Origin of the sequence: Nostoc sp. DedVER02 (assembly GCF_034530675.2) — a bacterium.
In the GTDB taxonomy this organism is placed as follows: Bacteria; Cyanobacteriota; Cyanobacteriia; order Cyanobacteriales; family Nostocaceae; genus Nostoc.
In genome coordinates this window covers 57672-115342 of sequence record NZ_JAVRCP020000021.1, presented here as the reverse complement: position 1 = coordinate 115342, position 57671 = coordinate 57672, and the positions used below count along the sequence as shown (strand labels likewise).

The 57671-nt window shown below is 40.4% G+C and carries 51 protein-coding genes (1 of these 51 only partly in view); 36 read left to right on the top strand and 15 right to left on the bottom strand.

The window, feature by feature from the left end; translation table 11 throughout:
- The first annotated feature begins 105 nt into the window (after window positions 1-105).
- From RMZ41_RS20645 to RMZ41_RS20635, 3 genes are all read left to right on the top strand, one after another.
- A complete protein-coding gene (locus RMZ41_RS20645) occupies window positions 106-1194 on the top strand; it encodes an ABC exporter membrane fusion protein (RefSeq protein WP_322642274.1) in 1089 nt (362 codons plus the stop codon).
- The gene (locus RMZ41_RS20640) at window positions 1191-2399 is read left to right on the top strand and encodes an FtsX-like permease family protein (protein ID WP_322642275.1); all 1209 of its coding nucleotides are present in this window, start codon (window positions 1191-1193) and stop codon (window positions 2397-2399) included. Before RMZ41_RS20645 ends, RMZ41_RS20640 begins: the two co-directional genes overlap by 4 nt.
- Before the next feature lie 168 nt (window positions 2400-2567).
- A complete protein-coding gene (locus tag RMZ41_RS20635) occupies window positions 2568-3704 on the top strand; it encodes an ATP-binding cassette domain-containing protein (protein ID WP_322642276.1) in 1137 nt (378 codons plus the stop codon).
- A gap of 197 nt (window positions 3705-3901) precedes the next feature.
- On the opposite strand, the gene RMZ41_RS20630 is transcribed toward RMZ41_RS20635, so the two are convergent.
- Window positions 3902-4867: a class I SAM-dependent methyltransferase gene (locus RMZ41_RS20630; protein ID WP_322642277.1), complete on the bottom strand. Its 966-nt coding sequence runs from the start codon at window positions 4865-4867 to the stop codon at window positions 3902-3904.
- Between the two features lie 370 nt (window positions 4868-5237).
- On the opposite strand from RMZ41_RS20630, the gene RMZ41_RS20625 reads away from it, so the two are divergent.
- The 4 genes from RMZ41_RS20625 to RMZ41_RS20610 all read left to right on the top strand — a co-directional run bounded on the left by RMZ41_RS20625 (window position 5238) and on the right by RMZ41_RS20610 (window position 8781).
- Window positions 5238-5936, top strand: a complete 699-nt coding sequence (locus tag RMZ41_RS20625) for a glutathione binding-like protein (protein ID WP_322642278.1) — start codon at window positions 5238-5240, stop codon at window positions 5934-5936.
- 58 nt (window positions 5937-5994) lie between these two features.
- Entirely contained in the window at window positions 5995-6540 is a 546-nt protein-coding gene (locus RMZ41_RS20620; RefSeq protein ID WP_322642279.1) for a GNAT family protein, read from the top strand.
- A 601-nt stretch (window positions 6541-7141) separates the two neighbouring features.
- Window positions 7142-7786 carry a hypothetical protein gene (locus RMZ41_RS20615; protein WP_322642280.1) on the top strand — a complete coding sequence of 215 codons (645 nt, stop codon included), beginning with the start codon at window positions 7142-7144 and terminating at the stop codon, window positions 7784-7786.
- Between the two features lie 137 nt (window positions 7787-7923).
- Window positions 7924-8781, top strand: a complete 858-nt coding sequence (locus RMZ41_RS20610) for a lysophospholipid acyltransferase family protein (protein ID WP_322642281.1) — start codon at window positions 7924-7926, stop codon at window positions 8779-8781.
- A 61-nt stretch (window positions 8782-8842) separates the two neighbouring features.
- Here RMZ41_RS20610 and RMZ41_RS20605 read toward each other — a convergent pair whose 3' ends face one another.
- From RMZ41_RS20605 to acs, 3 genes are all read right to left on the bottom strand, one after another.
- On the bottom strand, window positions 8843-9103 hold the full coding sequence (locus RMZ41_RS20605) for a MoaD/ThiS family protein (protein ID WP_174708748.1): 261 nt from the start codon (window positions 9101-9103) through the stop codon (window positions 8843-8845).
- 530 nt (window positions 9104-9633) lie between these two features.
- Window positions 9634-10299: a tetratricopeptide repeat protein gene (locus tag RMZ41_RS20600; RefSeq protein ID WP_322642287.1), complete on the bottom strand. Its 666-nt coding sequence runs from the start codon at window positions 10297-10299 to the stop codon at window positions 9634-9636.
- A gap of 118 nt (window positions 10300-10417) precedes the next feature.
- The gene (acs, locus tag RMZ41_RS20595) at window positions 10418-12391 is read right to left on the bottom strand and encodes an acetate--CoA ligase (RefSeq protein ID WP_322642282.1); all 1974 of its coding nucleotides are present in this window, start codon (window positions 12389-12391) and stop codon (window positions 10418-10420) included.
- Window positions 12392-12768: 377 nt separating this feature from the next.
- Here acs and RMZ41_RS20590 point away from each other — a divergent pair, with 377 nt between their 5' ends.
- The 4 genes from RMZ41_RS20590 (at window position 12769) to RMZ41_RS20575 (ending at window position 15456) form a co-directional block, all read left to right on the top strand.
- A complete protein-coding gene (locus RMZ41_RS20590; protein WP_322642283.1) occupies window positions 12769-13413 on the top strand; it encodes a restriction endonuclease subunit R in 645 nt (214 codons plus the stop codon).
- Between the two features lie 22 nt (window positions 13414-13435).
- The gene (locus RMZ41_RS20585) at window positions 13436-14164 is read left to right on the top strand and encodes a Uma2 family endonuclease (RefSeq protein WP_322642284.1); all 729 of its coding nucleotides are present in this window, start codon (window positions 13436-13438) and stop codon (window positions 14162-14164) included.
- A gap of 91 nt (window positions 14165-14255) precedes the next feature.
- The gene (locus RMZ41_RS20580) at window positions 14256-14948 is read left to right on the top strand and encodes a hypothetical protein (RefSeq protein ID WP_322642285.1); all 693 of its coding nucleotides are present in this window, start codon (window positions 14256-14258) and stop codon (window positions 14946-14948) included.
- Between the two features lie 67 nt (window positions 14949-15015).
- Window positions 15016-15456 (top strand): hypothetical protein, encoded by a 441-nt coding sequence (locus tag RMZ41_RS20575; protein WP_322642286.1) that lies wholly within the window; start codon window positions 15016-15018, stop codon window positions 15454-15456.
- Between the two features lie 507 nt (window positions 15457-15963).
- On the opposite strand, the gene RMZ41_RS20570 is transcribed toward RMZ41_RS20575, so the two are convergent.
- Window positions 15964-16593: a Uma2 family endonuclease gene (locus tag RMZ41_RS20570; RefSeq protein ID WP_322639910.1), complete on the bottom strand. Its 630-nt coding sequence runs from the start codon at window positions 16591-16593 to the stop codon at window positions 15964-15966.
- 215 nt (window positions 16594-16808) lie between these two features.
- On the opposite strand from RMZ41_RS20570, the gene ffh reads away from it, so the two are divergent.
- The 9 genes from ffh to RMZ41_RS20525 all read left to right on the top strand — a co-directional run bounded on the left by ffh (window position 16809) and on the right by RMZ41_RS20525 (window position 24793).
- Complete coding sequence (gene ffh / locus RMZ41_RS20565) at window positions 16809-18275, top strand: signal recognition particle protein (RefSeq protein ID WP_322639909.1); 1467 nt, start codon at window positions 16809-16811, stop codon at window positions 18273-18275.
- A gap of 226 nt (window positions 18276-18501) precedes the next feature.
- Window positions 18502-18765, top strand: a complete 264-nt coding sequence (rpsP, locus tag RMZ41_RS20560; RefSeq protein ID WP_322639908.1) for a 30S ribosomal protein S16 — start codon at window positions 18502-18504, stop codon at window positions 18763-18765.
- Window positions 18725-19162, top strand: a complete 438-nt coding sequence (locus RMZ41_RS20555; protein WP_322639907.1) for a KH domain-containing protein — start codon at window positions 18725-18727, stop codon at window positions 19160-19162. The genes rpsP and RMZ41_RS20555 overlap by 41 nt, the downstream gene beginning before the upstream one ends.
- A 254-nt stretch (window positions 19163-19416) precedes the next feature.
- A complete protein-coding gene (locus tag RMZ41_RS20550; RefSeq protein ID WP_322639913.1) occupies window positions 19417-20370 on the top strand; it encodes a PhoH family protein in 954 nt (317 codons plus the stop codon).
- A gap of 91 nt (window positions 20371-20461) precedes the next feature.
- Entirely contained in the window at window positions 20462-20866 is a 405-nt protein-coding gene (locus tag RMZ41_RS20545) for a ChuX/HutX family heme-like substrate-binding protein (protein WP_322639906.1), read from the top strand.
- A 465-nt stretch (window positions 20867-21331) separates the two neighbouring features.
- A complete protein-coding gene (locus tag RMZ41_RS20540) occupies window positions 21332-21613 on the top strand; it encodes a prevent-host-death protein (RefSeq protein WP_322639905.1) in 282 nt (93 codons plus the stop codon).
- Entirely contained in the window at window positions 21606-22004 is a 399-nt protein-coding gene (locus tag RMZ41_RS20535) for a type II toxin-antitoxin system VapC family toxin (protein ID WP_322639904.1), read from the top strand. Before RMZ41_RS20540 ends, RMZ41_RS20535 begins: the two co-directional genes overlap by 8 nt.
- 78 nt (window positions 22005-22082) lie before the next feature.
- A complete protein-coding gene (locus RMZ41_RS20530; protein ID WP_322639903.1) occupies window positions 22083-22883 on the top strand; it encodes a DUF6816 family protein in 801 nt (266 codons plus the stop codon).
- Window positions 22884-22972: 89 nt separating this feature from the next.
- Window positions 22973-24793 carry an ABC transporter ATP-binding protein gene (locus RMZ41_RS20525; protein WP_322639902.1) on the top strand — a complete coding sequence of 607 codons (1821 nt, stop codon included), beginning with the start codon at window positions 22973-22975 and terminating at the stop codon, window positions 24791-24793.
- A gap of 359 nt (window positions 24794-25152) precedes the next feature.
- On the opposite strand, the gene RMZ41_RS20520 is transcribed toward RMZ41_RS20525, so the two are convergent.
- The 3 genes from RMZ41_RS20520 to RMZ41_RS20510 form a co-directional block, all read right to left on the bottom strand.
- Window positions 25153-25578 (bottom strand): RICIN domain-containing protein, encoded by a 426-nt coding sequence (locus RMZ41_RS20520; RefSeq protein WP_322639901.1) that lies wholly within the window; start codon window positions 25576-25578, stop codon window positions 25153-25155.
- A 1327-nt stretch (window positions 25579-26905) separates the two neighbouring features.
- Window positions 26906-27859, bottom strand: a complete 954-nt coding sequence (locus RMZ41_RS20515; protein ID WP_322639900.1) for a hypothetical protein — start codon at window positions 27857-27859, stop codon at window positions 26906-26908.
- Window positions 27860-28141: 282 nt separating this feature from the next.
- Window positions 28142-28816 carry a Uma2 family endonuclease gene (locus tag RMZ41_RS20510; protein ID WP_322639899.1) on the bottom strand — a complete coding sequence of 225 codons (675 nt, stop codon included), beginning with the start codon at window positions 28814-28816 and terminating at the stop codon, window positions 28142-28144.
- A 208-nt stretch (window positions 28817-29024) separates the two neighbouring features.
- Here RMZ41_RS20510 and RMZ41_RS20505 point away from each other — a divergent pair, with 208 nt between their 5' ends.
- Window positions 29025-31139, top strand: a complete 2115-nt coding sequence (locus RMZ41_RS20505) for a M3 family metallopeptidase (protein ID WP_322639898.1) — start codon at window positions 29025-29027, stop codon at window positions 31137-31139.
- A gap of 271 nt (window positions 31140-31410) precedes the next feature.
- Here the strand turns inward: RMZ41_RS20505 and RMZ41_RS20500 are convergent, their stop codons facing one another.
- Together RMZ41_RS20500 and RMZ41_RS20495 are read right to left on the bottom strand one after the other, a co-directional pair.
- Window positions 31411-31866 carry a pentapeptide repeat-containing protein gene (locus tag RMZ41_RS20500; RefSeq protein ID WP_322639897.1) on the bottom strand — a complete coding sequence of 152 codons (456 nt, stop codon included), beginning with the start codon at window positions 31864-31866 and terminating at the stop codon, window positions 31411-31413.
- A 303-nt stretch (window positions 31867-32169) separates the two neighbouring features.
- Entirely contained in the window at window positions 32170-33033 is an 864-nt protein-coding gene (locus RMZ41_RS20495) for an alpha/beta hydrolase (protein WP_322639896.1), read from the bottom strand.
- A gap of 189 nt (window positions 33034-33222) precedes the next feature.
- Here RMZ41_RS20495 and RMZ41_RS20490 point away from each other — a divergent pair, with 189 nt between their 5' ends.
- The 3 genes from RMZ41_RS20490 to RMZ41_RS20480 all read left to right on the top strand — a co-directional run bounded on the left by RMZ41_RS20490 (window position 33223) and on the right by RMZ41_RS20480 (window position 35828).
- Window positions 33223-34053 (top strand): DUF1206 domain-containing protein, encoded by an 831-nt coding sequence (locus RMZ41_RS20490; protein ID WP_322639895.1) that lies wholly within the window; start codon window positions 33223-33225, stop codon window positions 34051-34053.
- A gap of 188 nt (window positions 34054-34241) precedes the next feature.
- Entirely contained in the window at window positions 34242-35387 is a 1146-nt protein-coding gene (locus tag RMZ41_RS20485; protein WP_322639894.1) for a glycoside hydrolase family 10 protein, read from the top strand.
- Window positions 35388-35399: 12 nt separating this feature from the next.
- Window positions 35400-35828 carry a DUF2358 domain-containing protein gene (locus RMZ41_RS20480; RefSeq protein WP_322639893.1) on the top strand — a complete coding sequence of 143 codons (429 nt, stop codon included), beginning with the start codon at window positions 35400-35402 and terminating at the stop codon, window positions 35826-35828.
- A 166-nt stretch (window positions 35829-35994) separates the two neighbouring features.
- On the opposite strand, the gene RMZ41_RS20475 is transcribed toward RMZ41_RS20480, so the two are convergent.
- The 3 genes from RMZ41_RS20475 to uvrA are packed head-to-tail and all read right to left on the bottom strand — an operon-like array spanning window position 35995 to window position 41262.
- Window positions 35995-37044 carry a ParA family protein gene (locus tag RMZ41_RS20475; protein WP_322639892.1) on the bottom strand — a complete coding sequence of 350 codons (1050 nt, stop codon included), beginning with the start codon at window positions 37042-37044 and terminating at the stop codon, window positions 35995-35997.
- On the bottom strand, window positions 37041-38234 hold the full coding sequence (locus tag RMZ41_RS20470) for an ATP-binding protein (protein WP_322639891.1): 1194 nt from the start codon (window positions 38232-38234) through the stop codon (window positions 37041-37043). The genes RMZ41_RS20475 and RMZ41_RS20470 overlap by 4 nt, the downstream gene beginning before the upstream one ends.
- A gap of 37 nt (window positions 38235-38271) precedes the next feature.
- Window positions 38272-41262, bottom strand: a complete 2991-nt coding sequence (gene uvrA / locus RMZ41_RS20465; RefSeq protein ID WP_322639890.1) for an excinuclease ABC subunit UvrA — start codon at window positions 41260-41262, stop codon at window positions 38272-38274.
- 195 nt (window positions 41263-41457) lie between these two features.
- Between uvrA and RMZ41_RS20460 the strand changes: the two genes are divergently transcribed.
- From RMZ41_RS20460 to RMZ41_RS20445, 4 genes are all read left to right on the top strand, one after another.
- Window positions 41458-42018 carry a Uma2 family endonuclease gene (locus RMZ41_RS20460; RefSeq protein WP_322639889.1) on the top strand — a complete coding sequence of 187 codons (561 nt, stop codon included), beginning with the start codon at window positions 41458-41460 and terminating at the stop codon, window positions 42016-42018.
- A 118-nt stretch (window positions 42019-42136) separates the two neighbouring features.
- The gene (locus RMZ41_RS20455; RefSeq protein WP_322639888.1) at window positions 42137-42328 is read left to right on the top strand and encodes a hypothetical protein; all 192 of its coding nucleotides are present in this window, start codon (window positions 42137-42139) and stop codon (window positions 42326-42328) included.
- A 90-nt stretch (window positions 42329-42418) separates the two neighbouring features.
- Window positions 42419-43567, top strand: a complete 1149-nt coding sequence (locus RMZ41_RS20450; protein WP_322639887.1) for an AI-2E family transporter — start codon at window positions 42419-42421, stop codon at window positions 43565-43567.
- Between the two features lie 456 nt (window positions 43568-44023).
- Window positions 44024-44479, top strand: a complete 456-nt coding sequence (locus tag RMZ41_RS20445; protein WP_322639886.1) for a tellurite resistance TerB family protein — start codon at window positions 44024-44026, stop codon at window positions 44477-44479.
- Window positions 44480-44631: 152 nt separating this feature from the next.
- Here RMZ41_RS20445 and RMZ41_RS20440 read toward each other — a convergent pair whose 3' ends face one another.
- A complete protein-coding gene (locus tag RMZ41_RS20440) occupies window positions 44632-45240 on the bottom strand; it encodes a hypothetical protein (RefSeq protein ID WP_322639912.1) in 609 nt (202 codons plus the stop codon).
- 213 nt (window positions 45241-45453) lie between these two features.
- On the opposite strand from RMZ41_RS20440, the gene dacB reads away from it, so the two are divergent.
- From dacB to RMZ41_RS20425, 3 genes are all read left to right on the top strand, one after another.
- Window positions 45454-46923 carry a D-alanyl-D-alanine carboxypeptidase/D-alanyl-D-alanine-endopeptidase gene (gene dacB / locus RMZ41_RS20435; RefSeq protein WP_322639885.1) on the top strand — a complete coding sequence of 490 codons (1470 nt, stop codon included), beginning with the start codon at window positions 45454-45456 and terminating at the stop codon, window positions 46921-46923.
- Window positions 46924-47273: 350 nt separating this feature from the next.
- Window positions 47274-47876, top strand: coding sequence for a TerD family protein (locus RMZ41_RS20430; protein ID WP_322639884.1), 603 nt, complete (start codon window positions 47274-47276; stop codon window positions 47874-47876).
- 70 nt (window positions 47877-47946) lie between these two features.
- Entirely contained in the window at window positions 47947-48519 is a 573-nt protein-coding gene (locus tag RMZ41_RS20425) for a TerD family protein (protein WP_322639883.1), read from the top strand.
- A gap of 452 nt (window positions 48520-48971) precedes the next feature.
- Here the strand turns inward: RMZ41_RS20425 and RMZ41_RS20420 are convergent, their stop codons facing one another.
- On the bottom strand, window positions 48972-49466 hold the full coding sequence (locus RMZ41_RS20420; RefSeq protein ID WP_322639882.1) for an N-acetyltransferase family protein: 495 nt from the start codon (window positions 49464-49466) through the stop codon (window positions 48972-48974).
- Window positions 49467-49654: 188 nt separating this feature from the next.
- On the opposite strand from RMZ41_RS20420, the gene RMZ41_RS20415 reads away from it, so the two are divergent.
- The 5 genes from RMZ41_RS20415 to hetR all read left to right on the top strand — a co-directional run.
- Window positions 49655-50701 (top strand): zinc-dependent dehydrogenase, encoded by a 1047-nt coding sequence (locus RMZ41_RS20415; protein ID WP_322639911.1) that lies wholly within the window; start codon window positions 49655-49657, stop codon window positions 50699-50701.
- Between the two features lie 84 nt (window positions 50702-50785).
- Window positions 50786-52075 carry an inorganic phosphate transporter gene (locus tag RMZ41_RS20410; protein ID WP_322639881.1) on the top strand — a complete coding sequence of 430 codons (1290 nt, stop codon included), beginning with the start codon at window positions 50786-50788 and terminating at the stop codon, window positions 52073-52075.
- 689 nt (window positions 52076-52764) lie between these two features.
- Complete coding sequence (locus tag RMZ41_RS20405; RefSeq protein ID WP_322639880.1) at window positions 52765-55179, top strand: EamA family transporter; 2415 nt, start codon at window positions 52765-52767, stop codon at window positions 55177-55179.
- Window positions 55180-55302: a hypothetical protein gene (locus tag RMZ41_RS20400; RefSeq protein WP_322639879.1), complete on the top strand. Its 123-nt coding sequence runs from the start codon at window positions 55180-55182 to the stop codon at window positions 55300-55302.
- 2163 nt (window positions 55303-57465) lie between these two features.
- Window positions 57466-57671: the start of a heterocyst differentiation master regulator HetR gene (gene hetR / locus RMZ41_RS20395; protein WP_322639878.1), read on the top strand. It continues 694 nt past the right edge of the window; the window shows 206 of its 900 coding nt (coding positions 1-206); its start codon is at window positions 57466-57468; its stop codon lies beyond the right edge, outside the window.

Genomic DNA, 57671 nt, shown 5'->3' with positions numbered 1-57671 from the left:
AAAACTTTACTAGATAATTTATGCTTTTCTCTCTTACTTTATCAAGGTGAAGTTGACTTATATCCTATATCTAACAATAGTTTTCTACTTTAAGTAAAAATAACTATGACACATTTATTTACCCGTAATGACAATAGTAAAAATACTATATTAACCGTATTTTTGAGTACAGTATTTTATGGAGGAATTGCGCTTAGTGGGGCGATCGCATATCGGATGATGGGGACGAGTGAAGCAGTTAAACCCCAGCCAGTGGTTGCAACTCCAGTGGTGCTGCAAGCGGTGACGGCTTTGGGGCGTGTGGAACCTGAAGGACAAGTAATTCAAGTGTTTCCGCCTTCTTCAACGGAATCAGCCCGTATCCAACAGCTACGTGTGCAGCAAGGAGATTGGGTGAAGGCGGGGCAAGCGCTTGCGGTGTTGGATAATTATACTCGTCGTCTGGCAACTGTGAATATGGCGCTAGAAGAGGTGAGAGTAGCCCAAGCGCGATTAATGCAGGTACGAGCAGGGGCGAAACAGGGAGATTTACAAGCTCAACAAGCAGCGATCGCTCGTTTGGAAGCGGAATTGAAAAATGCTCAGATGGAGGAGTCACGGTATCGCAGTTTGTACCACGAGGGAGCGGTTTCGGCTTCTCAGTACGATAGCAAACGCTTGGGGATGGAAGCGGCGCAACGACAGGTGAATCAAGCCCGTGCTTCTTTGAATAGTTTGGCAGAAGTGCGTCCAGTAGATGTGCAGTTGTCTCTGGCAGAAGTGAAGCAGGCAAAGGCAAAGGTGGTGCAGGCTCAGGCAGAATTGGCCTTAAGTGTGGTGCGATCGCCCCGAACTGGACAAATCATTAAGGTGCAAACCTTTCCCGGTGAAATGGTGGGGACGAAAGGCATCGTGAGTTTAGGTAATACGATGCAAATGGTGGTAGTGGCAGAGGTTTACGAAACAGATATCCCCAAAATACATCTAGGCCAAACAGCAACAATTACCAGTCCCAGCCTCACTAAACCACTCTTTGGAAAAGTATCCCAAGTGGGTTTAGAAATTGGTAAACGCGATGTTTTAGATACAGATGCCGCAACAGATGTGGATGCTCATGTGGTAGAAGTGAAAATTCTCCTGAATCGGGAAAATAGCCGTGTTGTAGCAGGAATGACAAATCTCAAAGTTGATGTATCAATAGGACTTAAAGAATGATTCGACGTTTTATAATTGAAATTCAAAAAATTCCCATTGCTTGGTTGCAATTGAGATATCAACGCAATCAAACTATAGCGGGAATTGTGGGAATTTTTTGCATTACGTTTCTCATTTTCATGCAGCTTGGGCTGAGAAATGCCTTTTTAGAAGGGGCGTTGCAACTACCTTTGAATTTTAATGCAGATATTGTTTTAGTTAGCTCTCTCTCTTCAACTGTACTGCAACCAGTAACTTTTTCCTCCAGACCTTTATATCAAGCACTAGCGTTAAAAAACGTTGAATCTGTCGCACCACTTTATATTACTTCAACCCAATGGTACGACAGAAATCAATCTCTTTATCGGATTAGAGTGAATGTTATAGGCATTCCTTCTAATATACAAACACTAAATTTACCCGGACTTAAAGAGAATATTGAAAAACTAAACAGGCAAAAATTTGCTTTATTTGACCGTAATGCCAGGAATGAATTTAGTCCCATCATTACCGAATTCAACGAAACAGGAAATTCATCGGCAGAAGTTTTAGCAGGAGCTAATGGATCGTTACAACAACTTAGAATTGTTGGACTTTTTGAGTTAGGAGTTAATAATGCTTATGATGCTAGTTTTATTATTAATCCAACAACTTTTAGTCAATTATTTGGGCGGAGCCTGACAAAAATAGATGCTGGCTTAATTAAATTAAAACCAGATGCTAATTCAGATGCAAATATCAAGCAAACTGTTGAGGAATTAAGAAAATATCTTCCGGCAAACATTAAAATATTTTCTAAATCCGAATTAATCGCTAGAGAAAAGATATTTCATGAAAGCAACTCCCCGATGGGCTTCATCTTTCGGTTTATTTTGATTATTGCTATCATTATTAGTATTTTTATTTTATACCAAATACTTTATGTAAAGGTGACGCATAATCTTGCCAATTATGCAACGTTAAAGGCTTTGGGCCTTAACCACAACTCTTTAGTTTCTATAGTTTTTCAAGAGGCAATATTTTTGGTTATTGCCGGATATATTCCAGGTGCAATAATATCATGCCTAGCTTATGATTATCTCGTTAGAACTACAAAAATATTTATTCAAATGACTATAGAATCAGGATTATTTGTTTTAGGATTAGTCTGCATGATTTGCATAATATCAGCAGGGCTTTCCTTACTAAAGGTTAAAGATGCAGATCCAGTCGATGTTTTTAAGTAAGAATTCAGCACTCAGGAGTCAGAAGCCAGAATATATAAATAGTTTGTTAAAGTTAGGATATTTATTTATCAAATCTTTATTTGATTTTTTAACTATTCTGAATTCTGAATTCTTACTCCTGAATTCTTACGTTTTTAAGTAAACTTAATTCATTAATTTTATAGGTTTATGAGTCAGGTTATAGCCATTAAAAGGCTGAATCATTATTACCGGGAAGGCAAAAGTCAAAGACAAATCTTATTTGGAATCGATCTGGATATTTACCCGAAAGAAGTCGTTATTTTAACTGGAGCATCTGGTTCTGGGAAAACAACGCTACTATCTCTAATTGGCTGTATGCGTTCTGTTCAAGAGGGTAGTCTCAAAGTCTTGGATCGTGAATTGAAGGGAGCCAACGAAATCCAGCGAATGCAAATACGGCGCGGAATCGGCTATGTTTTTCAGCATTTTAACTTACTAGATTTTATGACTGTCCAGCAGAATGTGATGGTTTCTCTGGAATTACAGGATAATTTCACCCCTCAAGAAGCAAAAAGACAAAGTTCGCAAATTCTGAAAGCGGTGGGGCTAGGGCAGCACTTGAATGCTTACCCCAGGGATCTCTCTGGAGGGCAAAAACAACGTGTGGCGATCGCCCGCGCCCTCGTTCACCGTCCTCGATTACTTCTGGCGGACGAGCCTACATCCGCTTTAGATCGGCAAACAGGGCAAGAAGTCACCGAACTGATGACGACACTGGCGAAAGAACAAGGAAGTGCGGTTTTGATTGTTACCCATGACAGTCGGATCTTTGGCGCTAGCGATCGCATTGTGCGTATGGAAGATGGCAAACTTGATGTGGACTATGAGGGTCAAATATCTGTTACTTTACCAACCTTAACGGATAAGCAATTAGTTAAGTTGATTCCCAGACTAAAAATGTTGACCTTCCCGCCCGGTGAAGTTGTTATCCGCCAGGGTGATGTGGCTGATAGATTTTATATCTTGCTTGAAGGGGAAATAGAAATCATTCAAGAATCTTCAGGTTCAGAACCAAAATTATTAAAAACATTAGGGCCTAATAACTGTTTTGGTGAAATAGGATTACTCCAGCGAAGCAAGCGCACAGCAACAGTACGTGCAGCCAATAACGCAGCGATCAAAGTTATTGCCATTGAGCGTTCTGATTTCTTTGAAATGGTTGTCAATTCCAAAATGACTCATGCACTTTTAGACTACCAGGCAATACAATTGCTCCATCAAGATGAGCAACTGAGGCATGATGAATCGAAGCTCTATGTTTCATCCACAGAAAGCCATGACTAGCGACACATAGACAGTCGCTTCGCTCCAATTAAAAATTAAAAATTATTAATTAAAAATTGAAGAATCAAATCTTAATTTTACATTTTTAATTCCCAGAGGGTGGGAGCTTGTACCCAAAATTAATTAAAAATTATTATTTCTTTCAATTTTTAATCTTTAATTTTTAATTAAAACTGGTCATGACTGATAATACAAAGCTAGTTGCCCTTGATAGGTTTGATTCTGGCGATCGCTAGTAGTAACATTTTTGGCAGCCAAAAAATATAACAATATATTTGTTTTGCCTGACTATAAAGTGAGAATAACTTTCTTTCACTCAATAAAGTAAATGGTCTAACTGCTCTGAGAATTTCTGCAATTTTATCTTCCGTTGCAGATTCAACTGAACCACTTACAAAATAACCTTGTAAATGTGGAGGTAAGCGCCAGTTAATATTAGGATCTGGCTGATGTATTACAGGCTCAACATTTCCCCGCCATGCAACTCCCATAATTTGCATAGTTTGATACACCATTGTGTTCCACCCTTTCTCTTTAAAATAGTCCAAGCCTTGACCTACATCAGGAGAAGCCAAATCGTGGAATAAAACTAAAGCATCTGCTTCTGCAAATTGTTCGCAAATAATTGCATCATTGAGCGGAGCCGGTGCTTCGTGATTACCATCTATAAATATCAATGACCATTTACGTTGAAATTTATTTGCGATCTCTTGTACTTTTTGAGGGCTAAATCCTGGTATGAGATTTACAGATTCCTTAACGCCTGCTGATTTTAGTGACTCTGTAACGCTCTCATTAAATAATTGTTCAGATAGCATCGGATCGATTACATCTAACTCTACTCCTCCTAAAGCCAAATGACAAGCTGACCAACCCATCCAGCAACCTATTTCTAAAGCTTTTTTACCTCGAAATTTTAAGGCTGTATTGTATAGAATATGAGCTTCATCTCTGCTGACAAAACCTACTTTCTGCCGTCGCTTATCTACATACCAGTTATGAGTAATATCTCGTCGCAAGTAAAGCCAAAAAGAATCATATTTATTTCCTAAAGTTATATTGGGAAAATATGAATCTGGCTGAATAGTAGAAAATCCTGACGAAACATAATCTCCTTTTGGCAATAAGTTTCCTTCAATCACGCTTGCTGTTTTTTCACTCATAAGTTACTCTCTAAGTATTTGAAATTCTAGGTTTTGGAGTGACAATGCAACTTCACCAACTTATCGAAAAACCTCATCGTCTCTACAGATGAACTAGTTAATTTTTTTGAAGCATTACGTCTTTTTTTTGTAATGCAAAATCATTAATAGCCCAGCAAAATAGTCCAGGATGGGGCTATAGCTCCATTCTGAAAGCGATTTTCCATCTTACCTCTAGGACAATACTTTTGGGTATAAAGTGCTAAAATGCCTACTGTATATACATTTTTGCAGCTTTCTACCTCTTCTTTTCAGATTTTGTGAGAAATCTAAAAAAGCTGTCCGCACTATTGGCTTAAAAAACAATTGCACAATTTTAGGGAAGATAACCATGATTGAGCTTTATTATTGGACAACCCCAAACGGTCATAAAATTACGATTTTCTTGGAAGAAGTCGGCTTGCAATATACCATAATTCCTGTAAATATTGGGGCTGGAGATCAATTTAAACCGGAATTTTTAAAGATTTCTCCTAATAATCGCATTCCTGCGATCGTTGATAACGAACCAGCAGATGGCGGTGCGCCAATTTCGGTATTTGAGTCTGGGGCAATCTTGCTGTATTTGGCAGAAAAAACTGGGAAATTAATCCCCCAAGATTTACGCCAACGCACTCAAGTTTTAGAATGGTTGTTCTGGCAAATGGCAGGGCTGGGGCCAATGGCGGGACAAAATCATCACTTTAGCACCTATGCTCCCGAAAAAATCGAATATGCCATTAACCGCTACGTAAATGAGACGGGGCGCTTATATGCAGTGTTGAATAAGCAACTTGCAGATAGAGAATTTGTGGCTGGTGATTATTCCATCGCCGATATTGCTGCTTATCCCTGGATTGTGGGCTATGAGCGCCAAAGTCAAAATCTAGAAGATTTTCCTCACGTCAAGCGGTGGTTTGAGACAATTAAAGCTCGTCCGGCAACAATTCGCGCCTATGAGAAAGCCGAAGCATTGAAAACTCAAGCGCTCGATCCAGATAAGTCACGAGATTTGTTATTTAACCAATCAGCCAAGACTATTCAAACTTAAGCTTTTTGAATAGTTTTGTGGATGTGGTGATCGCTAAGTTAGCTCTCAAGGAACAATTATGAGCAACGATTTCTCACTATCTTCCTTTCCTGAATTAGAAACAGAAAGGCTCCTGCTTCGTGAGACAAATTTGCAAGATGCTGAGGCTATCTTTGCTATATTCTCCGATCCAGCTGTGACTCAGTTTCACGATCTTGATACTTTCACTTCTCTTGAAGAAGCGATCGCTGTGATTGAACGTGGAGCCAAGCGGTTTGAGCAAGGAGAAGGAATTCGCTGGGGGATTGCCCGTAAGCAAGATAACGTTTTGATCGGTTCTTGTGGCTTTAGGTGGAACCCACAAGAACATTCTGCGGAGGTGGGTTATGAGGTTGCCAGCAATTTTTGGAGACAAGGCATAATGACTGAGGCAGTGCATACCATTTTGCAATTTGGTTTTAAGAAAATGGGTTTGCATTTCGTTGTTGCCCAAGTCATGCTGAACAACATAGCTTCTAAAAAGTTGCTAGAAAAGTTAGGTTTTCAGAGTCAGGGTGTACTTAAGCAGCATGGCTTCTTCAAAGGGCAGTATCACGATCTGGAGCAATTTGTGATTAACAAATAGGAGAACTGAGTGGGCATTTTCTTATGAAAAACGCCAAGCTGCGATCGGTAAATATCTAAGTGCCTTGATGTTAGGCCAAATTCTTAGTAGGGTGCGTTAGCGACAGCGTAACGCACCATTCTTAAGGCTTTGGTGCGTTACGGCTTACGCCTAACACACCCTACAAATACTTAGATTTTTCAGAAATCAAATATGATTCCTATAAGCGCCTTGATGCTAGGTCAAATTCTTAGTAGTAGTTTAACGTGAGTTGGACAAACCTCTCCCTACCTTGAACTTTAGTTTAAATTTATCTCCGACTCGGAGAGGGACGGTTTTGCCTAGTAAAACCAGGGAGAGGTTTCAATCTTTACGCCCCTACCAACATATTTGTATCAACTTGAAAGCGAAATAGTATTAAACACAGGCAGAATAAAGTAAATTTTGGTAATTAGGGATTGAGATACATAAAAAAATAATTTTTTAAAATATGCATAAATAGCTAAAAATCAGCAGATAAGAATATAGTCACTTTAGTTTTTATTGCAAGCACAAATATTGATCTGGTTCAGCAATTAATATTTGTGTTTGGAATAGATCGAGCTATGTAAATACATTACTTATGTCAATCATTTATCCCCTAACACATTTAAGTTTTGCTTTGCTCGAATGGGTATTAATAAGCTGGGCAATTTCTCTGTGGCGGCAATCAACCAGCCTCGCAATGATTGTATTGCCTATACTGCTAGCGAGTATTAGCTATGACAATCTCGTTCTTTCAATGGGAAGTCTCATTGGTGAAGGAGAGCTATTAAAAACTCTTTGTATGCTGCGTTTTCTATTGCATTATTTAGTTGTACCACTATTCATTGTAATTGGTGTTGAACTCGCTCACCGTGCCGGGGCAGGTTGGGCTAATACAGTAGTGCGGGTTTTATCTGCGATCGTTGCATTGGGACTTGCAGCGATAGATATTGCCACCCACTATATCGGACTAGAACTAGTTCCAATAGAGTTTGCGGGAATCCTCCGCTATAGTGTTGCCAACTTGAGCGGCCCGCCAATTATCACGATTGTAGTTAATCTGTTTGTCCTACTAATTGGCATCGGTATTTGGTTCAGACTGAAATGGGCGTGGTTATTTGTAGGAACCTTGATTTCCCTGATTGGAAATGCTATGCCTTCAGCTGTAGTAGGTACACTTGCTGGAAGCTTTTCTGAATTGGTAATGGCAATAAGTTTGTTGTTAACTGAGGAGCGCACATAATTTTTTCTTGTTAATCAAGGAGAGACAGCTTTTCTATCTAGCGACAAAAAGACATTACCTCCTCAAATTGACCGCCTTTATTAATAAACTTGCTTTAAGGATTGTTTGACCTTTAGCAATCCTGTTAAAATGCTTTGATGTCAAAAAAGCAACATCTTTTCAATAAAAAACCTGGTTGGTCTTTGGATGAGCGAGATCCAAAGTTCATAGAATCTGTGATGCCTCTGTTGGGCTTTTTGTATCAGTACTATTTTCAAGTTAAAACTAGTGGGTGGGAAAATATTTCACCCAAAGAAAAAGTCCTATTTGTCGGTTCTCATAATGGGGGACTCGCGGCTCCCGATATGACAATGGTCATGTACGACTGGTTTAGACGATTTGGCGTGGAGCGACCGATTTATGGTTTGATGCATCCCAAGGTTTGGCAGGTTAGCTTACCGCTAGCGGAACTAGTCACTAAAGCTGGAGCAATCATGGCTCATCCGAAAATGGCTTACACTGCCTTACGCTCTGGGGCTAGTGTGCTAGTTTATCCAGGTGGAGCCGAAGATGTTTTCCGACCGTATTATTTACGTAACAAAATCTATTTTGCGGGGCGACAAGGATTTATCAAGTTAGCATTGCGGGAAAATGTGCCGATTGTACCTGTGATTTCCTGGGGCGCTCACGATACGCTGATTATACTGGCTGACTTCTACAAAGTTGTGCAGCAACTCCACGAATGGGGAATGCCTTGGCTGCTTGGGATCGATCCAGAAGTTTTTCCGATTTACCTCGGACTCCCTTGGGGATTAGCAATTGGGCCATTACCCAACATTCCATTACCTGTACCCATCTACACGCGGGTTTGTCCGTCGATTGTATTTGAACGTTACGGTACTGAAGCAGCTAGCGATCGCCATTATGTCAATGAATGTTATGAATTAGTTGTTAGTCAAATGCAGCAAGAGTTAGATAACTTAGTCCAGCTAACTGCCAAATCGAATACTAGATAAGGAGTTATAAGTTTTGAATCTTTAACTCCAAACTCCAAACTCCTAAATCCTAACTATTCCCCTAGCCGCCACTAACTGGTGGAATCAGTACGACTTCATCGCCATCTTGTAGTAGGGTATCTGGTTCGACAAAAATTAAATTAATTCCAAAGCGGGTGATGTCTCGCCATTGGGAGAGTTCGGGGTGTTCGGCTATGAGGCGATCGCATACTGCTTTGACTGGCATACTATTAGGAAATTCCAGCACCAGTTCCGAAACTTTAAAGGCTTCTTGATAAGCAGCGAACAATTTGACGGTAATGGTGATTGCAGATTTAGACATACAACATGCTTTGGCAGTACCAGCAAGTAGTTTAATACTTGACAAGTACCCTGAACTCTTGGCATATAGTATACATTACTAAGTACATGATTTCACAAGTTCATAACAAAAAAAATCGCCCGATCAAGAATAAGTCAGAATCCCACCTTGATGTTAATGAGAGTGGATGGTGCATAGAGGTTACAGAGCAAGCAGATTTTATGTATCCGTTTAGAAGAAGGAATCTTAGTATTGTAGAGTGTGTTAGAACGAAGTTCGTAACGCACTATTATCAAGGGTTTGATGCCGTACTCTTTGCGCTCACATCCTACGGATATTTTATCCAAATCAAACCTGATATCATTCATTAAGATAATTCTATGAAGATTTTTTAAAAAGGGCGGGCAAGATGCCCACCCTACAGGTATTAAAAACTTGATATCTGTTAGCTAATAGCCAAATTTAACAGCACCTGCCATTTTTACTACAGCGTTCTTAAAGCTAATCGTCAGGAAGTATTTTTACTTTTCATCCCCTGAATAATCTGATTTTCATGAAACACTAGGATCGTCAGCAGTTTTAATCTCTTTCAATAATCGTTCGACTTGGTTAACTTTTTCACCTCTATTTTGTTCTTTGAAAATTTTTAAAGCTTTTTCTAAAGAAGATAGTGCTTCATCTTTTTTATTTGTTTGCCACAATACGAGTGCAAAATTAGTTAGAGCTTCGCCATAATTAGGATTGATTTCTAGAGCTTTTTTATATTCAGTCATGGCTTCTTCCCAGCGACTTTGGCTAGCATAAACCATGCCGATCGCATTGTAAGCTAGAGCGTATTTTGACTTGAGACGAATGGCTTCTTGATAAGAGGTAATTGCTTCTTCTGGTTTCTTTTGCCGAAAAAGCACATTTCCTAGTTGAAAGTGTCCAAAGGCATCGTCTGGGAATTTTTTAACTAACTTGCGTAAATTTTCCTCTGCACCCGTTAAGTCTCCCTGATTAAATAAAGAATTGGCTTGTTGCAGCATCTGCGCTCGCTCTGATGATCCTGTGTCTGAAAACTGTGCTAGTTTTTGTGGTTGTCTCTGTGCATCTTGTTCCGACGAATGCAAAGAAACTTTTCCAGAAACCGCAAACGCTAATGGTGATAGACCAATTACAGTTATAATACCCAGCATCATGCAGCTAAAAGATTGAACAAATGCTAATTTATTCATCGCCCCCAATGCCTCAATAATTTTCTTATCTCCATCATAAAATGTGAGCGCGTTAGGTGTGATACACCACAAGTAGGAATACACATCTGTGCATCCCTACAAGGTTAATTGGAATTATTTACGTACCTTCCCGCAATTTATCCAAGACGCTTCTATCTTCTAATGTTGAAGTATCACCAGATACCTCTTGTCCAGCAGCTAGATTCCGCAATAAGCGCCGCATAATCTTACCCGATCGCGTTTTGGGCAAAGCGTCTGTAAAGCGAATTTCTCCCGGACGTGCGATCGCACCTATTTCTTTAACAACGTGCTGCTTAAGTTCTTTACTCAGTTCTTCACTTCCCTGATAAGTGCCTTCCAAAGTCACAAAAGCAACTACTTCTTCGCCCTTAAGTTCGTCCGGTTTACCCACTACCGCCGCCTCTGCAACGGCTGGATGAGAAACTAAAGCTGATTCTACTTCCATTGTACCGAGTCTGTGTCCTGATACATTCAGTACGTCATCCACACGACCCATGACCCAAAAGTAGCCATCTTCATCGCGTCTAGCACCATCACCAGCAAAGTAAGTGTAGTTACCATCTTGGGGTGGAATATGTTCCCAGTAGGTGCGGCGGAAGCGTTCTGGATCGCCGTAAACTGTCCGCATCATTCCCGGCCACGGATGACGCACCGCTAGATAACCGCCTTCGTTATTGGGTACGGTATTTCCTTCTAAATCTACGACATCTGCAATAATTCCGGGGAAGGGAAGAGTTGCGGAACCTGGTTTAGTAGGGATTGCTCCTGGTAATGGTGTAATCATGATACCGCCTGTTTCTGTTTGCCACCAAGTATCAACAATTGGACAGCGATCGCCACCAATTATTTTCTGATACCACATCCAAGCTTCTGGGTTTATCGGTTCGCCAACGCTTCCTAGCAAACGCAACGAAGACAAGTTTCGCGCGTTGGGATGTTGTTCTCCCATCTTAATAAATGCCCGAATTGCCGTAGGTGCGGTATAAAAAATGTTAACGCCGTATTTTTCAATTACATCCCAGAAACAGCCAGGATTAGAAGTGCGGGGCGCACCTTCATACATCACGGTTGTTGCACCGTTGGAAAGTGGGCCGTAAACTATGTAGCTATGTCCCGTAATCCAACCTACATCGGCAGTACACCAATATATATCTGTGTCTTGCAGATCGAATATCCACTTAGTGGTGATATGGGTATACAAATTATAACCAGCAGTTGTATGCACTACACCCTTCGGTTTACCCGTACTTCCAGAAGTGTAGAGGACAAACAGCATATCTTCACTGTCCATCGGTTCGGCGGGACAATCGGCTGATACTCCTTTTTGTAAATCATGCCACCAATGATCGCGTCCACCCAACTGCATATAGGTTTCTTGTCCGGTGCGCTTGACGACTAGGACATTTTCGACGCTGGGAACAGCACCATCAGCTAAGGCTTTATCTACCTGTTCCTTGAGAGGAACGATCGCATCTTTGCGCCAACCACCATCAGCCGTGATTACTAACTTAGCTTTAGCATCAATTAAGCGATCGCGTAAAGCTTCGGCACTAAAACCACCAAATACTACGCCGTGGGGTGCGCCAATTCTGGCACAAGCTAACATTGCGATCGCAGCTTCGGGAATCATTGGCATATAGATTCCAACGCGATCGCCTTTTTGGACACCAAGTTGCTTCAATACATTGGCAAATTGGCAAACTTCCCGGTGCAGTTGGGCGTAAGTTAGGGTACGCGAATCACCTGGTTCTCCTTCCCAAATCAATGCTGCTTTATTTTTGCGCCAAGTAGTGAGATGTCTGTCAAGGCAATTGTAAGAAATATTCATCTTACCACCAACGAACCACTTAGCAAAAGGCGGCTGCCAATCTAGCACCGTGTCCCATTTTTGGAACCATTCTAATTCTGTTCCAGCCAAATCTGCCCAAAATTGCTGCGGATCGGCTTTGGCTTTATCATAGAGACGCTGATAGTCTTCTAGGCTTTTGATATGGGCGTTCTGCGAGAATTCACTAGGAGGATGGAAGAGGCGATTCTCTTGGAGGATTGATTCGATATTTGGTTCAGACATGGTTAGTTATGAGTGCGATCGCTATTATTACTAAAAACTATTCTTAGCCTAGTTGTGCTAGACGGTGTTTAGATTTTCGTTAAGCTAGGTGGAAATTGCCGAGTTATTTAGTTTACATTCATTTTCATCTACTAAAAGCAAGCGCTTAATAAATTTCAGAGGTAACAGGGGAAACCCACGCTTAAAAGAGTGAGATTGTAATAAGCACACCAAATTTAAGAACGCTACGCATCTCGAAAAACATCTTTTTTAAAATGGCTTTTGAACTATAACTAAAGTTTCTATCCCAATTCCCAATCCCAATTTCCAATACATTCCAGCCTATCTACTGCGAATGTTGCAAAATATAAGTAGTCTTGACAAATAACGCCTGAACTATGACACTCACCGTTGAAGCTAGCAGTTTATCTCTCTACGATGTTCATCGCTTTCTTAAACTAAACAAGCTTTCAAATGGTTCATTTACAGATTTCTTAAATTTAGAACCGCTAACAGAATTTGAACAACAGGATATATTGCGAATCAGAAATGATTTTGATCGTTATCTAACAATGAGTAAAATTTCTGAAGGTTTGGTTAAATTTTTAACAATCGCCCCACTAATGCGGTTAGCTGGATTTTACGATGTGCCGATTCGGTTGACAATGGAAGATAGCATTGCGATCGCAGTCGAAGATGAAGACAGAAGAATTATCGGACGGATGGATATTTTAGCAATTAACAGTTTTCAAAGTAATATTGCACCGCCATTCTGGGTTGTAGTGATTGAAACGAAAAACAGTGCGATCGAAGTTGGTGAAGGTTTACCTCAATTACTCACTTATGCTTTTAAGAGTTTAGAGCAACAACAATCTGTTTGGGGACTGGCAACTAACGGATTGCGTTATCAATTTCTTTATCTCAGACGTGATGAACAACCAACTTATCAGTTAATGCCATTATTAAGTTTAAACGAATCTCCAGATGCAATTGAGTTATTGCAAGTTTTCAAAGCCATCTGTAAGTTACCAGATTTTCAGTAAATAAATTGCGGAGCGATCGCGGATGTCTGAACCTGCTACTTTAGAATTGATCTCTGATAATATTTCAGAGGAAGAAGTAATTTTTCCTCCCGGTGATATACTTAGTGACGAACCACCCTTGGAAAGCGATTTACACCGCGACCAAATCGATTTGCTGATTCGCATACTTAAATTATGGTGGCGAGAGCGGCAAGATTTCTATGCTTCTGGCAATTTGACGATTTACTATAGTCCTAACCAGAAAAAATCAGAATATTTTCGTGGCCCGGACTTTTTTGTAGTTTTGGGGACTCAGAAAAAAGACCGTAAAAGTTGGGTAGTTTGGCAAGAAGACGGCAAATATCCAAACGTGATTGTGGAAATTTTGTCAAGTTCAACGACAGCAGTTGATAAAGGTTTAAAAAAACAAGTTTATCAAGATACCTTCCGTACACCAGATTATTTCTGGTTTCACCCTGTAACAATGGAACTTCAGGGATTTCATTTAGTAGATGGGAAGTATCAAGAAATCCAGGTAACTACTGATGGACGTTTATGGAGCCAGCAGTTAGAACTTTATTTGGGAGTTTATGAAGGTAAATTAAGATTCTTCACTACTGAAAATCAATTAATATTATCATCAGAAGAACTAGCTGAACAAGAACGTTTACGTGCTGAACAGGCAGAAGAACGTGCCCAACAAGCAGAGCAAGAACTTGCTCGATTGCGGGAGGTATTACGGACACAGGGCATCGACTTAGAGAATATTTAATGACATCAGGAAATTAATTGAGTACACTTTCAAGTTAAGATTTAGTGATTGGTGTGTAAAAAAGCGTTATCTTCTGAAAGTAGGGCATCGTTTGCAAGCAACAGAGATTAAGGATAAGCTAAAGTCCCTTACCCTGCAAGCCTCCTCGGTAGATGAAAATTTAGCGAGAAGATTAGAGGAAATCAATCGTTGGGTAAAGAATATCAAGCCAGGTTCCCTGACTGCGAAACCATTTGTGATTGCATTTCTCTTAGAGGTAATTACGGATTCTACCATTTGGCTGATAATCAAATCCTTACCTTCGGAAGAAGAACAGAAAGCAAAATTCGACCTTATGACACCAATTGAGAGATATTGGTATGGTTATCTATTTCCTAGATGGATTAATGCAAGTGACTCCAAGTTTTATATTTGGAAACAAAAATTGATGGCAGGTGAATTTAATCAGGTCGATGATGATATCATTAGATCAATAGCTCAAGATGTTGTAAGTCGAGAAGGTAGTTTTTGGCAGCGTTATATCGCCGACCTCTCTATGGCAACAGACCTAATTGTTAGTAGTCGTAACAATCAACCTCTTTGCATTCAAGTTACTAGTGTCTCTGAAGAACTTAATTACCAAAAGTACCAAGCTTGGCAAAATACACTGCGATCGTGGGAAATAGAGCGAGGATTGTTCTTAAGTTACAATCCCAAGGATACCAATTTTGTCAACCAGTTAGTCAACGTGGCCCTGTACAACAGTGATTACCTTTCTGGTGGCAAATATTTAAAATTTTCGTGAACTTTAAGGAATTTGATATTTCAGGTTTGTGTTCAGCCTACATACTTACTTGCTAATTACAGCTTTTATGGCTAACAAAAGAGAAACTCACTGCAACAATCAAGTAGATACATTTGCTGAAGCTTTAGCGACGGCGCGACAAATGCAGCAGAACTGGTTAACTTACGGAGTGAATTTTGTAAATTTTTACGTTGAAGATGTAGATGGAGATTGGCTAGAAACGTGGGGAGATGAGGAAATTATAGGTAATTCTCAATTAGATGCTATTAAAGAATTTTTGGTAAGTCATGATAGTGTAGCTGTGAAGGTAAGAGAGCATTTAGGCGAGCGATCACTATTTGATTTTGCAGTAAACTTAGAAGAATCTTGGAGAATTTCTGAAACCAATGACAGGTTATCTGCGGTAAAAAATCTATTATCTGGTGAAGAAAACAGTATTGATACAGATGATATCAGGTTATTGGATTTAGCAAATAATCTGGTGGTGAAGTTGGCAGATATTTTATGAAATTTTAAATTACAACAGATTTTAGCTGAATTAAATACAAGCTTTGTAGATTAGTACAACTGTGCTGCCCTACAATTTTTAGTCTCTATCTTTTTGGAATCCAAACGCCTGCTATTGTATCTATCAAAGAACATGTTGCTAAATGAGGTAGGATATTTTGGAACCAATTACAGCTAGTGCGATCGCAACAAAACTTCTATAGCTGTAGTGGCGTGGCAAGGCTAAATATGTGCATTAAGAAAAAAGTAGAAAACATTGATTTATCTCAATTTTCTCAAAAATTTATTGCAACATTTTAGTCTTGCCACGCCACTACAATACCTAATTTTGTTCAAAAATCAAATAGTAATCCTATAGATTGGTCTTCGTTCAATATCAACAGATAAACCCTGCAATGCTTTTTCGGCAAGAGCAACACCAATGTGATGAATTCGACGAGTGGTATGTCGAGTATGAATATACTTTGATTCGCTGCGACATCTGTCTAATTAACTCGCTATTTTGATATTAAATGTGGCTTTTAACCCATTGGCGAAATTCTTTAACTAATTCCAAATAATCTTTTTCTCCTACCTGCGCTAAAAAATTAGAAATCTCTGTTAATGGCAGATTGGGAAATGCTAAACTCTGTTCCACAGATATATATTTTTGATTTTGTAAAACGTTAATAGTAAAATTATTACCATCATATCGCCAGATTTCAGGTACACCCATATCGGCATAGACTTGAAAGCGATTTATAGAACTGCTAGTAATATCAATTTCTACTACCAAATCTGGCGGTGGATCTTGGGCTAAATCTATTCTTTTTTTGCCTTTTATGAAATTAATATTTTCAATGTAAAAGCATTCATCTGGTTCTGCACCACTCAGTTCTGGGCGCTTGAAAGTAGTAGAACCAAGAGGGTCAATTCTAACTTCTAGTTCTTCTGCGAGAGTTTCAACAAATCGACCCGCAATTCTTTTGTATCGTTCATGTTCCGGTGAAGGAGCCATGATTTCTAGACTACCTCGATTGTAAGTAAGCCGGAGGCGGCGACTAGCACTAAGTTCAGTTAGCAAGTTTTCATAAGTTTGCCAACTGATACCCGATAAGTGGATGATTTCTGTGGGTTGAAGCAGTGTGTTGCTAGTCATAGCGATATGTGAGATAGGTTCTCGCTGTACAATAGCCTTTCTTGCCCTCATTGTACTTTAAGCTCAATCTTCTATAAAGCTAGGTATCTGGTTGCTACAGTCGCCGTGAAAACTACTAAGCTGGTAAATAGCACGTTTAAAATTTAGCGGAAATTCCGAATCGCATTTATCGGCGGTTCAAGATTCCTCATTGGCGAACTACCTGTAATTACATTATGTTTGATGCATTATCTGACCGTTTAGAAGCCGCCTGGAAAAAACTGCGGGGACAGGACAAAATTTCTCAATCCAACATTCAAGATGCATTGCGCGAAGTGCGCCGCGCCTTGTTGGAGGCAGATGTCAATCTCCAGGTAGTCAAAGATTTTATTAGCGAAGTCGAAGCCAAAGCCCAGGGAGCCGAGGTGGTTACTGGCGTGCGACCTGACCAGCAGTTTATCAAAATTGTTCATGATGAACTGGTGGAGGTAATGGGAGAAGAAAATGTTCCCATCGCAGAAGCCAAGGAACAGCCGACTATTGTTTTGATGGCTGGGTTGCAAGGTACTGGTAAAACCACAGCTACGGCTAAGTTAGCCTTACATCTGAGAAAATTAGAGCGTAGCTGTTTGTTGGTGGCGACAGACGTATATCGCCCAGCCGCGATCGACCAGTTGCTGACGTTGGGTAAGCAAATTGACGTACCAGTATTTGAACTAGGAAGCGATGCAGATCCCGTAGAAATTGCAAGGCAAGGTGTAGAACGTGCTAGAGCAGAAGGTGTAAACACAGTAATTATTGATACTGCTGGCCGTCTGCAAATTGACGAAGATATGATGGCGGAATTAGCCCGCATCAAAGCAACTGTCCAACCCCATGAAACTCTGTTGGTGGTGGACGCGATGACCGGTCAAGAGGCAGCAAATCTGACTCGTACCTTCCACGATCAAATCGGAATTACTGGGGCAATTCTCACCAAAATGGATGGTGATAGCCGTGGTGGTGCAGCGCTTTCAGTGCGAAAAATTTCGGGAGCGCCGATTAAATTTGTGGGTGTGGGTGAAAAAGTCGAGGCACTGCAACCCTTTTATCCCGATCGCATGGCATCCCGAATTTTGGGAATGGGCGATGTCCTAACCCTGGTAGAAAAAGCCCAGGAAGAGTTTGATTTAGCTGATGCTGAGAAAATGCAGGAGAAAATTCTGTCAGCAAAGTTTGACTTTACTGACTTTCTCAAGCAGTTGCGGATGCTGAAAAATATGGGTTCTCTGGGAGGCTTCATCAAGATGATCCCAGGGATGAACAAGCTTTCAGACGATCAGCTAAAGCAGGGAGAAACCCAGCTAAAGCGGTGTGAAGCCATGATTAACTCCATGACTCGCCAAGAACGCCACGATCCCGATTTGTTAGCCAGTTCTCCCAGTCGGCGGCGGCGGATTGCGGCTGGCTCAGGTTATAGAGAATCAGACGTGACTAAATTGGTGGGTGATTTCCAAAAAATGCGATCGCTCATGCAGCAAATGGGTCAAGGTGGCTTCCCTGGAATGCCGGGAATGTTCGGCGGCGGTGGCGGCATGGGCAACGCCTTCGCTGGTGCAGGTAATCGTCCCGCAGCCCCCGGATGGCGCGGTTATGGTGGCGATGCAGGCGCGAAAAAGAAAAAACCCAAAGATAAAAAGAAAAAAGGCTTCGGCAATCTTTAATGATTGGGCATGGGGCATGGGGCATTGGTAATTTACTAATGACAAATTACCAATGACTAATGACTAATAGCAGCAAATGCTAGGCAGTGCTAAAATTAGCATTTCGACCTCAGAATTTATCAGCAGAGGAAACTAAGCCTCAATTTATTGGCATCAGCCAGATTTAGGTTACTTCTTCGCCCACTAGTTGGTAATTAATATCTAAACAGGAGAATGATTCTTCAACATGATCAAACTGCGCTTGAAACGATTCGGTAAAAAACGGGAAGCAAGTTACCGTATTATCGCCATTAACAACCTCGCTCGCCGTGATGGCCGTCCCTTAGAAGAATTGGGATTCTATAACCCCAGAACCGATGAAGTGCGATTAGACGTTCCCGCCATCGTCAAGCGACTACAACAAGGCGCTCAACCCACTGACACGGTACGTCGGATTCTAGTAAAAGCTAATGTTTTTGAACAGGTCAGTGCAACAACAGCCGCATCATAATTTCGGAACAAAATTGCCAACAGCCAGTCCCAACTATGTTGATCTGGTTAGGTTTTTAGTGCAGCCGTTTTTGGAATCTCCAGAGACTTTAAGCGTCGATTGTGAAATTTCTCAGTCCCTAAACCGGGTTTGGGTTCGCATCGCCTTTGAAAGCACAGATAAAGGGAAAGTGTTTGGTCGAGGGGGACGCAATATTCAGGCGATTCGTACAGTAATTGCCGCAGCCGCAGCCGCAGCTGGGCAATCAGCATACCTGGATATCTACGGCAGTACCACTCCAGGCCGTGAAGGTATGTCTTTTGATGAAGAGACAGAAGAGCGATCGCCACCACCGACTAGGCGAGAAGTGCGTGGAAATGATGGGCCTAAACCCATTGTTAAACCCCGCCTCCGCTAGGTTAAAACTAGAGAGCAAATCTGAGCGGTTGTAGTTACCTCCGCTCAGAATTTTTGTAAAGATGGAAAGTAGCAAAAAGATTTTTGGATATTTTTTGAACTCTTTAGAAGTAGAGACGTACAGATTTACGCCCATACGACCGATTCATTTGTTGCAAAGATTTTTCTAAAATGTAAGTAAAAAGCGTAATTTCGCCTTTAGCAAAAAAATATTAACCTTTGTCAAAAATAGATCCTTACGAATTAAAAAATACTATGGCAGGTGCTTTAACAATTCAGCTGCCGAATGTTGCTAGTGCGATCGCTCTTGCAGGAGATGGAGAAGAAAATCTCAAATCCCTATCTCGGCAAACAGGAGCCACTTTAGTGCTACGCGGGCAAGAATTATTGATTTCTGGTACTGAGGGGCAAATCGATCTGGCTTCTCGATTAGTGCGATCGCTTGAAGACCTCTGGATTAAAGGCAATACTATCACCAGTGCCGATATTTTAACAGCCCGTCAAGCCATAGATAGCGATCGGCAAGAGGAATTGCAAGATTTACAGCGAAATGTCCTTGCCAAAAGTCGCCGGGGCGAAGAAGTCCGTGCTAAAACCTTCCGCCAACGTCAATATATCGACGCACTCCGTAGGCGCGATCTCACCTTTGGAATCGGGCCTGCTGGTACTGGCAAGACTTATCTCGCCGTTGTTGTCGCCGTGCAAGCACTCCTTGCCAACCAGGTTGAAAAGCTAATTTTAACTCGCCCTGCCGTCGAAGCTGGGGAAAAACTTGGTTTTTTGCCTGGAGACTTGCAGCAAAAAGTTAATCCCTACCTTCGCCCCCTTTATGATGCGATTTATGAATTTATAGACCCAGAAAAAGTACCCAGTTTAATGGAACGTGGTGTGATTGAAGTCGCACCCCTCGCCTATATGCGGGGACGTACCCTGAATAACGCTTTTGTGATTGTCGATGAAGCGCAAAATACTACACCCGCTCAAATGAAAATGGTTTTGACTCGTTTGGGTTTCCGTTCTCGGATGGTGATTACAGGCGACATGACACAAACTGATTTACCACTTCACCAACAATCGGGTTTAGGAGTGGCTTTACAAATTTTGAAACACGTTGAAGGCATTGCCTTTTGCGAATTTAGTCAAAAAGATGTTGTGCGTAATCCTCTAGTTCAACGCATTGTTGCTGCTTATGAACAATACGAAAAATAGTCAATTAGTCATTGGTCATTGGTCATTCATAAAAAACTAACAAATGACAAATGACGAAGGACAAAGGAAAAATAGCAAAGGATAATAATTTATGAGTACTACTTTGAAAGAATTTTTAGAAGCTTGTGAAACTCTTGGAACCTTGCGTTTAATTGTTACTAGTAGCGCGGCTGTATTAGAAGCACGGGGCAAGGTTGAAAAGCTATTTTATGCAGAATTACCAAAGGGTAAGTATGCAAATATGCACACAGAAGGCTTTGAGTTTCACTTGAATATGGACAGAATTATTCAGGTTAAATTTGAAACGGGTGAAGCTAAAAGAGGCAATTTTACAACCTATGCTATTCGGTTTTTAGATGATAAACATGAGTCTGCTTTAAGCTTATTTTTGCAATGGGGTAAACCGGGAGAATATGAACCGGGACAGGTGCAAGCTTGGGAGACTCTAAAAGAAAAGTATGGGGAAGTTTGGCAACCTTTACCAGCAGAAATTTAATGTTGTTCATTGGAATATTGAAAACTGCGGATATTTCGTAAATCAAAAAATGTTTACGCAGTTTCTTAATGGAAAAAACTCCAAAAAACTAAGCTTTTTTACATCAATTTTCTTATCATCCTAGCAATTTCTAGCTGCATTGATGTCAAAGCTGAATTAGTTCGAATTGAATGATATGAAGTACAATTACAAAAGCTGCGAAACATACTAAAAAGGGAAGATATTTCAAAGATAATCCCAAACAAAAGAAAATAAAAAGACCACAGAGTAAGAATCCCAATATTAATAAGTCTTGCCAGCTTATTGGGAATATAAATACCTTCAAGTTGGAGAAGTTTAAGCTAGATGTATTAATAAGACAATAACTATTCGACTAAATTATACACTCATAATAATTTGGTAAAATAAGCTAAATTGAGAAAAGTCTCTATAACGAAATATTTCCAAACATTGGGGATTTTTAGAATGAAATGGACACTTGACGAAGCCCAAAAACAACTATTCTCAATAATTAATGCGACTAGTCAAGAACCTCAGCTAATTTATACCGAAGAAAAATTGGTGGCCGCAATTCTAGATCCTGAGCTTTTTCAAGAATTTTTAAACTGGCGACAAAAAGCTACGAAAACATCTCTAGCTCAAGTCTTTAAAGAACTTCAGCAGTTATGTACTGAAGAAGATTATAGTTTAGAGATACCACTACGAAGCGACCGTAACAATCCTTTTATTGAAAACGAGGATGAGTAATCTTTGTGACACTAATATTATCAGTGAATTGACTCGTCCGATTCCAAATCCAGGGGTAATAACATGGAGCGGCAGTGTGACATCTATTAACTTAAGCGTTATTACAATTGAGGAAATTTATTATGGTTTAACAGCAAAGCCTAATTCTAGAATTCAAAGCTGGTTTGAAAACTTTCTTACAAATCATTGTCAAATTTTATCTATCACCTCAGAAATTGCCAAGTGTTCGGGTGAATTGAGAGGCTCTTTGAGGACTCAAGGTAAACCCCGTTCGCAAGCTGATATACTTATTGCAGCAACAGCCAAAATACATTCCATGACTCTTGTTACTAGAAATATTAAGGATTTTGAGGGTTGTGATATCTATACATTGAATCCATTTCAGGTATAACAATTTTGTCAATAAAAGTCGATACTATAGATTAATTTTTAATCAATAAATAATAAACGTTAAAATATAAAATTGCTAATGTTTTTTATAAAAGCGATTTGGAGTTTTTGCTTAATTGCTTTTTTCCTGCTATGGAGTGGAGAAGCTGAAGCCGGAGAGTTATCTGAACGATTAACCAACTTTCCTCAGTGGGAAAAATTAACTTCAGTGCAACCCGCTTCGGGTGATTTGGTTTACCCGGAATGGATGGCTGGTTCTTGGCAAGTTACAAGTACTTTGATAGATTTAGCAGCGCCTTTAGCACCAGATGTCATAACTCCAGGGTTTGAAGGTAATCGCCGACAATTAAATCAGCCTGTGAGTTTTGTAGTAAGATTTGTAAAGGCTCAACCACGTATAGCTAGTTTAAAAATATTCCCTCAGATAGATAACAAATCTTCAACTTTAGTAGCAGATAGAGCGTTTAATAGTTTGAATTTGGCACGGGCTTATTTAGGGGATGAAGCAGTGTTATCAGTCAAAGTAGATCCAGATTCACCTAATCGTCAGATTACATTCTTGCGTAGCAGTCGCCAATTAGTTTCCATTGTGACTGCACGGGCTACAGAAACTACCCCTGATGGCAAATTTATCACCACAGAAGTGTTTCAACAATTATTTAAAGGTGGTTCACGCCCCTATTTAAACTCTGTAGAATCTACCACTGCTTATCATAAAGTTTCAACAGTAAATCCGGCGATTGAGGCAGATCAAGTTACTGCTGTCTATCTTTCACCCCAAGATCCAGATTACTTTAAAGCTGGTTCTCGACCTGTTGCTCTTTATCGCTATCGCCTAGAATTTGTCCCAGTGCAAACGCCTAGCAATCAAAAGCCATGATTTCAACCTAGTAGACCTTGACTAACTTGTATTACGCTTGTAGTATATAAATTCCAAGCTTACGATCGCGCTCTTGGACGGTGTGCATCATGGCCAAATTTCAAGATATTGTCAATTACTTTCGCTCTGACTGGAAGCTGAGTGTTTTCAGTATCACAGCATCTAGCATTTACGAAGTTATTGATTTAGTTGTACCTTACGCGATTGGGCAGATTTTAAACGTTTTGTCTGCTCAACCTTTAGATAAACCACTTGAAAGTGCGATCGCAACTTTTTCGGACATTACCAATTACCCAGTTAGTAAAAATGTATCTTTGGGTGTATTACTGGGCTTAATTTTTGTTGTCACTGTAGTGAAAGCGCCGACACAACCGTGGTTAAGCAATTGGTTTCATTGGGATATAGCTTTCAGATCGCGTCGAGAAAAAACCGAAACAGCGATCGCTAAAGTTCTAACTCTCCCACTAGAATTTTATGATGAAAATAACCCTGGACGTATTGCCGGCAGAGTAGCTAGAGGTGTTGCTAACCACACTTGGGCATATCCCGAAATCGCCGGACAGTTGATTCCTAAACTGGCTCGTGTACTGGGGATTTTTGTGTTTATCTTGTTCATTGAATGGCGGATTGCAATTGTATATCTAATCTCCTTTGTAATTATTCTCAGCTTTAGCTTGAAGAATTTACAGCAGTTGATTGAGTCTGAAAGGCGCATAGATAAGTATGGAGAGAATACCGAAAGCCGCACTTCTGAATTAATCACCAATATCAAAACAGTGAAAGCATTTGCTACAGAAGCCAATGAACTGAAACGCCAAAAGCAACGTTTGAATCGTGAACTAATGGTGCTTAACTATCGCATCCACAAAGGTTATACGAAACTGGGTACTTGGCAAAGAACCGTAATTCAGTTTTGTGTGTTTGCGATACTAGGTTTGACTTTAGCAGCAACAGTAAATGGGAAAATTTCTCTCGGTCACTTTGTCATGACCTTAACTCTTTCTAGCATGGCTTATGCCGAATTAGAACCTATTAGTAGCTTGGCAGAAGTTTTTGCCCGTCGTTATTCTTCCATGCTGCGGTTTCACGAATTTCTGCAAGAGCCAACTGCATCTGATTCAGCTAGCCTTTTAGAAGAGAGCAACCAGACAGAATCACCTTATAAATTTACTGGAAAAGTTGAGTTGTCGCACCTCAGTTTTGGATATGATGCCAACCGTCAAGTTTTGCAAGATATTAACTTGTTGATTGAGCCATATCAAACAGTGGCATTAGTTGGGCGTTCCGGTTCTGGTAAGTCTACTTTAGTGAAATTGCTGTTACGATATTTTGAACCTCAATCAGGTCGAATTTTGATTGATGGTCAAGATATTCGTACTTTAGATGTGGGTAAGTATAGACGAAGATTAGCGATCGTTCACCAAGAAGTAGACGTTTTCAACGGTACCATATTGGATAACCTCACTTATGGCAGAACTAATGCCAGTTTAGAGCAAGTTAAAGAAGCCTGTAAAATTGCGAGAGTCGATGAAGTAGTGCAGCACTTACCCAAAGGTTATTACACCGTTGTGGGGGAACGAGGTGTCAGGTTATCTGGAGGACAAAGACAACGTTTGGGAATTGCGAGGGCATTGTTAGTGGAACCAGACGTGCTGATTTTTGACGAAGCCACCTCTAGCTTAGATTATGAATCTGAGCGTTCGATTCAGCTAGCAATGCGATCAATTCAGGGTACTTGTACCACTATTGTAATTGCTCACCGTTTAAGTACAGTGCGGGAAGCAGATAAAATTGTAGTTCTGGAGCAAGGAAAGATTGTAGAAGTGGGTAGCCACGATGAACTCTTGCGTCACGAGGGCATTTATCGCCGCTTACACTCCCTGCAAGAAACAGGAGAACTTCTAAGTTAGGGAACATAAACATTTTGGATTTTGGATTAACCCCATAAATCAATTCCTGTGATTAAATCGACCTTATTGTATTGTCAATAAGGTCGATTTTTTCAATTGTCCCCCACGATATTTTGTACAAAAATAAAAATTCCAGCAATTCTCATTTTCGCAATGATAATTAAACATAGAGGAAGGATGCGAGCAACGTTCGCATTCTTCCTCTCCCCTACCCAGAATTATAATTTTTACTCAAACTATTTTGAGTATTGTAGCTGATTGACAAAATACGGTTTGTTATAATAATGTCACGACTGGATGCGGCTGCAAGTGTTCTTTACACCGTGGGTAATCTTGCACGTATTTCGTCATACCCCCTATTAGTTCCAGTTCTGATAGTTCCCACCGTTGCAGCTAAGTGCGTACACCTTTCCCTCGGCGTTGCTGTCCAGGCACTTTCCAGTAGACACGTTAACTAAGCGCTTGCCCTTCCTCTGCCAGTTCTGGTAGTTCCCACCGTTGCAGCCAAGTGCGTACACTTCTCCCTCGGCGTTACTGTCCAGGCACTTTCCAGTGGACACATTAACTAGACGCTTGTCCTTCCTATCCCAGTTCTGGTAATTTCCACCGTTGCAGCCGAGTGCGTACACCTCTCCCGCCGCGTTACTGTCTAGACAGAAACCCGTTGAAACATTTACATAGGTCTTGCTTGCCGCTGCGTCTGCCGACATCGACATCCCGATCATCATCAGTCCGGCGGCAACAATGGCGGTTCCCTTGGTAACAGTGTGATTCAATTTATGCATGGTTAATTTTCCTTTAAAATACGTTTGTGTAATTTCAGTTGAATTGTATGCTTTGCGCTGATAAATAAAACTTTCAGCGTGTCCCTTTTTCGGTGTAAAAAAAGCTCATTAAGTACTCGTAAATACGTTGAAACCTCTCAAGTAAAGGATGATCTATAAAGTTCTACAAAGAATAAAAAGCTGATTTCTGAATTCATTGATAAATTTACGGAAAGTCAGTTATTAGTACCGCCTATGACGGCAATCAGCCCGCAATTATCTGTTTTGATTGGGATTTTTTGCAAATAAGCTCAACACTTTACTAGAACTGAATGTTCAGTATTGACAGGGGGTAAATGGGTAAACCTAGTGTCATTGTTAATTGATGGGCATTGATTAACATCTATGTATTGCGCTCACCTCCGTTCTGGCGATCGCGGCAAACATGAGTGTATGCCGATGATGATTTTTGCCACATAACTAGAGTTCATGTTTACTGCAACTATTAAGCCTTACTGGGTTACGTTCACAAGTTATTAACTATTGTTCCTTTTCCAGTTCCACATTTAAAGAGTTTAAATAATCTTTAATTTGCTGTGATCTGGGGTAATACCATTTCCCGAAATACCTGATACAAATAATTTATCTCTAATTCTTTCCCCCTGCTCCCCTGCTCCCCTGCTCCCTATTCGTATCAACCTTAAAGTGAAATGGTATAACTTGCACAGATAGATGTGTTCGTCAGCATCATAGGTGGATTTTGCTCTTCACGGAGTCGGGAAAAAAAGCTCTCTGGGATGATGTGCGCTTTGCTTTGATAAGCTTCTTGCCTGTCTATAGTAACAGCAAGTCATACGTGCATTGTCTAATCAAAGTTAAAGATAATACAGCGATCGCCTTTTTCCCCATAACTAAAAGCTGTTAACAAGTTATTTTTCACAGGGATTGAGGAGCGATCGCGCTTTTGTTGGCTTATGGTAGTTTGACGACATGATGCATTACGCTGTCGCTAACAGCTCCTACGTATATTTTCAGAAATCAAACCGGATTCCTATATTTTAAGGTTGCTAAAAACTCTATTCCTTTCCAAGTTCTCATAATAAATAAACCACTAATTTGGGCACACTGACGAGCAACCTATTGGCATTATCAGCAGTAATCTAGACTCTAAATTAGAGCTAGCTGCTAGTCAGGGTGGTTCAGTTATTATACTTAAAGCAGGTTCTAACGCTGATTTAGGATTGATGCGTTCCCTTGCAGTGGTTAAAGAATTGCTGAAAATCCAGCAACAAAATAAGATGCCAGGAGTTCAATTTCGCGGCTATTCTGCGGGACAATCTAGAAAAAACTAAGATTTACTCTTATAGGCTTCTTTCTGCGCCGCTTCACTGTATTTTTTATATAGTTGAGTCCGAATTTTAGCTTCCTGATAACGACTATGTTTTTGTGGTACTGTACTCATTAAATCTGAAGCCCGTTGCCATTTAGCAGCGATTTCTAACCACTGAGTTGAGGTTGTGGCTGTTTTACCAGATGTAGAAGCAAGATTTGCAATTCGCACGGATGTTGCAAATGGGTCATTAGACTGCTCATCAAAGGTATTGTTAGGAATACGAGATGGTATTGGGGCTTTATTATCGTTAGTATTTGTAGTTGAAGATTTGGAAGTTTCTGGTTGTATTAGGTTTTTCAGTTTATTACCTAACTGGGCATAAACAACCCAACTAAGCAACAATAGTGAACATAAGCCAACTGCTGCTAATATCTTTTTTTTAGGTTTACTTTGGTGTTTTTCTTTGTTAATGAGTACCAAAGGACGAGAAACTTGAGGTTTAGGGAAACTTGGTTTTCCTAGTTCAGCTTGAGCTTCTGTCAAATCTTGAATTAGTTGCTTTATAACATTGGGCTGAATTAATGCAATTTCCTGTGACCAAAGCAATTGGTTGTCGCGATCGCTATCTATTTCTTTTAACCACAGTAATTGTTGTTCCCGAACAATTCGACTGTTGATATTAACCCGGCGAATGTGACGTGGGGCAATGGACTCAAGAATTTGCTGGATTTGTTCTACGAGGGCAGATTGCTCAAGTTGCTCTATTCTAGCCGCCTCACACAGAAGTTGTAAGACACCATCAGAAAATATGGCTCTAGTTCTGACACCAGACTTAGCTAGTTTCTCATTCAATAGCTGAATAATTGCAGCAACGCTACCTTGTTGAGCTTGCCAACCGATATCGTTTATCCGATCTACCATCTGAGGTTTGGTGATAACTCTTCCACCCTGACTGATTAACGTATTCATTAATTTAGGGACTCTTTTCTACTGACCTTGATCTTGTCTTCGATTTTACGAGTAAAAAGATGAGTTGCCAAATAAAATCATAAAAGTCGAGCCTCCCTTCTCGGTTCGCTAAAGATGCTCGATCGCGCTCAGTTAATTTGACACTCCCACGCCTTAAAAGTGTAGGATTCTTGAACGTAAACTGCGCTTTCAGGTTAATGCATACACTAGCGGACGAGCTACCTGTTTGACATAGTACATTATCATATCTTTTAGCGATCGTATGAGCTTAAATTAAGGTAGCTAAATAGTGTCAGGCTCAACACCAAGCGATCTTAACTGTTCTTTCAACCTTTCCACCTGGGACTGTGCTTGTTCCCTCGCTAATCTTTCCTGTTTTAGCGCCTCTGCCAATTCCTCTGGAATCAGCAACTTTTCACCAGTATCTTCTCGATAAAAACCAATCAGTTGCCCCTCTATTTGCAACCGCAGCTGCAAAGGTTCACATCGACTATCTGTAATTGGTTCATACATCTCGCCTCGCAGCCTATACCCTTGCAATTGCTCTTTAATCCATTCTCCCTTGGGGTCAAATAACCAGTATTCTTGTACCCCTAACTGCTCATACAGTGTCTTTTTAAAGCCCATGTCTTGGTTTTTAGTACCCTCCGAGGTCATTTCAAAGATGACTACAGGTACTTGTCCCTCTTCCCATATCTTGTAATTATCTCGCCCTCCAGGAGCAACATTAAAAATCACCATTACATCTGGAGCTACCCGTAACCTCGGAAAACCCTGAGCATAGTAGAGAAACTGGTTACTTAAAACCATTGCTTGCTTACCCAGTAAATATTGCCTCAATACTTCTAAAGTTGCCAATAGAGCGCATAAATGAGCATAACTTTCTGCCAAAGGTTCACCATCCGAGCTTGGATAAAAAACTTCTGTTGATTGAGAACTGGGTAAGAGGCTAGTCATAATTAGCCACCTGATTGAAAAGATGGGTGCATGAGTATATTATCTCAGAGACTTTCGCTGATATTTTTGGAACTTTATGAGTAATTCTCGCTTTTTTTGCCATTTTGTCAGAATGGCAAGACTATTTAGTGCAGCGATCGCTACATTAGAAGATATATATAAATAAAAATCATTATTGATTTTTTTCGTTCGCAGTTCACACAAAATCATGAGTGCAAGTACCATCATTATTTCCGACAATCCCCTACTTCAAGGCGTTGGTTTACCTCCCTTTGCAGAGATTAAACCAGAACTAGTAGTACCAGCCTTCAATCAGTTGTTGGCAGAACTTGACCAACAGCTTGCCACTTTAGAAGCTAGCATACAGCCTACTTGGAGTGGTTTAGTACAACCCTTAGAAAAGCTGACAGAACGCCTTACATGGAGTTGGGGGGTGGTGAATCATCTAATGGGTGTCAAAAATAGCCCGGAACTGCGCGAAGCTCATGAAATTGTACAGCCACTAGTCGTACAATTTATCAACAAGCTCGGTCAAAGTCAACCCATCTACAATGCTTTTAAAGCACTTCGTAGTAATGAGAATTGGGCTACTTTAGAATTAGCCCAACAACGGATTGTAGAAGCCGCCATCCGAGATGCAGAACTTTCTGGTGTTGGCTTAGAAGGAGAGGCAAGAGAGCGTTTCAACGCCATACAGATGGAGTTAGCAGAACTTTCTACCAAATTTTCTAACCATGTACTTGATGCCACAAAAGCCTTCAGCTTAACCCTGACAACACAAGCGGAAATTGACGGCTTACCACCAAGCTTAGTGAGTTTAGCAGCCCAAGCTGCTCGTGCAGCTGGCGAAAGCAACGCTACACCAGAAAATGGCCCCTGGCGGATTACTTTAGACTTTCCCAGTTATGCCCCTTTCATGCAGCACAGCACCCGGCGAGATTTGCGTGAAAAACTTTATAAAGCTTATATCACCCGCGCTTCTGGTGGCGATTTGGATAACAACCCCTTAATTGAGCGCATTTTGAAGTTGCGCCAAGAACTTGCAGATATACTAGGCTTTAAAAGTTTTGCTCAATTGAGTCTGGCTAGTAAAATGGCTCCCAATGTTGAGGCAGTCAACGCCTTACTAGAAGAACTACGCCGTGCTAGTTATGATGCTGCTGTCAAAGACTTAGTAGAACTCAAAGCTTTTGCCGCAGCACAGGGAGCAGCAGAAGCTGAAGATTTACAACACTGGGATACCAGCTTTTGGGCAGAACGCCAACGAGAAGCAAAATTTGCCTTTACTGCTGAAGAATTGCGTCCCTACTTCCCGCTTCCCCAGGTGTTAGACGGTTTATTTGGATTAGTTAAGCGGCTGTTTGGTGTTACTGTCACCTCTGCCGATGGTCAAGCACCAGTATGGCATGAGGATGTCCGTTATTTCCAAATTGCTGATGAAACTGGTTCTCCCATAGCCTACTTCTACTTAGACCCCTATAGCCGTCCAGCCGAGAAACGCGGTGGTGCTTGGATGGATGTGTGCATTAATCGGGGTAAAATCACTGAAAATGGTAGCACTGCCATCCGCTTACCAGTAGCTTATTTGGTGTGTAATCAAAGCCCTCCCGTAGATGGTAAACCTAGTTTGATGACCTTCTATGAAGTAGAGACTTTGTTCCACGAATTTGGTCATGGATTGCACCATCTACTTACTAAGGTTGACTATCCGGGAGCCGCAGGCATCAATAATGTGGAGTGGGATGCAGTAGAACTACCTAGTCAGTTTATGGAAAACTGGTGCTATGAGCGACCCACTTTGTTTGGTATGGCGAAGCATTACGAAACTGGTGAAGCCCTACCAGAACATTATTATCAAAAGCTGCTAGCGGCGCGTAATTATATGAGTGGTACTGCTATGTTGCGGCAGATTCACCTGAGCAGTCTTGATTTAGAACTACACTACCGCTATAAACCTGGTAGTGAGGAAACTCCATCAGACGTGCGCCATCGCATAGCTAAGACTACTACTGTTTTACAGCCACTTCCAGAAGATGCGATTTTATGTGCTTTCGGACATATTTTTGAGGGTGGCTATGCGGCTGGTTACTACAGTTACAAATGGGCTGAGGTACTGAGCGCTGATGCTTTTGCCGCTTTTGAAGAAGCTGGGCTAGAAGATGAAGAGGCTGTAAAAGCTACAGGTAGGCGTTATCGGGATACGGTATTGGCGCTTGGTGGTGGTCAGCATCCAATGGAGGTGTTTAAAAGTTTTCGGGGTCGTGAACCGAGTACGATCGCTTTGCTCAGGCACAATGGTTTAGTCAGCGCTGCTGTAAACTAAACAATATCTCTGTAGGGACGTTGCATTGCAATGTCTCTTGCATCAATCCTTAAGCCAGACAAGTGTTAGGTTTTTGGTGCTAGCTAAACCTGATTGACGTAGATATCGGCTCAATCCAAATAAAAAACCCCTCTGCTTTCGTCATGTAAAGTGATTACAAGGCAGAAGGGGTTCATTTTTCATTTTTGTATAGGCAGATTTTAAAGATAAGACTGGCAAAAACCAGTTTCTTCAATGTTGTATTTATTTTTACCTGCCTACTCAGTTCAGCCTATTTCCAATCGGGAATTTCGGCATCTTCTCCACCAATCCCGATTCCAGTGTTAAATATCTCGGCATCAGTTAGATTAAGATCGTTCATTGATGCTTTATACACATTAGAATCGTGAATTGTCGCGCGAGTAAAATTTACTCCGTTGAGATTGGTTTGCTTCATATTCACATTGGTTACATAAGCTGATGTTAAGTTAGCACCTGCCAAATTTGCACCAGTTAAGTCAGCACCTTCGAGGTTAGCCCCTACAAGGTTGGCTCCTTGAAGCTTGGAGCCTCTCAAGTCAGCACCAATTAAATGAGCGCCACTTAGGTTAGCTCCCGATAGATTGCACTGGATACATTCCCCAGTTGAAAGCAGCTTTTGTAAGTCCTGCGGATTCTCGGCTTTAACCGAGTTGGCGAAAAATAGGGGAGTTGCTAAGGCCATGGCCGCTAATAGCTGGAGTTTCATATATTTTCCCCCTTAATAATCAAGTTGCGTCCGTTCTGTCCCTCACAACTCTATTATCTCATTAAACTTCGTGAGGTCAATCTGTCTATGTACTAACAAGCAGGTTGTAATATGAAACAGCTATGATAGCGAGATAAAAAATGCCATATATCCTCTTTATGGTCGATTTTTAGCCAATAAATTCTAAAAAAATGCTAGTGTTAAATCTCTGTTAAATCTTTTTAAGAGCTTGTAATACTCGCCATAATTTGGCTAGTTTGATAAGTATTTATACTCGACCAAATGATTTGATAATAAATTAGGTTAAGTCTTTAGAAATCCTCGCATATACTGATTAACCAATTCAGGCTGTTCTTGCTGCACCCAATGACCACAATTAGGAATGTATTTGATTTGAAAATCCCGCACAAAAGCTGCGGTATCGTAAGTTAGTTCTTTCCCAAGTGCTGTGTCATTTTCTCCCCAAATCATCAGCGTTGGTACTTCCAGCACGCCCCAATTTGGATTTAGCATTCTCTGTTGAAAAATATTGCGGTAGTAGTTCAACATTGCTGTAAGCGCGCCGCGTTTTGCAGCAGCATCCTTATAAGCGTTAATATCCGCTCGTGTGAAAGCACTCTTGTTAACCGCCGTACCTTTAAAAGCTGTTTCAATAGCTTGGTAATCTAAAGATTGTAAAAGTAATTCTGGTAGCCACGGTAGTTGAAAGAGAAATATGTAGTTGCTACGTAGCAACTGTTGGGGAGTGCGTAACCCTTGGGCAAATTTAGCAGGATGAGGCAAGTTAAGGATAATTAGTTGCTCTAACATTTCCGGGTGAGCGTAAGCAAAATTCCAAGCGATCGCACCTCCCCAATCATGCCCAACTAATACACATTTTTGATATCCTAAACCTTTAATTACTCCCTCAACATCTTTGATAAACTCATCCATTACATAAGCTGATTGCTCACTTGGTTTATCACTATCGTTGTAACCACGCAAATCAACGGCGACAACTTTAAAATTTTGGGCAAATTCTGGTATTTGATGCCGCCAAGAGTACCAAAACTCAGGAAAGCCATGCAACATCAACATTAAAGGGCCTTCACCTTGGGTAACGTAGTGTAGTTTTACCCCATTGGTAATTATATATTCGTGTTTCCAAGAACTTTCTATTAAAGACATAATTAATCTAAATTAAGCATTATAAAATACTAAATAATATTACATATTATTTAGAGCAGCCTTACATCTATTAAAAGACAGTATTACAATAGTGATTTTTTGCAAAAAGATTAGACAATTTGCCTTGGGGTAGATGTGAATCGTGGGTAAATTTTGGTAGAAGGTAAATATAATTCTCTCCAACTAATCATGACACAACAGTTGACAAACCATGCTTCATTGTGGGTTGAACGACTGGGACGATTTGGCTATGTTTCCAAGGGAGTAGTTTACGGTATAGTTGGACTACTGGCAGCACAGGCGGCTTTTGGCAGGGGTGGTAAAACAACTGATACCCAAGGCGCTCTCCAAACAATCGTCAACCAGCCATTTGGTAAATTTTTGCTGACTTTAGTTGCAATTGGCTTGATTGGATACGTAATCTGGCGTTTTGTACAAGCAATTAAAGACCCAGAAAATAAAGGTAATGATGCCAAAGGTTTGGCAGTGCGAATTGGTTACGCAGTTAATGGACTAATTTATGGAAGTTTAGCCTTAAGTGCTGTGAAAATAGTTATGGGTACAGGCGGCGGTAAAAATAGTAGTGATTCTACTGAAGATTGGACAGCACGTTTGCTTTCTCAACCCTTTGGTCAATGGTTAGTTGGAACTGTGGGAGTGTTTGTAATCGCTCTAGGTTTCTATCAGTTTTATAAAGCTTTTAGTGCTAAATTTCGTAAAGAACTCAATTTAACAGAGTTAAGCAATACACAAGCTCAATGGGTAATCAGGATTTCCAGATTTGGTTTAGCGGCACGGGGTATAGTATTTTCTATTATCGGGTGGTTCTTAATCGAAGCTGCAAGACAATCGAACGCCGCTACCGCTGAAGGTTTGGATGAAGTATTACAGACGCTAGCACAACAGCCCTATGGAGCATGGCTTTTGGGGATTGTGGCGTTAGGTTTGGTTGCTTATGGAATTTACACAATAATACAGGCGCGGTATCGTCGGCTAGTCAAGTCGCTTCGCTCCAATTAAAAATTAAAAATTATTAATTAAAAATTGCAAGATGCTCCTACGTCGCTAATGCTGCGCTATCAGTGGGGGCTTGTACCCAAAATTAATTAATTAAAAATTATTATTTCTTTCAATTTTTAATCTTTAATTTTTAATTAAAACTAGTCAATGTTTAGATGGTGCAGTGCGGAGAATTTCAGTTTATAGAAATGGCAATAATAGAAACTCGTGGTATTTGGCTGACCACTACTGATAGTAAAGTTCTAAGGTCAAAGGAAGGCATTGCTGAGGCGATGGATTTTCTGGCTGAGACGGGATTTAATGTGGTGTTTCCTGTTGTTTGGAATAAGGCGGTAACTCTGTATCCTAGCCAAACAATGCAGCAGACTTTTGGAGTGGAAATTGATCCGATGTCTGTAGGTCGTGACCCTTTAGAAGAAGTGGTGGTGGAGGCGCGGCGAGTTGGATTGAAAGTCATTCCTTGGTTTGAATACGGTTTTGCTAGTTCTTACAATTTGAATGGTGGTGTGCTTTTACAGAAAAAACCGGAATGGGCTGCACGTGATTTTAACGGTAACTTACTGAAAAAAAATGGTTTTGAGTGGTTGAATGCACTCGACTCACAGGTGCAGGAATTCTTGTTAAATTTGGTGCTGGAAGTTGTAAAGAATTATGATGTGGATGGTGTTCAAGGAGACGATCGCTTCCCTGCATTTCCCTGTGAAGGTGGCTATGATGAGGGAACTGTCAGCCGTTATCGCCAGGAATGCGATCGCAATCCGCCACAGAACCCCAAGGATATACACTGGTTACAGTGGCGTGCAGATATTCTCACTGAGTTTTTGGCGCGTCTCTACCGGGAAGTGAAAGCGGTGAATCCTAATTTATTAGTAGCGATCGCACCTAATATCCATGATTGGGCATTCCAGGAATATCTGCAAGACTCACCCGCATGGCTAAAGCGGGGAATAGTTGATATGATTCAGCCGCAGATTTATCGCCGTGACTTTGGGAGTTATTGTGCGATCGCTGATAAACTGGGAAACCAGCAGTTCACAGATGCGACGTTGCCAAAATTAGCACCGGGAATATTGATGAAGCTTGGCAATTATTGTATTAGTCCAGAATATTTGGTGCAGGCAATTGAATACAATCGTCAACTTGGTATTCAAGGAGAGGTATTCTTTTTTTACGAAGGTTTGCGCGAAAATAACAATACCCTAGCTAAAGTTTTGCGAAATGGCCCCTATGCTAAGTCTGCATCATTTCCCACTCTGTCAGATTTGAGTGCGGGTAGTGTGATTAACAAGAGTACATCTTCAATTTGGCAACGGTTGTTAAAAAAGATTTTTTAAGGAAAAATGCGCGTGGAATCTCAATTATTGGTAGAACAGGTAATTAAAACTTTAAAAGAGGATTTACCAACACTTTTTGAAAAAGATATTTCTTATGGCATTTATACAGATGATATCTACTTTAAAGACCCAGTAAATACATTCAAATACAAATTTAACTATCGCATTATATTTTGGACTTTGCGATTTCACGCTCGGCTATTTTTTACCCAAATTTACTTTGATGTGCATGAGGTTTATCAGTCAGCCGAAGATACGATTTTAGCAAAGTGGACAGTACGGGGAGTGTTGCGCGTTCCTTGGAAAGCAGGTTTACTTTTTAATGGCTATTCAACGTATAAATTAAACCAAGATAACTTAATATACGAGCATATTGACACTTGGGATCGTAAACCTGGAGAGATTTTACAACAGTTTTGGCAAAGGGGAGAAGAGAGCTAATTTAGATACATAGTGAGCTAAAAATTTATCCAGAACAAGCTGAGAAACGCTGAAATAAGAAATTAATGCACGTTATCAGCCGAAAAAAGCTGCGACAATTTTGCCAAAAACAATTTTGTTTAAACTATGAAAAAAATACTTTTACGTTTTAAAATAAACTGAATTCTCAGATTTCCACTTGCGTTTGTTCTGCTATTTTATAAGCTAATTTTTTAAAATCACTATAAACGTTTTTCACTGCTTTAGTATGAGCGCCAATAGCACCATCAGCCGGTTTTAAGTGGAACATAGGTTTATGAGCTTCTTGAGCCATTGTCATCAGGCTGTGGTAGCTTTTAATTAATCCTAAACAGTTTGGATTATTTTCGATAGAGATTTGATTTTCAATAGGCTGATTTAAAATTAATTCTTGATAAGTGTTTTGAATTTGAAATATTGTTCTATTATCTACTTTTGCTGGGCGGTCTAATCGCATTGGCATCTGCCAAACAACGTAACCAATAGGTTGTATATCACCATTGGGTAACGACAAGCTTGTAGTTAGGTTTTTACTTAATATATTCTTCCAGTCATTTTTCCAAGATTGCAAAATATCACCAAGGCTGCGTAAACCTATCAAGGAAAAGTAATCTAATGTAAGTGGTATCACCAAATAATCTGCTGCAATTAATGCTGCACGATTGATTGCTCCTAAACTTGGACTTAAATCCATCAATATTACATTTGCTTTATGATTAACGGCTGCTTTTTGGAGAATTCTCCAAAAAGCAGAAGTTACCTGTAAAGCTCTTTCTTGACCACCTTCATCAAGACAATTATTCCATTGCGCTGAAAGCTCATCTTCAAAACTAGAAAGCATTAAGTCTCCAGGTAAAAGAGCTAATCTTCCTACTTCTGTAGACAAAGATAATGAGGCTCTATCTTCTGAGAACTGATTTTCTGGGATATATTCTAAATGTGGATTATCAATATCACCAATACCCGTTAACAGGGGTTTCACACAATCAAAAATAGTATCTATTTTATTTTCGTTTAAGGAAAATAATTCTAAGCGTTCCTCATCTAAGAAACTAATAGTAAGGTTAGCTTGTGGGTCTAGATCAGCGACAACTACCCGCAGCCCTAAATCTTGATACATCCATGCTAGATGATAAACTAGAGTAGTTTTACCAACACCTCCCTTAGTATTAAAGAAAGCAATAATCTTTGCACTCATAGTTTTTTCCTAAGAATGACCAACAAATGAGTATCTTCTACAGTGAATTCCAGAGGTGGATTACCATTTTTTTGAAGTTCCTGCCGAGCATATTGAATTCCTACCCCAAATTTCTGAACATAGCCAAGATTTTTCATCGCTTCGGCTAGGTGAGGATTTCGATAGTCTGTTATACCTGGTTGTCCAAAGTTTTGCCGATTTACTTGCCCAAAAGGGCCACCGGGATTTTGAATTTCAATTCGGTCATTAAACCATGTAATTCTTACTGGCGCATTTGTCCCTTCATAAGTGCGATGCATAACGGCATTTCTTCCTAATTGTTGTAAGGCAACTATTGGATAGTCAGGCTGTCGCAATTCTATTGGTTGAGCAGTAATGTCTGTTGCTACTGAAATATGAACTTGAAAAGTTTCGTCCAGCATCCGCAACAAATCTGGAAGCGGGCCGCCGATTTCTTTTTGGTCTTTAATAGGGTCTGTTAACTCGATGCCATCAATGCGAAGAAATTGAATATATGCACTAGGAACGAATTGTCTAGGATCGTTACCTATAACTAGTACGCCTAAAATAGTTGGTTTAGGTAACAGATCAACTGTTGTAAAACGCATTGATTTAAGTTGTTGTTCAACAGTGCGTTGATTTTCTTGAAGAATATCGTTTGCCAACGCAGAAGGCAAATAAACTCGACGAAAAATTTCTAAATCGAGGTCATCTAAACTGGCTGATGATAGGGGTCGTAAATCGAAAGGTAAGTCTTTTGAGCGTCTTTTTTCAGCTAAACGACGTTCTTCTTCTGCTGTAGCAGTAGCTCGACGGGGGCCAACTCTGATCCAAACACGTCCATTAAAGCGTACAGGTGGAGCATCTGAAGGTTCCACAATTAAAACTGCTAGTTCGCATCCGCCAATAGTCCGTTTTTGGACAATCATTGATGGAAAAGGTAAGATGTTGCCATCAGAGCGCATATCGGAGAGTGTAAGCAAAAATTTATCGTCTATGGCAAGGTTAGCGCATCTACCGTTATCGTGAACTCCAATAAATAGGACTCCTGGTTGTTGGTGGTTCGGTAAGTCATTGGCAAATGCACAAATAGCCTGACGAATTACATTCCGGTCAGATATTGAAGCCTTACGTTCTACCCGATCTGATTCTAGGTCGTTCAGGAGAATTTCTAACTCCCGATCATTCATTGAGGTTCTCCTTTTAAAGACCCGTCAGCCTGTCTATCTATGTTTTCATAGTAGTTGTATTTGCCGGATATTGCTTCAACACCTGCTTTAAATATTGCCCAGTATAAGACCTGGGATTTTTTGCAACTTCCTCCGGTGTCCCTACAGCAATCAATTCTCCTCCTTTATCGCCACCTTCTGGCCCCAAATCTATTACCCAATCAGAACAACGAATTACATCTAAGTTGTGTTCAATTACTAAAATTGAATTCCCTTTATCTACCAATCGCTGCAATACATCCAATAATTTATGGACATCGTAAAAAGATAACCCTGTTGTCGGTTCATCTATTAAATAAAGTGTCTTACCTGTGGCGCGTCGAGATAGTTCTGTTGCCAATTTCACCCGTTGCGCTTCACCACCAGATAAGGTAGTCGCAGGTTGTCCTAGTTGGACGTAACCCAACCCGACATCAAATAAAGTTTGCAAACGCGCGATCGCTTTGGGGATATTCTGAAAAAAGTCTAAGCTTTCCTCAACTGTCATTCTCAAAACATCAGAGATAGACTTATCTTTGTACTTCACCTGCAATGTTTCGCGGTTGTATCTTGCACCCTTACAAATTTCGCATTGCACGTAAACATCCGGGAGAAAGTTCATTTCAATAACATTTACACCCTGTCCGCTACAAGCTTCGCAACGTCCACCTTTAACGTTGAAAGAAAATTGTCCAGGTTTGTAACCCCTAGCTTTCGCTTCTACTGTTTGGGAAAATACATCCCGAATTGCATCGAAAATTCCTGTGTAAGTTGCAGGGTTTGAACGCGGTGTGCGTCCAATGGGAGATTGATCGATAACGATCGCTTTATCAATCGCATTCAATCCCTGAATTTTATCCAAATGTCTCGGTAACGGAACTTTCTTTGTTAAATGGTGTTGCAGAGATGGGTATAGTAATTCGTTAATCAGAGTAGATTTACCAGAACCAGATACACCAGTAATGGAGACGAGTTTACCTAGCGGAATGTCTACATCTATATTTCTTAAATTGTTGCGATGGGCATTTTTAATTCCCAAACTACGCCCATTTCCTTCCCGGCGTTCTGCTGGTGTGGTAATTACTCGTCTTCCTGATAAATATGCACCTGTCAAAGAATCTTCTGCTGTTAATAACGCCTGAAAATCACCTTGGGCGATAATATTTCCACCGTGAATTCCTGCACCAGGGCCAATATCAACAATGTGGTTGGCTGCGCGAATAGTTTCTTCATCGTGTTCAACGACAATCAATGTATTACCTAAATCGCGCAATTTAGTTAGGGTTTTGAGCAATCTACCATTATCTCGTTGATGCAAACCAATACTCGGTTCATCTAAAACGTAGAGAACTCCTGTTAAACCAGAACCAATTTGCGTTGCTAAACGAATTCGTTGGGCTTCGCCACCAGAAAGAGTCATGGCGGGACGGTCAAGGGTGAGGTAATCTAAACCTACATCCAACAAAAATTGCAATCTAGCTTTGATTTCTCTGAGGACTAAATCAGCAATTTGTAACTGGCGATCGCTCAATTTAAATTGCTCAATTCTCTCCCGACAATCCCGAATCGATACCCCAGTTAATTCTAAAATTCCATATTGTCCCAACTTCACTGCCAAGGCTTCCGGTTTTAACCGTTTTCCCAGACAAACTTCACACGGTTGATCGATTAAATACTGCTCTAATTTTTGCTTAACTAATTCCGAACCACCCTCATATTGCCGTTGCAAAATTGGAATAGCACCTTTAAAACTCTGCTTTCTCTTTGCTTCTGCGGCTCGTTCATCTTTCTCTCCATACAAAATAGTTTGCTGCTGTTCTTCTGTCAGCTTGCTCCAATTTGTCTGTAACTCAAATCCATAAATTTGTCCTACACTATAGAGTAATTCCAAATAATAAGAATTATCTTTTTCCGACCAAGGCGCGATCGCAGCATAAACTGGCGCTTCCCAGTCAGGTACGATCAAGTCTGGCGCAAATCTTCTTAAAGTCCCGATTCCATGACAGTGCGGACAAGCACCATAAGGCGAGTTAAACGAGAACAATCGTGGTGATAATTCTTCCATTACCGCGCCATGTTCTGGACAAGCAAAATTTTCCGAAAATACTAATTCTTCTTCTTTGTCATTTGTCATTTGTCCTTTGTCACTTGTACTGAGCGTTCGCGTAGCGTCTCGAAGAGAAGCCGAAGTATTTGTTGCTTGGTCTTGGTTGTCACTAATGACAGATGACGAATGACTAATGACAATACTGGCAATCCCACCCGATTGCTTGAGACACGTAGACAAGGAATCAACCAAACGTTCCTGGATACCATCTTTTTTCACCAAGCGGTCAATTACCACTTCGATGGTGTGAGTAAAATTTTTATCCAATTCAATGGAATCTGACAGTTCGCGGATTTCCCCATTGATTCGCACGCGGACAAAACCTTGAGAAGCAAGACTTGACAAAAGCTTACGATGTGTGCCTTTTTTCCCCCGGACAACGGGTGCAAGAATTTGGAAGCGGGTGCGATCTGGTAATTCCATAATGCGATCGCACATCTCATCGATTGTCTGGGGTGCAATACAGCGATCGCATATCGGACAATGGGGTTCGCCAGCGCGACCAAACAACAGCCGCAAATAGTCGTAAATCTCCGTCACCGTACCCACAGTGGAACGGGGGTTATGAGACGTTGATTTTTGGTCAATAGAAATTGCTGGACTTAAGCCTTCAATCGCTTCCACATCCGGCTTATCCAGTTGTCCGAGAAATTGCCGTGCGTAGGCGCTGAGGGATTCTACGTAACGACGTTGCCCTTCAGCGAAAATAGTATCAAAGGCTAGGGAAGACTTACCAGAACCAGAAACGCCAGTGAATACGATTAGGCGATCGCGTGGCAATTCCAAGTCAATATTTTTCAGATTATGCTGCCTAGCACCCCGAATCCGAATGGTATTCTGGCTGTTGTGGCTGGGGTACGGAAGATGTCCATTCAAGGATGCTGCTAGCTGTTTGTCTGACATATTGGGCGGCAAAGAAGGAGTTTCTTATGAAACAGTCCTTAATAATACTATCTTTAATCAGTTTATAGTAGAACAATCGTACTGTTTTAATTAGTTCTTCTTCCAGATTCAGTCCGCAGACATACTTTGGAAGCGTAGCAAGATCCCCGTAGGCGATCGCACATAATTAAACCATTTCCTTTATGCTATTTGCTTATGACTATTGCAAGTCAACCCCAACTAACTTTAGACGACTTCCTAAAATTGCCGGAAACTGAACCAGCATCAGATTTTATTAACAGGGAGATTATTCAAAAACCAATGCCTCAAGGTGAACATAGCTTGCTCCAAGCTACTCTTTGCGAAACAATTAACGGCATAGCTAGAAGCCAAAAAATTGCTTACGCTTTCCCAGAACTGCGTTGCACCTTTGGCGGTGCTTCTATCGTCCCTGATGTCTCTGTATTTCGCTGGGATAGAATTCCTAAAACTCCATCTGGCAGAATTGCCAATCGTTTTGAAATTCATCCCGATTGGGCAATTGAGATTCTTTCCCCAGATCAAAGGTTAAAAAAAGTATTGAGTAAATTATTGCATTGTTCGCGCAATGGTACTGAACTGGGCTGGTTAATCAACCCAGAAGACGAAAGTGTGCTGGGGATTTTTCCTGGACAGCGAGTGGAATTATACGAAGGTACTGAGAAATTACCTATTCTTGAGGGTATTGAGTTGGAACTGACTGGAGAACAAATTTTTGGCTGGTTGAGTTTGACGTAAAGAAAGCAAACACATTTCCCAAAGAAAATTGCAAAGGATTGTATCCGTAGGTTTATTGTAGAAACTGGGTTGTATAGCCCATCGAGTACATCCACAAAAATTTGTCTGCCGTACTTTTATGGGAAATCAACTAGGATTGGTTCTGAAACTACTTTCGCTCTCAGCTTTGTTATCGCTATTAATTAAATATGCAGGGCCAAGTGTACCAATTCCGGCGACAGCAACCAACGCGCTCATTATAGTATTGTTGCCGATTGTGATTATAGCGATCGCGCTACTGTGGCGATTTCAAACACAGAAACAAAATTAACTTAAATGATGTACGCACAAGTGACTAAAATCAGCTAACCTAGCTGAATTACAACAAAATTGCATCTCGCCAACCGTTGGGAGTCAGCCTGTGAACCTCGGTCAATGGATCGGTTTAATCGCCATAGTTCTTTCTTTATACATCCTCTGGCAAATTAAAGAAGTACTTTTACTCATGTTTGCCGCAGTTGTCTTAGCCACCACTTTAAATCGGCTAGCAAAACGCTTCCAAAGCTTTGGGATGAAGCGTGGATTCGCCGTTCTCTTAGCAGTAGCTATCTTTTTTGCAGGTGTCGTGGGTTTTTTCTGGCTAATTGTGCCGCCATTTGCCCAGCAGTTTCAAGAATTAACTTATCAAGTTCCTAAAGGGTTTGGGCGCTTTAATAGTTGGCTTGATGCTTTAAGAACTCGTATTCCTGACCAGTTAGTTCCTTACATTCCAGATATAAATGCTCTAATTCAACAAGTACAGCCATTCGCCAATCGCTTGCTAGGAAACTCTTTTGCCTTTGTATCTGGCTCTTTGGAAGTCGTTCTCAAGATTTTGCTAGTTTTGGTTTTGACAGGAATGATATTAGCCGATCCTGTAGCTTATCGCAAAGTATTTGTGCGGCTTTTTCCCTCATTTTATCGGCGACGGGTAGATGGGATTTTAGATAAATGTGAAGTCTCCTTGGAGGGATGGATTACAGGCGCTTTCATTGCCATCTTTGTAGTAGGGGTGATGAGTTTCATTGGCTTATTAATTTTGCATGTCAAGGCAGCACTAGCTTTAGCGGTTTTAGCCGGATTTTTTAACCTAATTCCCAACCTTGGCCCAACAATGAGCGTAATCCCAGCAATGGCGATCGCCTTCTTAGATGAACCGTGGAAAGCCATAGCTGTCTTGATTCTCTACTTTGTAATTCAACAGATTGAGAGCAATTTTATTACGCCCGTCGTGATGGCGCATCAAGTATCATTGCTACCCGCTATCACCTTAATTGCCCAACTATTTTTCGTTACTTTCTTTGGCTTTTTAGGATTATTTCTAGCGCTCCCCCTGACTGTTGTTGCGAAGATTTGGTTGCAAGAAGTTTTAATTAAAGATGTTTTGGATGAATGGGAAAACGATCGTAAAAAAGAGACTGAGTTAGTAGTAGTTTCTGAATCTCCTGAAGTAGATGACTATTGGACAGCAGATAGTTCAAATGTTAATCGGGAGCAACCGATTGATGATATTTTGCGAAGAGAAGATTAATCAGTTTTTGATTTTAGATTAACTCTTTACTTAAAAGTAAACTTCGTATTTACGTAAATTAGACCAAAAACCTGCTTGATTTCTGATTTTTTTAATTTTTCTTCTTGCCAACTCAGCTTACCTGAGCGATTTCTTGCTTTTTATTCTGAAGTCCAGCTTTTGGGCTGCGGTGCTGTATACAAGTCCTTAAAACCCAAAACACTTGTAGAGACGGCGATTTATCGCGTCTCAAAAACCAAAATTTTTGACCAATAGCCCTTAACTGAATCGTATTGCCTTAAAACCTTGATATTCAAGATTATTTAACCGTTTTTATCCGCTTAGGGTATATTCCTCGGCGGATTTTTTTATGAAGAAATATTTATACCAATGTATTTTTCTGCATTCTTTTGGGAATCCTACATTTTAGGAAGCTTTTCACTTCCTGAAATATCACGTAACTTTTAGAGGATAATTATGTCTAAACGCAAGTTGCCCAAAGGCCGTAGTGTTAGTTCAGTTGCTCTAGAACCAGAAGTTGCGATCGCAATCCTTGGACTATTTTCCGCAGCATCTGATGGTGAAGGTATTTCTTCAACAGAAGAATATGCTTTAAGTGAATTTCTCAGTCGGGTTGACTTATTTGAAGATTACTCTGAAGAAGACTTTGAAGAATTGACCGAAAAAGTCGTCAATTTAATTGAAGAAGAAGAACCAGAAGATTTAATCGCCCAGTCCATCGAATCCTTACCCAATAGAGGCTATCGTGAAGCTGCATACATCACAGCTATCTTAGTGGTGGGGATTGACGAAGAAGTACCCGAAGCAGAACAAGATTATATCTCTGAGCTTCAGGAAGCCCTAAATATTTCAGACGAACGCGCACAAGAACTTATAGACGCAGTGTTCGGAGAAGAAGAGGAAGAGGAGTAATCCTTTTTGAATTGTAACCTCAGTCATCTACCATCATTAATTTGAGGTTACTAATTGAGAGTATGAAATAATTTTGTTTGAGTTATTCAGATTCCCAACTTTATGAAGAAGTTGGGAATCTTACACATTATCAAAATTAAACCGATAGAGTACTAGTTAGAAATTGGTACATTTTTAAATGCAGCTGTATCTGGCACAAAAATGTCCAAACTATTGATACCATCGGGAACTCTTAGCCAGATATAAGCATCTGCGGAGGCTTGTGGACGTACTTGAAACAAAGAAACGGTTCCTGTTGAGCGATTAAGAGCAACTCCTTTGTAGGTTACGCTAGTCTCAGGATTGCGGGCTGTTGTACTAGCAACCGATATAATATCGCTACCAACAACTCCGTCTGTGGCAAGGCGACGAATACGCATTTGCAGATTTACCACATCACGGTTTCCAGTTTCCGGATCTTTAATTCGCTTTGCTGAAAGTAACTCAACTTCTGCCTTTTTGCCAAAAGCAGGCTGCACAAATTGACCAGGGCTAATTGCTGAAGTTGCAGGACTAGTTGGAGATGGTGAGGCCGTTGCTTGGATTGCTTGGGGAGAAGTTGTAGCTGTAGGACTTGGCACTTGAGTCGGAATGGTGTTACTAACTGGATTAGTAGCATTTAGTGTCTGCCGTAACGTAAAAACTTCATAAGCTACATAGCCGCTACATCCCAAAGCCAAAGTAGATAGTAATACAGCTACACCAGATAAAAATGTACTCACACCGTTGCCTCGATTCCGTATTTCTGTATGTACAGGTTGACTTACGTTTCTATTTTGTAGTCCCATAAATTATGTTTGTGCGATTGCCCACGTATGAAACATGTGAACATCTTCCCTATACTAGTTAAGTAACTTTACTGAGCCAAGTCTTCTCTCTCCGGAAAGAAGTTGTAGGCAAGGCAAAAATATCTATCTTTGGGATGGGGAGAATTGGTGAAACTTAAGACTTTCAATCAACCACTAGGTGTTTTGTTAATATTTTTTACTAGCCAGATAGGATTTAGTTCTATTGCCAAAGCACAAACCCAAGTCGCGCCAACAGCCACTACAAAATCAATTTGCTCTACCCAATTGGGAACAGCTATAGATGCTGTCATCAATCGTCCTTTATTTAGTCGGGTGCGCTGGGGAATTTTGGTACAACCCCTGTCAACAGGATCAACTCTTTATAGTCGAGATGCTCAGAAATATTTTATTCCCGCCTCTAACCTGAAATTACTGACAACAGCAGCTGCATTGCAGCAATTAGGTGCTAATTTTCGGATTCGCACCTCTATTTATCAGAATGGCAATGGTGTTTTACGTGTTGTCGGTAGGGGAGATCCTAGTTTAAGTGATACTCAACTGCAAACATTAGCACAGCAGCTAAAACAGAAAGGTATTACTCAAATTCAGAGATTAATAGCTGATGATAGTTATATTCAAGGCGATATTGTTAACCCCACTTGGCAATGGGAAGATGTGCAGTCAGATTATGGCGCACCAGTCAGCAGCTTTATTCTAAATCAAAATATTTTTAGCTTAAAACTTGTACCGCAAGCTGTAGGTAAATCCTTACAAGTGGTGTGGATTGATCCTGGTGAAGCGAAACAATGGCGGACAATTAATCAGTCAGTAACCGTTGCCCAAAATCAACCAACTTACGTCAACGTTACCCGCGAATTATCAGGAACAGTATTACAAATTCAAGGACAACTAACAACAAATTCTGAACCGTCTTTAATAGATTTGCCTGTAGTTGATCCTAGTTATTATTTCTTACGGCGCTTCCGTGCTACTTTGGCAACAGAAAACATTTCATTGGGGCAAACATTAGTAGCAAGTGGTGGTGTCAATCAACAGGAAATAGCATTTGTAGATTCGCCACCTTTGTCTGACTTATTAATGGAAACTCTTCAGAATAGCAATAATCTTTATGCAGAAGCACTGTTAAGAGCATTAGCTGGGCAAAAACCCAGAGTGAAAACTAAAACTAGCGCTGATGTAGGTTTAGAAGTTGTAAAAACGAATTTAACTAAATTAGGAGTCGATCCAGCAAATTATGTTTTAGTAGATGGTTCGGGTTTATCACGTCGTAATTTAGTGACACCAGAAGTTTTTGTACAAACCTTGCGAGGAATGGCAAGAACACCAACAGCATATATATATCGTGCATCTCTACCTGTGGCAGGTAAAAGTGGAACTTTGAAAGGGCGCTTTCAAAACACATCTGCTGAAGGCATTGTGCAAGCAAAAACAGGTACATTAACGGGTGTAGTTTCTCTGTCTGGATATATAAATGCGCCTAAATATGAGCCGTTAGTTTTTAGTATTATTGTGAATCAATCGGAGCAACCTGCAACGATTGTGCGGCAAGCAATTGATGAAGTTGTTGTTTTGCTAACGCAGTTGCAGCGTTGCTAATAAATGCTTAGAGATGCAAAATTTTGTGTCTCTAATCTGGTGAATAATTAAAGCGATCGCAGGTTTTGCCATAACTTATTGACAAAAAGGCTCTAGACTCCGAGCTATCACTTGGACATTAACACAAAAAGAATAATGTTCAATAGTTTAACGCAGTTGCAGTCTGCTTTATGAAGACAATTATATCAGTACTATCCACAAAAAATATGTGGCACAAATACTATAGTTTGTTAGTTTACGTATTTTTACTGGTTACAGTGCTTTTTAAAGATGACTACGATAGAGCGCATAACAAATTATGACGTGCCTTCAATAAATATTAGAAATCTGAATATCTTCACAATAATCACATGGGAATCAACGTACAAAAAGGGCAACATATCTCACTTTCTAAAGAAGCTCCTGGACTAAAAAAACTGATGTGTGGGCTAGGCTGGGATATAGCAAAGCCTTCTGGTGGCGGTTTTTTTGGCGTTTTCGGTAATTCTCAAGACTGTGACCTGGATGCTTCTGTAATCTGTTTAGATAAAAATGACAAAATAACAGATATAGCTAATGTTATTTACTTTAGAAACTTATCCCACAAATCAGGAGCTATTACCCATTTAGGCGATAATCTTACAGGTGCAGGAACAGGTGATGATGAGCAGATTATTGTAGATTTAGATCGACTACCAAAAGATATTGTCAAACTAGTTTTTACAGTTAACATTTACGACTGTATAGCTCGTAAACAAGAATTTGTACAGGTAAAAAATGCCTTTGTACGTCTGGTTAATATATCGAATAATCAAGAAATTGCCAAATATAATTTATCTGGTTTGGAATACAAAGGAATGACTGGGATGGTCTTGGCTGAAATTTACAATCACAATAATGAGTGGAAAATGGCAGCTATTGGTAACGGCATTAAGGTTAATGGTTTAGAGGGACTTATGAAAGTCTATGCTTAACTACTTGTTGAGCTACTTAACTCACTAACAACTTTGCATAAAATTCATTTTGTAAAAATCGGAAGTCATCATGTCAATTAACTTAAGCAAAGGCGAAAGAATTAATCTTTCAAAAGAAGCACCAAGCTTGAAAAATGCTGGAATTGGTTTAGGATGGGATATCAATGCTACAGATACAGGTACAGTTTTTGACCTCGATGCTTCTATATTTATGTTAGGTGCTAACGGTAAAATTCCTAATGAAAAATACTTTGTATTCTATAACAACTCACAATCACCAGATGGTTCTGTAAAACATGAAGGAGATAGCAGAACCGGAGAAGGGCTTGGAGATGATGAAACAATTCAAATTGATTTGAGCAAAGTTGATGCTGCAATTCAAGAAATAGTTTTTGTGGTAACTATACATGAAGCAGAGCAAAGAAAGCAAAACTTTGGACAAGTCAGAAACTCATTTATTAGAATTTATGACAACGCCACAGAAAAACAAATTGCTAAGTATGAATTAGATGAAGAAGCTTCTACAGAAACTGCAATTGAATTTGGTAAGCTTTATCGAAAAGATGGGGAATGGAGATTCCAAGCTGTTGGGGCTGGTTATAAATCAGGGCTTCAAAGTTTTGTAGACCGATATGCTGCTTAGTAGCTATCTCGAAAGGTAATATAGGAATCCGCTTTGATTTGGAGAAAATATCCGTAGGATGTGAGCGCGGAGAGTACGGCATCAAATCCGTGAGAATAGTGCGTTACCAACTCCGTTCTAACACACTCTACAATACTTTTTTTGTTCAAAAATCAAATAGTGATCCTATAAAAAGGAGGTATTCATTATTGACACCTCCTTTTTGGTATAAATTAATTAACAAAAGTAAATTTATAAGTAGGTAGGTGTAATTAAATATTAAGATCAAACCTCACCCTCAATCCATCTCTTTAGTAAAGAGAGGGATTGAGGGTAAGGTTTTATATTTAATTTTACCCACTTACTTAAGATGTATATAAAATGGAAATCGAATTAAGCATAAGCAAAGGTGGCAAATTTAATCTTTCTAAATGCAATCATTGACACTCCCAAAATTTTAATCTGTAGGAATGTCAATCAATAATTCTAAGTCCCATAATGACTAAATCTCGTTCAAAGTTGTCAATTTCAGCAACTTTAGGTAGATGTCCCCAAAGTTGAAAACCAAATGTTTCAAAAAGGTTTAAACTGGGCTGATTGTGGGCAAAAATGAAGCCTAGTAGAGTATTTAAACCCAAACGAGGGCTTTCGCTAATTGCTTGTGCTAATAGTTGTCGCCCCAAACCACAGCGATGAAATTCAGGGGCTATATAAATACTAATTTCGGCAGTCGTATTATAGGCAGGCCGCCCATAAAAAGATTGGAAACTAAGCCATCCAGCAATTACTCCGTCTACTTCGATTACCCAAAGTGGACGTTGTGAAGGCGATCGCCCCCTAAACCAAAGAAGGCGACTTTCCACAGATATTGGCTCTAAATCAGCAGTTGCCATGCGGCTAGGAATTGCAGAATTATAAATTGCCACAATTGCAGGCAAGTCAGTTTCAGTCGCATGGCGAATAGTCATTGCTAGCGTCTCGGAAAAAATTTTGAGAAAATATTCAAAAATAATACAGCCTTACGGAAGCCGTAACACACCCTTATCTCTTAGAAAAAGTGTGTCGTTGCGCCGCTTGGATAGTAATATCCAAATCTAATAGCTTAACGTTGGCTGCTAATGTTACATCTAGTATCGTTGAGCAGGGAAAAACCAACGTGAAAGCACAGGTATTTAGAGGCGTTAATCAACTGTCTTACGAAGATATCCCAGTTCCAACCCTAGAACCAGATGAAGTGCTGGTACAGGTGCGGGTTGTGGGGTTGTGTCAGTCAGATATTAAAAAAATTCGTTATCCACTATATGAACCGCCGCGCATTTTCGGACATGAGACTGCCGGCACGATCGCAGCGTTAGGCAATAATGTCAAAGGTTGGCAAGTGGGACAACGGGTAGCGGTGATGCACCACATTCCCTGTATGCGTTGCGCTTACTGCCTAAATGATAATTTCTCTATGTGCGATGTTTATAAAAACATTTCCACAACCGCAGGCTTTAATGCTAGTGGTGGTGGTTTCGCCGATTATGTCAAAGTTCCTGAACATATTGTGGAAAACGGTGGATTAATTCCCATCCCGGATAATATCAGTTTTGAAGAAGCGAGTTTTGTCGAACCAACGAACTGCTGCTTGAAAGCCGTGAAAAAAGCCCAGATTGCCCCAGGACAAACTGTGTTAGTTACTGGTGCTGGGCCAATTGGGTTAATGTTTATCATGTTAGTGAAGTATTTCGGAGCAAAAGCGATCGCTACCGATTTACTACCCTCTAGAATTGAAAAAGCTTTGAGTGTCGGTGCAGAGGCGGCTTTTGATGCCCGCGATCCCGATTTAACAGCAAAAATTCATGCCTTAACTGGTGGACTTGGTGTTGATGTCACCCTGCTAGCTGTTCCTAGTGAGAAAGCCTTCTTTCAAGCACTTGATTGTACCCGCAAAGGGGGGAAAATCTTGTTTTTCGCCGAATTCCCCGATGAGGTGGAAATTCCCATTAATCCCAATATCCTCTACCGTCGAGAAATTGACTTGATCGGTAGTTATAGCTCATCTTATCGGCTTCAAAGTCTTTCAGCTGATATTGTATTTAATCAGCAGATTGACGTGCAAGCATTGATTAGCGATCGCTATCCATTAAAAGATTTATCAGCAGCTGTCGAAGTTGCGATCGCACCCACACCGGATACTTACAAAATTCTAATTTATCCATAAAATAACGGAGATATATGGACGCAAGGAAATTGTTCTTTGCGTTCTCATATCTTCTTACCTTATTTCCCCATTAGCCCAACCAAAATGCTTATTACTCTAGTTGCAGTTGCCTTACTAGCTTTTTACGTCGCCTGGAATCTCGGAGCAAACGATGTTGCTAATGCGATGGGAACCTCCGTCGGTTCCAAAGCTGTAACTCTTAAACAAGCGATCATAATTGCTGGGGTATTAGAGTTTACGGGTGCTGTATTATTTGGGCATGAGGTAACAGAAACTCTTGCAACGAAAATTGCCAATCCCGCTTTATTCGCAGCTACACCCCAAATATTCATTATTGGGATGGTAACTGTATTAATTTCTTGTGGTGTGTGGTTACAAATTGCCACATCACGGGGTTTACCAGTTTCATCTTCCCATGCCGTTGTCGGTGCGATCGCCGGATTTAGTTGGGTGGCTTTGGGAATAGGTGCAATTGATTGGTCATCAATTGGCTTGATTAGTATTGGCTGGGTTTTAACGCCATTAATTAGTGGTGCGATCGCTGCTTTGTTTTACAGTTTAATCAAACACTGGATTTTGGATCAACCCAATCAATTAGTCCAGTTACAAGAATGGATTCCCTGGTTGAGTACTGCGCTGCTAGGTATATTCGGCGTAATTGTATTACCATCGCTAACTCAACCGCTAACCAATTTTGTCATTGAGCTTGGTTTTACGATCCCCGCTTACGACATCCCCCTATTAACCGGTGCGATCGCAGCAGTTGGACTCACAATCAATAGTTGGCGACAATTAGAAGATTTGGGAAAAACAGAAAAGCCTACCCAATCCCCAATCCCCAGTCCCCAGTCCCCAATCCCTAATCCCGTAGAAAGATTATTCGGAAGATTTCAACTACTAAGTGCTTGCTTCGTCGCCTTTGCTCACGGTTCTAATGATGTGGGTAATGCGATCGCTCCTTTAGCTGCGATCGTTTACATCAATCGCACTGGGAGCGTACCTACAGATGGCATCACCATCCCCATTTGGATTTTAATCCTTGGCGGTGCTGGTATTGTCGGTGGTTTAGCTGTTTGGGGTAAAAAAGTCATCGCTACTATTGGCGAAAATATTATTGCCTTGCAACCTAGTAGTGGATTTTGTGCCGAACTTGCTACTGCTACCACCATCCTCATCGCCTCCCGGTTAGGTTTACCAGTCTCCACTTCTCACGCTCTCGTCGGCGGTGTAGTTGGTATTGGACTAGTGCAAAATATCAAGTCGATAAAGTTCCAAACATTAAAAGGCATTGCCGCCGCATGGCTAATTACAATCCCCGTGAGTGCTTTACTTAGCGCTGCCATCTTTAGCATCGCCCGAATCTTATTCCACTAAGAATTATTAATATTTTCCTAATTTTTCTGTCTCCTGCATCTACTCAAAGTAGAACCTAGAGTGTAACAACAGCAAAAAAGCTTGTTTTTGCACAATTGCTGCTCATTCATTAGAATGTGTGCAGGGGATAGCGTAACTTTTAATTTCCACAGAAGGATACTTTAATCTCCATTTAGAGAGATAAACTGTCACACAAGTTACATTCCACATAAATTTACAGTCAGTTTCGCAAGCCAAACAATTCTGCGCCTACGTATCTACAAGTCTTTGACAATTACTATTGGTAGTAAAACAACAAATATTTATTATTTGGAGTGAGATTTATTTAAAAGTAAAAATCTCATTGGCAAATAATTGATGTACATTAAACCGATCAAAAACAAAAAAAGGTGTCATTTCAAGGTAGTTACAGCCATACCGATAATCCGAAATCGTTCGACTGAGGGAAACCGGAGTCCAAAATTGAATGGCTAAATACTTAATCAATGCTGAAAAAAATACCACTTATTAAGCAGTAGGGCAGATTTGATGCTTTGCCAAGTTGTGTTCAGTATGACAGAATTACGTTGAAATGCGGAAGTGCTGTTAAAATTTTTAATTTATCTGACAAAATACAGGAAATTAGGATGAGCGCCAATAAAGCGTACAGGAAGCAGCTTTATCGTCAAGATGTTAGAGGTTAGAAGCTAATGGGGCGATTCGAGAAGCAACCAGAAAACCCTAGAGTCAGAGGTGAGCTATCTAGAGCAGCAGAAAATGCTCTTTGGGCTGTAGTTGAAGACTTAGAAAATCTTCAGCAGAATGTTCTTAGGGCATTGCAGGAAGACGTAAAGCGGCTTCAGTCAGAAAAAAATCGGTTATCCGATGAGATTCAAAGCTTGGTAGAGGAAAAAGAGCATTTACAACAAGTGCGCCAAATTACTGAGCAACAAGTCTTAATTCGGCAACTGGCAGAAGTTCTAGCAAAACATATATCTTCACAACTGCAATCCTCTCTGGCAACTTTAGCTAACCAAACCTTAGAGGGTAAGTCTTACGAACAAGCTGCGCTAAAGTCTGCTGAAGTAAACAGCAATGTCGTGGGTGAAATTAATGAAAAAGTCGAACACATGTTTGACAGCTTGGATGATACCGTTACTGTTACTTTTAACTCGCTACAGCAGGAGCTAAAAAACTATCAAAGTAATCTTTCCCAACAGTTGTCACGGATGTATAGCCAGCAGCAGCAAGGGGAAACGATTTTGGCGGAGTTTGTTAACCGCCTGCATGGAGAACTAGAAAAAACTATAGAAGAAGCTTCACGCAAACCAGCAACATCTGGTACACCTACTGTTTTACAGTTTACTGAACCAGAAAAAAACAGTTCTTTTGAGACATCCCCGCAGCCGTTTGGCGAAGTGGTAAGAAATTCCCCTGAGCCAATTTCTCCGATCGCTAATCAATTTTTAGAACGAGAAATATCAGAGCCTCCCGTTGTCAGAGAAAGCGCCACAAACTCGATTTCTGTCCCCAATAACGACTTGTCAGAAAGAGAAACGGCATTAGAGTCAGAGCCAGAGCCTCCCATTGTTAGAGAAAGCGCCGCTAACCCGTTTTATGTTCTCAATAAAGACTTGTTAAGGGAAACGGCATCAGAGCCTCCTATTGTTACAGAAAGCGCCGCTAACCCAATTTCTGTTCCTAGTAAAGACTTGTCAGAAAGGGAAACAACATCAGAATCTCCCGTTGTTAGAGAAAGCGCCGTTAACCCGATTTCTTTGCCTAGCAAAAACTTGTCGGAAAAGGAAACAACATCAGAGCTTCCTGTATTACCAAAGGAAAACGCTGCTGAACCGATTTCTGTCCTTAATAAGGATTTGTCAGAAAGCGAAACGACATCAGAGCCTCCTATTGTATCTGTGCCACAGCCAGAAGTAATACAACCTCAACCTTTACGCAGAAGAAACGCTGCTGAACCAACTGCGGTTATCCGCAGGCTGTCGCAAAACAAACCGAAATCACCACCTTCGACTGCATTAGAGCCGCAGCCGGAAGCAAAAACCTCAGAATCGCGATCGCATAACTCCTCCGGCTCATCCCAGCTGCAAATAGGTTTCTTGTTGATTGTCTCATCAGCAGTGATCTCGTCGCTTTACAACATAGCCATCAAGGTAATTTTTCATGAAGGTTCCCAAATTTTTGGAGTAGTAGATGTAGAACGCTTATTACCACCGACTTTGGGTAATACTCTGTTAATTTTGACGCTCCGGTTCATGGTAGTAGTACCACTGATGGTATTGTTATCTCCCATATTGCATCCGACACTATGGCAAGACTTAGAAAATTTGGCTGCTTCAGTGCGAGGAAATCCCACAGCTACTAATAAAGCTACCAAGCGGATTTTGCTATTGTCGGTTGTGAGTGGCTGCTTTTTGTTTTTGTCTCAGGTGCTAATCTACATTGCGATCGCTCAAGTCACAACTGGAATGGCGATCGCACTATTCTTTATCTACCCGATGGTTAGTGGACTACTCTCGTGGTTTCTGTTCCGCGATCGCCCTACTACTTTCCGCTTCGCTGCGATCGCTGCTATCTGCTGTGGTGAATTGTTGGTTTTAGGAGGTTCTCCCAGCACTAGTATGGGTAATCCTTCATTAGGAAGCAGCACCGCCATTCTTTCAGGCGTAGCTTTTGCTGCCTATATAATTCTCACACGGGTATGTGCTAGCAAACTGCATCCTGTGACTTTTACTTTAATTAACTTCGCTACCATGTTACTGTTGAGCTTTATTTGCTTGATGCTACCTTTACCAAGCAATTGGAACTTGATAGTTTTTGACCCCTCTAAGATGCTAGAACTGGTTTTAAGCGCATTTATCTTGGGTGTGCTGACTCTTGCGGGCTATTTGCTAAACAATGTTGGTATTAGTAAACTAGGAGCTTCGCGATCGGCAATTATCGGTGGTAGCATCCCAGTTTTAACAGTGATTTTCGCTGGGTTAATCATTCAAGAAAATTTAGATATTGTACAAATTATGGGAGTGTTATTAGTAACCTTTGGTGCAGCTGCTTTCAGTCTGGAAACAATGCGAAATCAGGCTAAACCCTCCAGTAACACGAATTAAATGGCGAGTTCAATCAGTTTAGGTGTAGTGGGTGCTAATTTACCTCCTATCACTCTCGGCATCAATCCTGACACTAATCCGCCTACTTGGAATTTATTTAAATCAAAGATCCCCGAATTATAAAATAATTCGGGGATCTTAAATTTTCACGGATAATTTAAGACTATGGTATGGGTGCAGATCAGACTTAATTAGGACTTACGCAACTATACACGGTAGAGGGAATACTCTGCAAGAAGCCGCTTTGCGTCTACATGAATTTCTCTAAGAAGAAAATCAGGGCTTTGGTTCTTGTTTGCGTAAGTCCTATTGATATAGCGATCGCTCGTTTACACTTTAACCTTCGCCTAGCATCCCGCAGAGAAGGTAAAGGTTGAATCCCCGATTAATTTGCTTCTGCTGCATCCTTCTATCCAAGGCAGGATAGAAACGCAAAGATTTATTAATTAAAGATATAGGTGCGGCAAAAATTCTGTGTATACCGTAACCTTTTAGAAAAAAAGCTTTGAATCTTACTCCCAAAAGCCATAGCACAAGTCTTGGTGGTTAAGACATCAACAGATGATGAAACTTAGACACAAAAAGACTTTTCACCCAGTCCCCAGCCCCCAGTCCCTTGCTATACAAGTACGAGGAGTTCTATGCAATTGAGAACCACTCTCATTGAGCAAATAGTAATCAGAATAACTTGCCTTGTAATATATTTTTAGGGATTTAGCCTGATACAGATAGGGAAAACACGTATATATAAGCAGTACGAGTAGTACTGACTCAAGCAATTGAGCGCAAGTATTTGCTCAAAGAGGATATTTGCAAGGAGTTAAGACCATTGCATCATATTTTGAAACTAGGAGATGAAGAAGTACTAGAAGGGTTGAGAGTAACCCGTTTTTTCCAGTACATGCATTTATGCAACGCCGCCTGCAAAACAACTATTACCTTTATGCTACCAAAACCCCTGTGAGTAATGCAAAATCCCAAATCCCCCATTTCTATGTTTTTGAGGTTAGCGAGATGATATCTTTATTAATGCCTTTGTGTACTAGTCAACTTAGTCTGCGTAGGCGTAGCCCACCGTAGGTATCGCCCAAATGCTTAGAGAAAGAAGCTTATATCGTAGCCTGCTGCGGATTCTCGTCTTTTTTTAGTAACACACTATCTACGCAGTTCCAGTCTCTTAAGACTATAAAACAGCGATGTCAAAATATACTTTCAAGCCAGCGATGAATTAGTTAAATCATGAAATTTTAAAATTTTTTCATGAAAAAAATATAATTTCATTGAAAAACAATCTCTAAATAATCATCAGATGTAATCAAATATGTTTTATTATATATATGCCGATTAACTAATTTCTCGTTGATTGGCACGAGCAACAAAGCATGATGGCTATGCGATTCAGACGGAATCAATCGCAGCTTTCTGTGTCAAATTGCCAACACAAAAAGATAAATAAGACTTAGTTTAAGAGTCGAAATAGAAATATCATCAAACCTTGATTTATTGAGAATATAAAATATTTAAATAGTCATCCTTTATAAACTTTAAAATACATAATTTCCTTCCCAAAGTAGAAATTAATGGTATGATAAAAAGCGATATTTGAAATAAGAATAGGTACTTTGAAATTGGAATTAACTGCTCTACTTGATGTCTACGATCTTCCCTCAAGCCAACGGCTTGTACTGCCGAGACATCACAGGAGGTTGTGAGCAAAATGATAGTTCACAACGATCCGTGTGGCTCAAGCTCTTAATGTTGCTACACCTGGTAGGCGGTTTTTTTTGAGATTACTCCCGAACATCTTAGCCACCTGTGTACTACAAATAATTCACAAAAGCTGAATAAAAATCATCTTTTTTGAGTAACAAATACCCCAGATGAACCACGCAAACTAGTTTTTCCTCCAAGTAGGCATAGTGCCATAATTAGGTATAAGCAGTTTGACGTTGTTGCTCTTGAAAGATGAGAATAATCCTAGAGAAGTTAAAAGCTTTGTAGATTATTTGCAACACAGTTAACTTTTAGGAAGTAAACCGCCGTCAAGATTGACTTGGTAATATATGTAATTTTTCAGTTCAGATGCAGAGACAGTTATTGTAACAACGACTAAATCTGCCTGTGTACTAGAAAATATGCGAAAATGGTAGTTTGGGCTACCACCAATTTTATGGTTATCGCATACTAATATAATCTGAAGTGAAAAAACCGCCTTTAGCCAGGTGTATACTACCTCTTCTCACTCGATTAAAAACTTTGTAAACGTGCTATTCAATTGTCTGTAATATGAGTAACGACATAGATCTGATCAAACGTCTTGACCCCAGTGCGATGGATCAGATCATGCTTTATCTGGCTTTTAGTGCCATGCGGACGAGTGGGCATAGGCATGGGGCATTTTTAGACGCAGCCGCAACAGCAGCAAAGTGTGCAATTTACATGACCTATCTAGAGCAGGGGCAAAACCTGCGAATGACAGGGCATTTGCATCA

Excerpts from the sequence above, each read along its gene's own strand:
- RMZ41_RS20645 (WP_322642274.1), top strand. The coding sequence starts at position 106 with ATGACACATTTATTTACCCGTAATGACAATAGTAAAAATACTATATTA.
- RMZ41_RS20640 (WP_322642275.1), top strand. The coding sequence starts at position 1,191 with ATGATTCGACGTTTTATAATTGAAATTCAAAAAATTCCCATTGCTTGG.
- RMZ41_RS20635 (WP_322642276.1), top strand. The coding sequence starts at position 2,568 with ATGAGTCAGGTTATAGCCATTAAAAGGCTGAATCATTATTACCGGGAA.
- RMZ41_RS20630 (WP_322642277.1), bottom strand. The coding sequence starts at position 4,867 with ATGAGTGAAAAAACAGCAAGCGTGATTGAAGGAAACTTATTGCCAAAA.
- RMZ41_RS20625 (WP_322642278.1), top strand. The coding sequence starts at position 5,238 with ATGATTGAGCTTTATTATTGGACAACCCCAAACGGTCATAAAATTACG.
- RMZ41_RS20620 (WP_322642279.1), top strand. The coding sequence starts at position 5,995 with ATGAGCAACGATTTCTCACTATCTTCCTTTCCTGAATTAGAAACAGAA.
- RMZ41_RS20615 (WP_322642280.1), top strand. The coding sequence starts at position 7,142 with ATGTCAATCATTTATCCCCTAACACATTTAAGTTTTGCTTTGCTCGAA.
- RMZ41_RS20610 (WP_322642281.1), top strand. The coding sequence starts at position 7,924 with ATGTCAAAAAAGCAACATCTTTTCAATAAAAAACCTGGTTGGTCTTTG.
- RMZ41_RS20605 (WP_174708748.1), bottom strand. The coding sequence starts at position 9,103 with ATGTCTAAATCTGCAATCACCATTACCGTCAAATTGTTCGCTGCTTAT.
- RMZ41_RS20600 (WP_322642287.1), bottom strand. The coding sequence starts at position 10,299 with ATGAATAAATTAGCATTTGTTCAATCTTTTAGCTGCATGATGCTGGGT.
- acs (WP_322642282.1), bottom strand. The coding sequence starts at position 12,391 with ATGTCTGAACCAAATATCGAATCAATCCTCCAAGAGAATCGCCTCTTC.
- RMZ41_RS20590 (WP_322642283.1), top strand. The coding sequence starts at position 12,769 with ATGACACTCACCGTTGAAGCTAGCAGTTTATCTCTCTACGATGTTCAT.
- RMZ41_RS20585 (WP_322642284.1), top strand. The coding sequence starts at position 13,436 with ATGTCTGAACCTGCTACTTTAGAATTGATCTCTGATAATATTTCAGAG.
- RMZ41_RS20575 (WP_322642286.1), top strand. The coding sequence starts at position 15,016 with ATGGCTAACAAAAGAGAAACTCACTGCAACAATCAAGTAGATACATTT.
- RMZ41_RS20570 (WP_322639910.1), bottom strand. The coding sequence starts at position 16,593 with ATGACTAGCAACACACTGCTTCAACCCACAGAAATCATCCACTTATCG.
- ffh (WP_322639909.1), top strand. The coding sequence starts at position 16,809 with ATGTTTGATGCATTATCTGACCGTTTAGAAGCCGCCTGGAAAAAACTG.
- rpsP (WP_322639908.1), top strand. The coding sequence starts at position 18,502 with ATGATCAAACTGCGCTTGAAACGATTCGGTAAAAAACGGGAAGCAAGT.
- RMZ41_RS20555 (WP_322639907.1), top strand. The coding sequence starts at position 18,725 with ATGTTTTTGAACAGGTCAGTGCAACAACAGCCGCATCATAATTTCGGA.
- RMZ41_RS20550 (WP_322639913.1), top strand. The coding sequence starts at position 19,417 with ATGGCAGGTGCTTTAACAATTCAGCTGCCGAATGTTGCTAGTGCGATC.
- RMZ41_RS20545 (WP_322639906.1), top strand. The coding sequence starts at position 20,462 with ATGAGTACTACTTTGAAAGAATTTTTAGAAGCTTGTGAAACTCTTGGA.
- RMZ41_RS20540 (WP_322639905.1), top strand. The coding sequence starts at position 21,332 with ATGAAATGGACACTTGACGAAGCCCAAAAACAACTATTCTCAATAATT.
- RMZ41_RS20535 (WP_322639904.1), top strand. The coding sequence starts at position 21,606 with ATGAGTAATCTTTGTGACACTAATATTATCAGTGAATTGACTCGTCCG.
- RMZ41_RS20530 (WP_322639903.1), top strand. The coding sequence starts at position 22,083 with ATGTTTTTTATAAAAGCGATTTGGAGTTTTTGCTTAATTGCTTTTTTC.
- RMZ41_RS20525 (WP_322639902.1), top strand. The coding sequence starts at position 22,973 with ATGGCCAAATTTCAAGATATTGTCAATTACTTTCGCTCTGACTGGAAG.
- RMZ41_RS20520 (WP_322639901.1), bottom strand. The coding sequence starts at position 25,578 with ATGCATAAATTGAATCACACTGTTACCAAGGGAACCGCCATTGTTGCC.
- RMZ41_RS20515 (WP_322639900.1), bottom strand. The coding sequence starts at position 27,859 with ATGAATACGTTAATCAGTCAGGGTGGAAGAGTTATCACCAAACCTCAG.
- RMZ41_RS20510 (WP_322639899.1), bottom strand. The coding sequence starts at position 28,816 with ATGACTAGCCTCTTACCCAGTTCTCAATCAACAGAAGTTTTTTATCCA.
- RMZ41_RS20505 (WP_322639898.1), top strand. The coding sequence starts at position 29,025 with ATGAGTGCAAGTACCATCATTATTTCCGACAATCCCCTACTTCAAGGC.
- RMZ41_RS20500 (WP_322639897.1), bottom strand. The coding sequence starts at position 31,866 with ATGAAACTCCAGCTATTAGCGGCCATGGCCTTAGCAACTCCCCTATTT.
- RMZ41_RS20495 (WP_322639896.1), bottom strand. The coding sequence starts at position 33,033 with ATGTCTTTAATAGAAAGTTCTTGGAAACACGAATATATAATTACCAAT.
- RMZ41_RS20490 (WP_322639895.1), top strand. The coding sequence starts at position 33,223 with ATGACACAACAGTTGACAAACCATGCTTCATTGTGGGTTGAACGACTG.
- RMZ41_RS20485 (WP_322639894.1), top strand. The coding sequence starts at position 34,242 with ATGGCAATAATAGAAACTCGTGGTATTTGGCTGACCACTACTGATAGT.
- RMZ41_RS20475 (WP_322639892.1), bottom strand. The coding sequence starts at position 37,044 with ATGAGTGCAAAGATTATTGCTTTCTTTAATACTAAGGGAGGTGTTGGT.
- RMZ41_RS20470 (WP_322639891.1), bottom strand. The coding sequence starts at position 38,234 with ATGAATGATCGGGAGTTAGAAATTCTCCTGAACGACCTAGAATCAGAT.
- uvrA (WP_322639890.1), bottom strand. The coding sequence starts at position 41,262 with ATGTCAGACAAACAGCTAGCAGCATCCTTGAATGGACATCTTCCGTAC.
- RMZ41_RS20460 (WP_322639889.1), top strand. The coding sequence starts at position 41,458 with ATGACTATTGCAAGTCAACCCCAACTAACTTTAGACGACTTCCTAAAA.
- RMZ41_RS20455 (WP_322639888.1), top strand. The coding sequence starts at position 42,137 with ATGGGAAATCAACTAGGATTGGTTCTGAAACTACTTTCGCTCTCAGCT.
- RMZ41_RS20445 (WP_322639886.1), top strand. The coding sequence starts at position 44,024 with ATGTCTAAACGCAAGTTGCCCAAAGGCCGTAGTGTTAGTTCAGTTGCT.
- RMZ41_RS20430 (WP_322639884.1), top strand. The coding sequence starts at position 47,274 with ATGGGAATCAACGTACAAAAAGGGCAACATATCTCACTTTCTAAAGAA.
- RMZ41_RS20425 (WP_322639883.1), top strand. The coding sequence starts at position 47,947 with ATGTCAATTAACTTAAGCAAAGGCGAAAGAATTAATCTTTCAAAAGAA.
- RMZ41_RS20420 (WP_322639882.1), bottom strand. The coding sequence starts at position 49,466 with ATGACTATTCGCCATGCGACTGAAACTGACTTGCCTGCAATTGTGGCA.
- RMZ41_RS20410 (WP_322639881.1), top strand. The coding sequence starts at position 50,786 with ATGCTTATTACTCTAGTTGCAGTTGCCTTACTAGCTTTTTACGTCGCC.
- RMZ41_RS20405 (WP_322639880.1), top strand. The coding sequence starts at position 52,765 with ATGGGGCGATTCGAGAAGCAACCAGAAAACCCTAGAGTCAGAGGTGAG.
- RMZ41_RS20400 (WP_322639879.1), top strand. The coding sequence starts at position 55,180 with ATGGCGAGTTCAATCAGTTTAGGTGTAGTGGGTGCTAATTTACCTCCT.